The sequence below is a fragment of the Pedobacter sp. MC2016-14 genome (assembly GCF_020991475.1).
Classification (GTDB): Bacteria; Bacteroidota; Bacteroidia; order Sphingobacteriales; family Sphingobacteriaceae; genus Pedobacter.
The window spans coordinates 1,211,098-1,268,768 of sequence record NZ_JAJMPA010000001.1 but is presented as its reverse complement, the minus strand read 5'-3'; the positions used below and the strand labels follow the sequence as shown (position 1 = coordinate 1,268,768).

At 41.4% G+C, this 57,671-nt stretch carries 44 protein-coding genes and 1 tRNA gene (2 of these 45 only partly in view); 9 read left to right on the top strand and 36 right to left on the bottom strand.

All coding sequences use genetic code 11. From position 1 onward, the window contains the following. The 15 genes from LPB86_RS05305 to LPB86_RS05235 all read right to left on the bottom strand — a co-directional run. Window positions 1-337: the 5' portion of a glycoside hydrolase 43 family protein gene (locus LPB86_RS05305; RefSeq protein WP_230641618.1), read on the bottom strand. 1,307 nt of this gene lie to the left of the window's left edge; the window shows 337 of its 1,644 coding nt (coding positions 1-337); the start codon lies at window positions 335-337; its stop codon lies beyond the left edge, outside the window. 23 nt (window positions 338-360) lie between these two features. Continuing rightward, complete coding sequence (locus LPB86_RS05300) at window positions 361-2,295, bottom strand: glycoside hydrolase family 127 protein (RefSeq protein ID WP_230641617.1); 1,935 nt, start codon at window positions 2,293-2,295, stop codon at window positions 361-363. A 6-nt stretch (window positions 2,296-2,301) separates the two neighbouring features. Continuing rightward, window positions 2,302-4,635, bottom strand: coding sequence for a hypothetical protein (locus LPB86_RS05295; protein WP_230641616.1), 2,334 nt, complete (start codon window positions 4,633-4,635; stop codon window positions 2,302-2,304). 85 nt (window positions 4,636-4,720) lie between these two features. After that, window positions 4,721-6,634, bottom strand: coding sequence for a class A beta-lactamase-related serine hydrolase (locus LPB86_RS05290; RefSeq protein WP_230641615.1), 1,914 nt, complete (start codon window positions 6,632-6,634; stop codon window positions 4,721-4,723). Window positions 6,635-6,639: 5 nt separating this feature from the next. After that, window positions 6,640-7,872 carry an L-fucose:H+ symporter permease gene (gene fucP / locus LPB86_RS05285; RefSeq protein WP_230641614.1) on the bottom strand — a complete coding sequence of 411 codons (1,233 nt, stop codon included), beginning with the start codon at window positions 7,870-7,872 and terminating at the stop codon, window positions 6,640-6,642. Between the two features lie 58 nt (window positions 7,873-7,930). Further along, a complete protein-coding gene (locus LPB86_RS05280) occupies window positions 7,931-9,835 on the bottom strand; it encodes a glycoside hydrolase family 97 protein (protein ID WP_230641613.1) in 1,905 nt (634 codons plus the stop codon). Between the two features lie 25 nt (window positions 9,836-9,860). Then, on the bottom strand, window positions 9,861-11,072 hold the full coding sequence (locus LPB86_RS05275; RefSeq protein WP_230641612.1) for a glycoside hydrolase family 88 protein: 1,212 nt from the start codon (window positions 11,070-11,072) through the stop codon (window positions 9,861-9,863). A 120-nt stretch (window positions 11,073-11,192) separates the two neighbouring features. After that, window positions 11,193-12,485: an alginate lyase family protein gene (locus LPB86_RS05270; RefSeq protein ID WP_230641611.1), complete on the bottom strand. Its 1,293-nt coding sequence runs from the start codon at window positions 12,483-12,485 to the stop codon at window positions 11,193-11,195. An 18-nt stretch (window positions 12,486-12,503) separates the two neighbouring features. Continuing rightward, window positions 12,504-13,928 carry a DUF4979 domain-containing protein gene (locus LPB86_RS05265; RefSeq protein WP_230641610.1) on the bottom strand — a complete coding sequence of 475 codons (1,425 nt, stop codon included), beginning with the start codon at window positions 13,926-13,928 and terminating at the stop codon, window positions 12,504-12,506. Between the two features lie 18 nt (window positions 13,929-13,946). Next, window positions 13,947-15,701, bottom strand: coding sequence for a RagB/SusD family nutrient uptake outer membrane protein (locus LPB86_RS05260; RefSeq protein WP_230641609.1), 1,755 nt, complete (start codon window positions 15,699-15,701; stop codon window positions 13,947-13,949). Window positions 15,702-15,711: 10 nt separating this feature from the next. Further along, window positions 15,712-18,864, bottom strand: a complete 3,153-nt coding sequence (locus tag LPB86_RS05255) for a TonB-dependent receptor (RefSeq protein WP_230641608.1) — start codon at window positions 18,862-18,864, stop codon at window positions 15,712-15,714. Window positions 18,865-18,895: 31 nt separating this feature from the next. Continuing rightward, window positions 18,896-19,093, bottom strand: a complete 198-nt coding sequence (locus tag LPB86_RS05250) for a hypothetical protein (protein WP_230641607.1) — start codon at window positions 19,091-19,093, stop codon at window positions 18,896-18,898. Window positions 19,094-19,105: 12 nt separating this feature from the next. Further along, the gene (locus LPB86_RS05245; protein ID WP_230641606.1) at window positions 19,106-19,672 is read right to left on the bottom strand and encodes an RNA polymerase sigma factor; all 567 of its coding nucleotides are present in this window, start codon (window positions 19,670-19,672) and stop codon (window positions 19,106-19,108) included. A 106-nt stretch (window positions 19,673-19,778) separates the two neighbouring features. Further along, window positions 19,779-23,858, bottom strand: a complete 4,080-nt coding sequence (locus tag LPB86_RS05240) for a hybrid sensor histidine kinase/response regulator (protein WP_230641605.1) — start codon at window positions 23,856-23,858, stop codon at window positions 19,779-19,781. A gap of 199 nt (window positions 23,859-24,057) precedes the next feature. After that, window positions 24,058-24,375, bottom strand: coding sequence for a Dabb family protein (locus tag LPB86_RS05235; RefSeq protein ID WP_230641604.1), 318 nt, complete (start codon window positions 24,373-24,375; stop codon window positions 24,058-24,060). 79 nt (window positions 24,376-24,454) lie between these two features. On the opposite strand from LPB86_RS05235, the gene LPB86_RS05230 reads away from it, so the two are divergent. The 3 genes from LPB86_RS05230 (at window position 24,455) to LPB86_RS05220 (ending at window position 26,210) form a co-directional block, all read left to right on the top strand. Continuing rightward, window positions 24,455-25,189 carry a ThuA domain-containing protein gene (locus tag LPB86_RS05230; protein WP_230641603.1) on the top strand — a complete coding sequence of 245 codons (735 nt, stop codon included), beginning with the start codon at window positions 24,455-24,457 and terminating at the stop codon, window positions 25,187-25,189. Between the two features lie 569 nt (window positions 25,190-25,758). Further along, complete coding sequence (locus LPB86_RS05225) at window positions 25,759-26,130, top strand: RNA polymerase sigma factor (protein WP_230641602.1); 372 nt, start codon at window positions 25,759-25,761, stop codon at window positions 26,128-26,130. A 9-nt stretch (window positions 26,131-26,139) separates the two neighbouring features. Then, window positions 26,140-26,210, top strand: a tRNA-Cys gene (locus LPB86_RS05220). Window positions 26,211-26,246: 36 nt separating this feature from the next. Here LPB86_RS05220 and LPB86_RS05215 read toward each other — a convergent pair. The 3 genes from LPB86_RS05215 to LPB86_RS05205 form a co-directional block, all read right to left on the bottom strand. Continuing rightward, window positions 26,247-26,510: a hypothetical protein gene (locus LPB86_RS05215; protein WP_230641601.1), complete on the bottom strand. Its 264-nt coding sequence runs from the start codon at window positions 26,508-26,510 to the stop codon at window positions 26,247-26,249. Window positions 26,511-26,595: 85 nt separating this feature from the next. After that, complete coding sequence (locus LPB86_RS05210; protein WP_230641600.1) at window positions 26,596-26,970, bottom strand: response regulator; 375 nt, start codon at window positions 26,968-26,970, stop codon at window positions 26,596-26,598. After that, the gene (locus tag LPB86_RS05205; protein ID WP_230641599.1) at window positions 26,945-28,483 is read right to left on the bottom strand and encodes a PAS domain-containing sensor histidine kinase; all 1,539 of its coding nucleotides are present in this window, start codon (window positions 28,481-28,483) and stop codon (window positions 26,945-26,947) included. The genes LPB86_RS05210 and LPB86_RS05205 overlap by 26 nt, the downstream gene beginning before the upstream one ends. A 355-nt stretch (window positions 28,484-28,838) precedes the next feature. On the opposite strand from LPB86_RS05205, the gene LPB86_RS05200 reads away from it, so the two are divergent. Continuing rightward, entirely contained in the window at window positions 28,839-30,251 is a 1,413-nt protein-coding gene (locus LPB86_RS05200) for an ATP-binding protein (RefSeq protein ID WP_230641598.1), read from the top strand. A 20-nt stretch (window positions 30,252-30,271) separates the two neighbouring features. Here LPB86_RS05200 and LPB86_RS05195 read toward each other — a convergent pair whose 3' ends face one another. Next, entirely contained in the window at window positions 30,272-30,835 is a 564-nt protein-coding gene (locus LPB86_RS05195; RefSeq protein WP_230641597.1) for a hypothetical protein, read from the bottom strand. 388 nt (window positions 30,836-31,223) lie between these two features. Here LPB86_RS05195 and LPB86_RS05190 point away from each other — a divergent pair, with 388 nt between their 5' ends. Beyond that, the gene (locus LPB86_RS05190) at window positions 31,224-31,451 is read left to right on the top strand and encodes a hypothetical protein (protein WP_230641596.1); all 228 of its coding nucleotides are present in this window, start codon (window positions 31,224-31,226) and stop codon (window positions 31,449-31,451) included. A 72-nt stretch (window positions 31,452-31,523) separates the two neighbouring features. Here LPB86_RS05190 and LPB86_RS05185 read toward each other — a convergent pair whose 3' ends face one another. After that, window positions 31,524-31,811 (bottom strand): hypothetical protein, encoded by a 288-nt coding sequence (locus tag LPB86_RS05185; protein WP_230641595.1) that lies wholly within the window; start codon window positions 31,809-31,811, stop codon window positions 31,524-31,526. Between the two features lie 255 nt (window positions 31,812-32,066). After that, window positions 32,067-32,702: an MgtC/SapB family protein gene (locus tag LPB86_RS05180; protein WP_230641594.1), complete on the bottom strand. Its 636-nt coding sequence runs from the start codon at window positions 32,700-32,702 to the stop codon at window positions 32,067-32,069. Window positions 32,703-32,961: 259 nt separating this feature from the next. On the opposite strand from LPB86_RS05180, the gene LPB86_RS05175 reads away from it, so the two are divergent. After that, entirely contained in the window at window positions 32,962-33,999 is a 1,038-nt protein-coding gene (locus LPB86_RS05175) for a low specificity L-threonine aldolase (protein ID WP_230641593.1), read from the top strand. Window positions 34,000-34,006: 7 nt separating this feature from the next. Here LPB86_RS05175 and LPB86_RS05170 read toward each other — a convergent pair whose 3' ends face one another. Beyond that, window positions 34,007-34,609, bottom strand: coding sequence for an FMN-dependent NADH-azoreductase (locus LPB86_RS05170; RefSeq protein ID WP_230641592.1), 603 nt, complete (start codon window positions 34,607-34,609; stop codon window positions 34,007-34,009). A gap of 116 nt (window positions 34,610-34,725) precedes the next feature. Between LPB86_RS05170 and LPB86_RS05165 the strand changes: the two genes are divergently transcribed. Then, a complete protein-coding gene (locus LPB86_RS05165; RefSeq protein ID WP_370632798.1) occupies window positions 34,726-35,094 on the top strand; it encodes a winged helix-turn-helix transcriptional regulator in 369 nt (122 codons plus the stop codon). A gap of 48 nt (window positions 35,095-35,142) precedes the next feature. Next, complete coding sequence (locus LPB86_RS05160; protein ID WP_230641591.1) at window positions 35,143-35,646, top strand: DinB family protein; 504 nt, start codon at window positions 35,143-35,145, stop codon at window positions 35,644-35,646. A 28-nt stretch (window positions 35,647-35,674) separates the two neighbouring features. Here the strand turns inward: LPB86_RS05160 and LPB86_RS05155 are convergent, their stop codons facing one another. Then, window positions 35,675-36,127 carry a DinB family protein gene (locus LPB86_RS05155; protein ID WP_230641590.1) on the bottom strand — a complete coding sequence of 151 codons (453 nt, stop codon included), beginning with the start codon at window positions 36,125-36,127 and terminating at the stop codon, window positions 35,675-35,677. Between the two features lie 95 nt (window positions 36,128-36,222). Between LPB86_RS05155 and purU the strand changes: the two genes are divergently transcribed. Further along, entirely contained in the window at window positions 36,223-37,062 is an 840-nt protein-coding gene (gene purU, locus LPB86_RS05150) for a formyltetrahydrofolate deformylase (protein ID WP_230641589.1), read from the top strand. Here purU and LPB86_RS05145 read toward each other — a convergent pair. The 13 genes from LPB86_RS05145 to LPB86_RS05085 all read right to left on the bottom strand — a co-directional run. Further along, entirely contained in the window at window positions 37,055-38,473 is a 1,419-nt protein-coding gene (locus LPB86_RS05145) for a DUF2867 domain-containing protein (protein ID WP_230641588.1), read from the bottom strand. The genes purU and LPB86_RS05145 overlap by 8 nt on opposite strands. 112 nt (window positions 38,474-38,585) lie before the next feature. Continuing rightward, entirely contained in the window at window positions 38,586-40,487 is a 1,902-nt protein-coding gene (locus LPB86_RS05140) for a TlpA disulfide reductase family protein (protein WP_230641587.1), read from the bottom strand. Between the two features lie 7 nt (window positions 40,488-40,494). Continuing rightward, window positions 40,495-41,967, bottom strand: coding sequence for a RagB/SusD family nutrient uptake outer membrane protein (locus LPB86_RS05135; protein WP_230641586.1), 1,473 nt, complete (start codon window positions 41,965-41,967; stop codon window positions 40,495-40,497). Window positions 41,968-41,984: 17 nt separating this feature from the next. Continuing rightward, entirely contained in the window at window positions 41,985-45,194 is a 3,210-nt protein-coding gene (locus tag LPB86_RS05130) for a TonB-dependent receptor (RefSeq protein WP_230641585.1), read from the bottom strand. A 258-nt stretch (window positions 45,195-45,452) separates the two neighbouring features. Further along, complete coding sequence (locus LPB86_RS05125) at window positions 45,453-46,589, bottom strand: FecR family protein (RefSeq protein ID WP_230641584.1); 1,137 nt, start codon at window positions 46,587-46,589, stop codon at window positions 45,453-45,455. Window positions 46,590-46,661: 72 nt separating this feature from the next. Further along, window positions 46,662-47,255, bottom strand: a complete 594-nt coding sequence (locus LPB86_RS05120; RefSeq protein ID WP_230641583.1) for an RNA polymerase sigma factor — start codon at window positions 47,253-47,255, stop codon at window positions 46,662-46,664. A 279-nt stretch (window positions 47,256-47,534) separates the two neighbouring features. Further along, a complete protein-coding gene (locus LPB86_RS05115) occupies window positions 47,535-48,101 on the bottom strand; it encodes a TlpA disulfide reductase family protein (RefSeq protein ID WP_230641582.1) in 567 nt (188 codons plus the stop codon). 30 nt (window positions 48,102-48,131) lie between these two features. After that, window positions 48,132-49,667, bottom strand: a complete 1,536-nt coding sequence (locus LPB86_RS05110; protein WP_230641581.1) for a S8 family serine peptidase — start codon at window positions 49,665-49,667, stop codon at window positions 48,132-48,134. 8 nt (window positions 49,668-49,675) lie between these two features. Continuing rightward, a complete protein-coding gene (locus LPB86_RS05105; RefSeq protein ID WP_230641580.1) occupies window positions 49,676-50,836 on the bottom strand; it encodes a DUF4369 domain-containing protein in 1,161 nt (386 codons plus the stop codon). A 178-nt stretch (window positions 50,837-51,014) separates the two neighbouring features. Continuing rightward, on the bottom strand, window positions 51,015-52,454 hold the full coding sequence (locus tag LPB86_RS05100; protein ID WP_230641579.1) for a RagB/SusD family nutrient uptake outer membrane protein: 1,440 nt from the start codon (window positions 52,452-52,454) through the stop codon (window positions 51,015-51,017). Between the two features lie 12 nt (window positions 52,455-52,466). Further along, a complete protein-coding gene (locus tag LPB86_RS05095; protein WP_230641578.1) occupies window positions 52,467-56,042 on the bottom strand; it encodes a SusC/RagA family TonB-linked outer membrane protein in 3,576 nt (1,191 codons plus the stop codon). Window positions 56,043-56,158: 116 nt separating this feature from the next. Continuing rightward, the gene (locus LPB86_RS05090) at window positions 56,159-57,316 is read right to left on the bottom strand and encodes a FecR family protein (protein ID WP_230641577.1); all 1,158 of its coding nucleotides are present in this window, start codon (window positions 57,314-57,316) and stop codon (window positions 56,159-56,161) included. Window positions 57,317-57,358: 42 nt separating this feature from the next. Continuing rightward, window positions 57,359-57,671 carry the 3' portion of an RNA polymerase sigma factor gene (locus LPB86_RS05085; RefSeq protein ID WP_230641576.1) on the bottom strand. It continues 278 nt past the right edge of the window, so 313 of the gene's 591 nt are visible here — the last part of the coding sequence; its start codon lies off the right edge, out of view — the gene reads right to left on this strand; the stop codon is at window positions 57,359-57,361.

Here is a 57,671-nt window from a genome sequence, read left to right as displayed (position 1 = left end):
CGCCCTTGCCATGTTGTGGGCTGCTGTATAATTCTTCAGGCTCTTGCTTTTTAAGCGCATAATTGATCAGTTTCCAATTTACTAAATCTTTAGAATGCAGAATAGGTAAACCAGGAATGCAGTTAAAACTTGAAGCGGTCAGGTAATAGTCGTCACCCACCCTAATGGCATCAGGATCTGAGTAATCTGCATGCAACACCGGGTTCTTATAGGTTCCATCTCCCTGGTCTGAAACCCAGGTTTTGGATATAAATTTGCTTTGTCCAAAAGAGATTTGGGCAATCAAAAGAAACAGCGCAGCTTTAAAAGTTGATTTTACAAGAATAGAAAGGCTCATCAATAAGTATTTATGATCATGTTTTAATTTACGTCCCAATAAACCACATACCGCTGGCGATGCAGGTTATAATAAGGTACAAGGGTGACCGCTGAACCGTTGACTGTATTCGTTGTACTAAAAGTTAAAGGCTGACCTTTAACTGGCTTAAGCCATTCCCAGATTTGTTGGCCTTTGGCATTTAAACCATGAACCAGGTTTGCAGGGATATTATAATCGTAATCATAATATTGATAAGGATCTTTGGGATCATGATAAGGCTGTGGCGTTTTCATTCCTTCTGTTCCCATTTCTCCGGCCAATACAACAGGCCCGTACGTAATGGCGGCAATCTTAGGATTATCAGGTGTAGCTTCAAGCTTCAAAGACATAGGATAGGTGACCTCTATTTCATCTCCTTTTTTCCATTTCCGGCTTAGAGAAATATAGCTGCCCGCATCCTGATTAATTTTAACTGGCTTACCATTGATTTTGATTTTGGCACCCAGCGTTGCCCAATTTGGGTATCGGATGTACAACGGCAACACCTCGTTATTGACCTCCTCGATAAAAAAGCGGGTAGTTGCTTCTTCTGGATAGTTTGTTTCCTGGCGAACTTTAAATCCTTTTTCTTTCCAGTTTAACACAGATGGGATAAACAAATTTACAAAAATGCCATTATCATTATGGTAATAAATAGCTTCCCCGTATTTAGACTGGCTTTCAAATCCCGAACCTACACAACACCAAAAGGAACTGTCACGTGTACTATATACCCTAAAAGCCCCGGGTTTTAGCGGAGTAAAATAACAGACCATTCCTGTCTTAGGATCTTGTTGTCCAAGGATGTGATTATACAAAGCCTTTTCGTAATAATCTGCATACTTCACATCGGCGTCCCATGTAAATAAATGACGGGTCACCTTGAGCATATTATAAGTATTACAAGTTTCTCCCGTGTAGCCAGTGATGTACTTTGAAATCTTTCCGGGTTCTATAAAATGTTCTTTATCGCTATTGCTGCCAATTACATAGGTCTGCTTATTGACAATGTTGTCCCAGAAATAGGTTGTAATACTCTTCTCCCTTGCTTCCCCGGTCAATTCATAGGCCCTTGCTTCCCCGGTAACTTTTGGGATCACGGTATTGGCATGCATTTTATACAATTTATCTTCTTTGGCCGCTAAAGGATCAAGTACGGCTTTGTGGTAAAAAAGATCACCCAGGCGTTTATGTTCGTGGTTGCCTGTAATAGAATATAAATTGTACCAGGCCTCGTTCATACCTCCAAACTCATTACGAAGCATAACAGCCAGTTGATCAGGCGATAAACCATTCAACTTTTGGTAAGCCCAGGAAGCCATTTTGATTCCTACATCTAAAGCTTGTTGATTGCCGGTATACCAATAACTATCAATTAATCCTGCTGTGATTTTATGAAGGGTATACCATGGTGCCCATACAGATGTGCCTTTAATGTTACGGTCGATATACTGCTGTGGAAATGCACTTAAATAACCGCCCTCATTAAGGGTTACCTGAACTTGTGCCAAACCTGCAACCAGGCTATCGGCTTTTCTCTTGAAAATATCTTCTCCTGTAGAAGCATACTGAAACGACAGACCAGAGAGTAAATGACCAACACTATGACCACGGAGCTCCATATCCAATGATTCCCAGCCACCCAAAGGCTGGGGCATCTTGGTTTTACTGCTTTTCTTATCCGTTAACATTCCAGCATTTACTTTAAAGCTATGGAGCAGTCTTTCGTTAGGCAAAGAAAGCATCCAACGCCCTTCCCGGTCCATATTTTCCTTAAACCTACTGTCCAGCAACCTCACATCCTGCAAGTCAAAACTATAAGCCTTCAGGGGTATTTTAGTAGTAACGGCGATTTTGCTTTTGTGCTGCCCAACATATTGTGCACTTATACACAATGGACTGAACCAAAAAGCCAGGTATAAACATGTATATTTCATATATTCCTAGTTTTTGTAATAGACCACAGTTGAAAGTGGACTTACCTTAATTGTATGCGCGCTTATTTTCTTCTTCGTCTTTAAATCCATTGCATTTTTAAAGGACGCAGGAATGGTTAGCTCAAAATTCTTGTCATTTGTGGTATTCATGGCAATAAGATATTGGCCATATTCCATGGTATAAAAGCTCGCTTTACCTGCGTAAACATTTTCATCACCTGGCTTAAACTTGATGTCTTTAGGGATTTTAGCAATTGGGAGCACTTCGCCTTCATGGGCAGAGGTGATGCCGGTATACCATTCACGATTGCCCATAAACGCAAGGTTAACCCAGTTTGGCCTTGTATATTCCATCCCTGATGGTTGATACTCAGAATTTATATAGACATTAGAGATCCTATCGATTATTGGAGTGATGTAATGTACCTTAGCCAGCCGGTTTACGGCATTTCTTGCTCTCCAGTATAAGGAAGCATATAAACGCTCGGTACCATTTTTAATGGCAATTACGCCGTCCTCTTCATCTGAAAAAATAAAATCCGGCATGCCATCGCTCATTGGCAGACTAAACTTTTGTTTTTCCTGATCCCTGATCAGCACATACTCATCGGGTATATTAAGCAGGCTTTTAGTTACCCGGATACCTTTTAATTTCATTTTATCTGCTACCATCTTAAAGAACTGGTTATCTGCAATCATCTGTTGCGCAATGCCTATTGCCGCTGGATCCAGCGTAGCTGCAGCTGTCATCAAAGGTGTTGCATCCCAAGCCATTCCACGATCGCCGTAGATCACGTCGCCAGGGTAATGGCCACTATCTCTCCAGCCCACTACAGCTTCTACACGCATAGCCTTATACTCTTCTGCATAAATGGAAGGATACCTGAAGTAACTTCTGGCCATCATCATTTTTATCAATTGCTTTTTGATCTCCGGATCTCCGGAGTTGGGCACTCCTGGCTTCCCCGTAGTTTTGTACATATCTACAACCCAATCCAGCACTTCGCCATAGTAACCTACATAGCCCAATTCTTTGGTTAAACCTTTTTTTGTAAGCTGCAGATAGTTGTCTCCCAGAATACGCTCTGGACCATGAGCTGTTTCTTTACCCAACCAGGGCAGCAAGCCAACAGATTCATGTAAGTATCTTAAAGCTTTTGTTCTGGGTATGGCCAATGATGGCTCCAACAACAGCAGCGCTTCATTACAATCATAAAGAAACATATCAATAATCATGGATTGGTTGGTGTACTGCCTTCTATGTGTTGAATTGTAGGTAACCGCTTCTTTCATCAAAATTGACCAGGCTTTACGGTGTGTTACCATGTTTCCTTTACCGTCGTCAAATGTCTGGTCAACAACGGGGCTCAACTCCCGCCATAACTCACGGATGCCACGGGCAATGGGCCCGGTAACCAGCCAATCGCCATTATAAATGGCTTTATCAGAATAAAGTAGCGAAGGATCATTAAGAAACTTCCGATAATGCGCATCCATTCCTTCCATTACCTTTACAATGAGCTCTTTATTATGGTAGGCAACAGTCCATTTAACTTCATAGGCCGGGGCAAGAAACATAATTTCATGCTGATTTACGGGTCTTTGTAATTTCAGGATAGCTGCAAGTTCTTTGTTCACCCTGTCTTTGAGTTCAATCAACACCTCTTCGCCCGGGCCTTTCCGAATTTCGGGCTCAGCAACTGGAGAACCTTGTATCTCTTCCCGTCCTGGCGCTATCATGGTTCCGGTATGTGTATATGCTCTATAAAAGCCCAAGCTTGGCTCCGCCATATTTTTCTGATATTTCTCGAAATTCTCACCGTAACCCCAAATTTCTCCGTAAGACCTAAGCTCTAGTTCTATGTTTGTTTTTCCCTTGGTTTGCTGAATAGGGATAGGTAGTGTTACATAAAAAAAACGATCATTAAAAGCCGGCATCCCATTTCCCAACCAAAGCAGGTCAATATCTCCAAGGTGTCGGTATCCTACTTGTTTCCCTTCAGAAAACAGTAAAATCATAGATTTATCTCTGTCAGACCCCCATAGCTTTACACTAAAATAATTTTGTTTTTCAGGATCGACGGCCATCTTAAAAGCGATACTTCCACCTTCAAAACCTATTGGCTGTTTAGGAAACATAACTCTAGCTGGCTGATTGAGCCCGCCTTTAATTACCTGACTATCCTTTGCCTGGAGCCTATGCATTTGCTCTGATTGCTGTACCCCAAACGATAGTATGTCTACATTTTCCTGGGCATTTAAAAGCCTGCTAAAAAACATCAAAACTGTAAAAAGGAAAAGTGTGGCTTGTTGACTGAGGTTCTTATTTTTCTTAAACATATGATATAAATAACTGGCCGTTTATAAATAGACAAGCATTAAGCCCGTTTATACTCTTTATAAAGGCAATTGCGGTTAACAAAAGTTAATGTACACTTTTCAAAAAGGCCTGAATCTTTTTATTGAAGTCTTTTGGGTTTTCCAGATTACTAACATGCCCGGCATTTTTCACAAAAACCTGTTTTGCAGAAGGAATAGCTTCAAGGAGCTTATTTTTATGCCCGGCATCTGCATCGCCCGTTAAAAATAAAACAGGGACAGTAATAGCTTGGGCTTTAAGCTTCGGCTCCAAATCATTGCCCAATAAAAACCTGGGTTCATGATGTTGCGGTTGCCAGGCATCCCATTTACTAATCATTGTCCAAATGGGCTGACGGAGATTTTCAACCGGTTGGCCATTGCGTATGGTTAGGGCATTAAACCATTCTCTTTTTTTGAGTGCTGCTCCCTTTTGCTGCCATGCTTTTATTTTTAGGCTCTGGCTTTCCCATTCTTCTTTGGTCCAGGGTTGTGAAGGGCCATTTACCTTAAAAAAGTCACTACTGGCTATGGTGGCGCTCCATAGTCTATCCTGATGCAATGCAAGGAAATCGGACACTATAAATCCTCCCAGTGACAAGCCAACGAGGTGAGCCTTGCTAATTTTAAGTTGATCCATTAAAGCCAGTAGGTCATCTGCGTGCAGTGCCTTTTGCACTTCCGAAGGCATAGAAGACCAACCATAGCCACGTAAGTCATAGCGGATGACACGATATTTTTTCGCCAGCGCAAAAAACTGCGGATCCCATTCTGTACGGTCAAACGAGTGTCCATGGAGAAAGATCAGAGGCACTCCTTTGCCCAGTTCTTCATAATATAAACGTGCCTTATCCGGCGTTGTGATATAACCATGCTTCAATTCGGGATGGGCTACTTGTGTTAAGACATCTCTAACGAGGTATGGCAAAACCGGACTGGCATAAAAAGAGTTAAAACCATTTTTCATTTCTTTTATACGGCTCATGAAAAATCCATAAACGTGGTTCTTTTTATCTACCCAAGGGTAAGCTCCTGCCCAACCGGGACTACTTATCAGCGTAGCTACGCCATGAGCATTAACTTCCTCCCTCCATTCGCCAAGTCCGTAAATGTCCTTTCTCTTAGTTGCCCTTGCATTTTCTACATATTCTCCTGCAAACACTTTTGCATTTTTTACCTGATCACCTTCCAACTCCTGTAACGACTGCAATGATAAAATTCGTTTTCCCTGGTAAACACCGTTATTACTTACCATATTTAAAAAGTTCGCAAAATCCTTTAAGCAGGTCCTGGCACCACCGCCCAGCATTGGATTATGGCCAGGGGTATGGTCTACAGGCACAAAATGTGTGCTTTTCATTTCTAAGGGTTGCCCCAGTTTTTCCTGAAAAATGGTCTCCCAATCCTTTCCTGTAGCCAATTCTGCCATGCGCCCTGCCACTTGCATGGCCAATCCGCCATATTTAAATTTTGTACCAGGCAAAGTATCTGCTGGCAAGTTTAGGATGTGGGCTACAGACGCTGTGAGCGTTTGGTAACTATCCGCAGGCAGCCCCTTTGGTTGATAATCCGGATAACCGGCAGTATGGGAAAGCAGCTGCCGAAGCGTGGCATTGCCTTTTACATCTTTAAATTCTGGCAGCCATTTGTTGACCTGGTCATTCCATGACAGCTTGCCCTCTTCTACAACAGCAGCTATTGTTGCAGCTGCCAGCCATTTCCCAGCCGATGCAATGTACTCAACCGTTTCTGGTTTATAATTACCATACTGCTTTTGATAGATAACCTGATCATTTTTTGCAATGAGGATGGATGCCCCATTGTAATAGCCACTATCTACCCAACCATTTATCTTGCGATCCAGATAGGAAAAATCGTATTTCGGCAACGTCAACTTGTGCTGCGCAATAACCACTGAATAGGAAGTTAGCGTTAAACCAAAGCAGCCGAGGCAAAATGCGACACTTCTCTTAGCTATCATTTGTATTAATGTTTTACCTTAAAGAATTTGGCACCAAATAAAAAGATTACGAAATAGCACACTATTGGAAGATAATAAGCCTGTGCTACATCATAATTGGCGATTTTTCCCATAAAATAAGGCATTACTGCACCACCTACTACACCCATTGAGATGAATGAAGAAGCTTGCTGAGTATGTTTTCCCAGATTCTTTAAGCCAAGGCTAAATATGGTAGGAAACATGATGCTAAAAAAGAAGTTTAAGCTAAATAATGCTCCGTAAGATATCCCTCCCCAACTTTGCGCAATGATAACACAGGCCACCATACTGCAGAATGCGAAGATGGCAAGTAGTCTATTTGGTGCAATGAACTTCATAAGGTAAGTTCCAACAAAACGTCCGGCCGCCATACACACCATAAAGAGCGTCATGTTATATCCTGCCCTTTCGTCCGTAAGGTGCATTTTCTCTACGCCGTAATTGATGAAATAACTCCAGGTGCCTGCTTGTGCTGCCACATTAAAAAACTGGGCTACCACTGCCCATACAAAATGGCGGTGCTGAATAAGCTTTTTACCAGGTGTGGTATCCACACTTCCAGCATCCAGATCTGCTGCATGTTCTACGTGAGGATCCGTTAATACAGGTACTTTTAAAAAGAAAAATACAATAGCCACAAATACAATAAATCCACCGAGGCCAACGTACAGCGTTTTTACAGCATCCAGATTATGCACCTCAGCTCCGGAAATTGCACGCAGCAGAAAGTAAGACCCTATTGCCGGGCCTATGATCGCACCAACTGCATTAAAAGACTGCGAAAAATTAACCCGACGGTCACTAGTACGCTGATCTCCCAATGCAGCTGCAAATGGATGCGCCACAGTTTCCAGCGTGGCCATCCCACAACCAAGAATAAACAATGCAATTCTAAAGAAAGTAAATGAGCTGGAATCTGCTGCAGGAACGAATAAAAAAGTACCCGCGGCAAACAAACCTAAACCCAAGATAACACCAGATTTATATCCAAAGCGCTTTAGATACATACCCGCAGGGATACTCATTACAAAATAAGCGCCAAATACAGAGAGCTGAATAAGTCCCGAATCTGCTTTGGAAACGTTTAGTACATTTTGAAAGTGTTTATTAAGTACATCGCTCATGGAATGAGCAACTCCCCAAAGCATAAATAAAGAGGTTACAAATACATAGGTAAACAAGAATCTCTTCTCGGTAAAGGCTGCTTTTTGTGACATGGATTGATATAAATTAGAAATTATTTGGTTAGAAATTTTAAAGGGTTTAATATATAACTTATTTCATTTGTAGCCAAATAGCTTGTCCCCCAGATGCTTTTAAATTTACTTCCAACACGGTGGTATTGTTTATCCGTTTCGTGGTAACCGCAACTTTTGTTGCAGTATTTATTTTATCGTCATCACTATAAATTTTGGCATCAAAAGTCTTTCCCTTTGGCAAAAAGTCAAATTTTATCCTTACCGTTTTTGCTTCCGTATTGTTTAGCGTGCCCAAAAACCAATCGTTGCCTTTCCTCCGGGCTGTTGTAATGTATTGTCCCGGTGCCCCTTGTAAAACTTTGGTTTCATCCCAGGTAGTTGGAATTTGATCCCAGAATTCCAGTTCAGGCTCATCTTTTGAAAAGGAGGGCTCATCATACCAATATAAGGTTTGGATAGGACTGTAATACACGGCAGCCATGGCCAGTTGATGTGCATGAGTTGTTTTAATTCGTTTATCGTAATAACATAGGGTATAATCAGCAGCTCCGGCAATGTAACGGGTAAAGGGCATTACGGTATTACTGGTTGCATCTGGCATTTCCTCATTTCCACGGATCCCTTCAGAGGTCATCAAGTTTGGCCAGGTTCGCTGCTCCCCTGTTGGCCGCCAATCGTCGTGAATATTCACCATAATTTTCGCATCGGCAGCCTGTTGAATTGCTTTTTCCAGCCAGGTAGTCCAGCGGTGTGAGCCAGCCTGTACAAAACCAAATTTCACCCCCTTAACACCCCATTTTTGATAAACCTTAAACAAACTGTCAGATTGCATGTACAATCCCTGAAGATTTACATACAGCCAAACTCCAATGCCTTTTTCTTTACCGTAGTTAATGATGCCCGGTAAGTCAAAATTCGGAATCGCTACCTTCGTTGCATCAGACTTAAAAGAATAAGCAGGCCCATACCACTTCCAGTCAAACAGTATGTATTGAAGATTATGCTTCGCTGCAAAATCAATGTTGGCTTTTGCATCTGCAGTAGTCTGCGTCATCACCCTAATTATTTTGCCGGGTTTAATCCAGCTTTCATCTTTGATTTTTGAAGGTGTATTAAGGTTAAGCAACAAGTAATTGTTTTCAATCAGATCTGTATACTTTTCTGCAACCATAACTACCCGCCAGGGCGTACCAAAAGGAGAAATGAGATCCGCCGGGGTATACATGGAGGTCAAAATCGTATTGGGTTTAGTGGTACTCAGTTTAAACTTGGTTCTGGCATAATCCACCATCTGCGCTTCTGCAAGACAAGCATACAATCCATTAGAAAGCTCAAGGGTTAAAGGGCGTTCGCTCTCATCAGGCCAATTTTTTAAGTTCAACAATTGATACGGTGCCTGCGCCCATGATGCATGCCAGGCCTTCGTATTTTCGGGCATGGTAAACTCTGTGTGCTCTGCCATGATCCTGTAATAAGTTCCCTTTACATTTTCCGGAAAAAAGAACCGGAAAGCAAGGCCTTCGTTATATGCCCGGAACTCAATAAACATTGGATAAATGGAATTGTCTTCCTTTACAGTTTCAATGGTTAGTGCATTATAGTGATCTCTGATTTCTTTACGCTCAGCAGTTACAGGGCTCCAGGTAGTGTCCTTCGTGGAAGTAAAAGCGCCCGTAATTTTCAAATTGTCAAACCACCTTTCCTGCTTATCCACCTTTAAGGCCATGGCCTGTTCACTTAAATGGTTATCCAGTTGAAGGTCCATGCGTGATTCCAGAACAACTGATTTCCCTTTATAATTTACCTGGTAAAAAAAAGCACGCTGGCCTGGTGTTTCCTGCTTTTGAGCGATTTTAATTTCAAGGTTTCTATCCGGAGAATATAGCGTCTTTTCGGAGCCCGGAACAATGGACTGACTGGAGACGGAGCTAAAAGTAAAAAGTAATAAAAAGAGTGTTGTATAGGAAAAAAATAGTTTCATCGTCTATCTGTTGGTTTTAAGTTGTCTATATAGGGGCATAAATACTTTTCCCTATTTTTAGTTTTTTAAGCCGAAGCAAAGCTTCGATATAGTAGTAATCGGCATAAATGATAGCTGCATCTATTTCAGATCCAGCCGGCTTATGTCCTGTGGAATGTAGTAAAAATGCATTATTTGTGGTCCTGCTTTGATAGGCATCAGAGGATAAGCTGCTCAACATCGTTTCCGCTTTTTCACGGTACATACTGGCTTTGGATGGCTCCTTAACCAAGGTAGACAACTCTAATAATGCTGATGCCACCACAGCAGCTGCCGATGCATCCCTCGGTACATTGGGAATGCCTGGATCATTAAAATCCCAATATGGAATTAAATCCGGTGGAAGATCTTTAAGGTAGGTATCAGTTACCTTTTGGGCAAAATCTAAAAACAAGGGATTCTTCGTTTCGCGGTAACACATGGTATAACCATATATGGCCCAGGACTGTCCCCTTGCCCACATGGAATTGTCGGCATAGCCTTGATGGGTTACTCCTTTTATTTTTTTCCCCGTGGCTTTATCGTACACTACCGCATGGTAGGACGTATAATCAGAGCGGAAATGGTTTTTCATCGTAACCAGCGCATGTGAAACCGCAATGTCATAGAGTCGCTTGCTACCTCCATTTTTAGAAGCCCAAAACAGCATTTCCAGGTTAATCATATTGTCGATTATGGTATTGTGCTGTGGCCATTCCATGTTAGGAACTGCTCTTGGCCAGGAAAGTATGGTTCCTACTTTTGGATTAAATAACGTAGCCAACGTGTCTGCAGTTGCCAGTATAACTTTTTTGTATTCCTCATTTCCAGTTAAACGATAGCCGTTACCAAAACTGTTAAAAATCTGGAAACCCAAATCATGATCGAAGGCTTTTTGCATAGAAAGCGGACTAAGCTCCCTTGAAAATTTGTCTGCTGAGGTTTTAAATTTGGGGTTGTGTGTACCTTCGAATAGATACCATAGGGTACCCGGCCAAAAGCCGCTACACCAGTCGCGGTAGTCTACAAACCGCCAGTTATATTCTCCTTCAGCAATACTTCTTGGAATGTTCAGGGAATCGTTGGGTATACTTTTTAGTGTATTTAAAGCCTGTTTTTCACAATAGTTTATAGCATGATCTACTTTGTTTTGGGCAAAAATGTTGGATAAATTAAAGAAGAAAAATATCAGAATATAATTTAGCTTGGATCTGGTCATACTATACGCTTATATACTAAAGACACGTTTAAGTAGGCTTGATACTCATGAAAAGAACAAAAAAGGTGCTTATAAATGCAGAAGGCCATACACTAACATATGGCCTTCTTTCTGATTTTATTATTTCGAAAACATCAATGTTCCGAAGCCGAGCTGGTCGTAGCCGCCACTATTCGGCCCGTAATGACTACCTCCCCCTTCAGGCCGCACTTTTTCTGCGAACAGCTTGCTGTATGTTGCAGTTTTGTTTTTCACCTTTGCATAGTGGTTGTACACCAGCTCCCAGGATGGTCGTATATCTCCACGCCCAACAGCCGACACCTCTGTAAGTGTTTCGGAGTTTGCGCAATTGGCATTAAAATACCTCACATAGGGACTAAATGGAACCGTATAAAGATAGGCACCACCTGCATCCGTATAATTGTATTTTGCAGTATACTCGCACAGGGAAAGGAATTTGTTGTTTTTATAGGCAAACAAATCTTCGCCTACATTATAGGCCATTTGACAGAATGAACCCAACAGCGAGATGACCAAAACGCCATGACCCTGATCTCTGCCACTTTCCTGCCCTTGACCTAACACCTCGCCATTTACATTATGGGTAAATGTGATCGCATTATCTATATTTCCATTGCCTACACCCTTCTTAAAATAGGTTATGGCAAATTCTACCTTGGCCATATCGTCGGTCAAAATTCCGATGCCCATTACGGCACACATATTTGCAGCATCCCAATTGGTCCAATAATGAGACGGACAGGTTCCATTATGCCGGTTTAGGAAGTCTGAGGCTGTGGTATAGAACAAGTCCAGCATCCATTGCTTATAGGCGCTAAAATCAGCCGGAGCCCAGCCACTGTATCCTCTAACCAATTCTGCCGCATTGGCAAAACTCAAGCCATAAATACCAGACGCAAGCGCTTTATTACTGTCACCATTAATCGACTTGCAAACGCGGGCCCAGGCATTTAAAATTTCTACCGCTTTAGCAGCATACCTATCGTCGCCAGATAGTCTCCATTTTAATCCCATTTGGTAAGCCGCATGAGAGTCACGCATTGCATTGGCATAGTTATCTGCTTCGGGCTCCTCTACAGAACCACCTCCACGGATCAGTTTTACCGTTGGACTAGGCGTGTAGCTTAGACTCAGTAATGTACTGCTGTTTAATTTATCATAACCTTCTTTCCAGGGCGTAAGGCTGGCATCAACCTTTGATTTAACAAAAGTAAAATCTGCCGCCGTGTGCAACATTCCCGGGTGTGCAATTGCAAGTTTCCCTGTAATTACAGGCTCATCAGTTTTTTCTGCCTGAGGATTCACCAGTTTGTAGAAGTCTCTCTTACAAGACATAGATACCAGGACCAGTAATACTACCGGGATGGAAATTTTTATAATATTCTTAATCATAACAAAATCTTTTTCTGTTTAATTGATGTATGCTTGTAGCTCGGCTACGGTTTTAAATGTTTTTATCCAATACACCGGATACGGAGATAGCGGATTTTGTGCTACCGGCATATCAGCTACACCGACACTAATTTGGGTAAAGGTGTAAGCAGCGGTGGTTGGAAGGGTAAAACCACTTGTACCAAAAGTATTGTTTGCACCCATGTCCGCATAGTAAACCGTCAGCCCGTCTTTACCCGTTAAAGAAGGCATTACATTGTTTCCTCCTCCGGTAGTCTGTTTCCATCTTCCCTGGTTGGTATCAAAAAATACATTACCGGCAGATGGTAAAGGCCTCGTAAACTTAAAGGCAATAACCGGATACTTACCAATATTTAAGGTGGTATTTGTTCTCCTAAAATCTCCCCTGCGGTTTGGTCCTGCAGCATTGTTAAGCGTAACCCAGAGAATATTATTTTGAACTGCAGCTGTTGATCCCGTAGAAGCAGCAATCCATCTTGGTGTTACACCGTCGGCAAAGGAATCGTTGATTTTACCCTCTACTACGGTAATTGCCAGGGTAGCTGTTACATTACCGCCGTCTGTGCTTGTTCCTGTTATTACAGCCTGACCAACTGCCACTCCAGTTACAATTCCTGTGCTGGTAACTGTTGCAATACTGGTATTGCTGCTTGTCCAGTTTACCAATTGCTTGGTTGCAGCAGCAGGAGAAACACTGTAATCTATTACGAATCTTTCATCTACAGCTATTCCGTCGGTTAAAATGCTATTCACGGTAATAGATTGAATAGGTACTATATCAATCACAGTAACTGCAACGGTGGCCCTTGCACTGCTACCATCGGCAGGTTTTATGGTAATCGTAGATGTACCCGGGGCTACTCCAGTAACAACTCCATTCTGATCTACTGTGGCAACAGCGGTGTTACTACTAGTCCAGTTTAATCTTTTATAAGTGGTATTTGCAGGTGCTATTGTTGTTGTAATGGTTGTTTTTACTTTTGGATAAGTACTTAAGGTTGCAGGAGCAGGAATTATGCTTGTGGCATAAATCACCCTGTCTATCACCGTAACCTCTACACTTGCCTTACGTAAACCTCCATCGGTAGATTGTGCGGTAATTATTGTGGTACCCAGTCCGGCAGCGGTTACAACACCGCTTTGACTCACTCTGGCAATGTTTGCATCCGCAGTACTCCACTGGAGCTTACCATTGGTAGGTGATTGTGGGCTGGATGACAAAGTTAAAGTAGTATCCTTACCCAATAGCAAAGGGACATTGGCATCCTGATTAATAACGAGTGTATTTACTAAGGTATTTTCTTTGGCGATTTCATCAACCCAGCCATTTTCTTTGCATGCAGAAATGCAGCAAAGCAGGGCAAGGCTCATCATAAACGAAAGACCAACACTCCAGATATTTATTGATTTAATGCGTTTCATATATTTAAATATTAAATTTTACCAATTTGGATTTTGCCCCAGCTTGGGATTAAGTTTTAACTGATCGGCGGGAATGGGGTACAAATAATTTCTGTCCGCCCAGGTTCTTCCCGACTCGAAAATGATCACACCCTCTGCATTTTTTGGTCGGTTGAGTGTTACGCCCCACACTGCCGCAGTAGCATATTCAGTTCCAGTGTATTTGATTCCCAAAAAATCTTGCGGCATCTCGGTTTCAGCAGTTTTCCAACGCTTCAAATCGTCTATCCTAAAGCCTTCGTTGTAAAGTTCTACTGTTCGCTCTCTTCTTATTTCAGTTCGCATGTCCAAATTATTAGCGGTTGCAAAAGCATTACTAAGTTTAGGCATAGTTGTGTTCACCCGGTTTCTAACCAGGTTAAGTGAAATGTCTAAATCCGCGTCAGAGATTGCACCATCACGCTCAAATACCGCTTCCGCATAGATCAGCAGAACTTCTGCATAGCGTATAATTGGGAAATCGTAACCTTCAAAGTTATCTGTAACCTTCCGTTCGGCATTCCATTTTTGATTGTTATAACCGGTACCCGAACTAGAAGGAATATAAGATTTAAATACTGCTGTAGTTAAGTCTGCAGCATCTCCTAGCCAGGTTACTCTTCCAAGGTCATTAGACCAGTATGCTTTTCGGGGTGGCATTAGCGTATGCTTCATGCGGTTGTCCCTGTTTTGATACTCTGAGGTAATGGTATTGTAGCCTTGAAATTGAGTGTTATTGGCATTATTTATAGGCAATCCATTTTGGCTTAGGTATAAATTGGCAAACTTACGTGCAACCAACACAACGTTGGCAAATTGTCCATGGCTAATGTTCGTTCCAATAGGATTTAAGATCTCGTCATGTCTGTTGCTAAAAATATACTCTTTATTGGCGCTTTTGGTAATGCCGGCAGGATTTGATTTTGCGTCTTCTAGTACAAACATATACTTCTGGGCAGAATCCCCTAAAATTGCAGGCTTAAACAATTCGTATTGCGTGCTGGTCATTACTCCTCTGGCTGCAGTTACCGCAATCTCCAGAAGTGAAGTAGCGCGGCTAGTGTTGTTCCTGAACTTTTGCCATGTACCCTCAAACAAGGCAACTCTCGCTAAAAAAGCTTGTGCAGCGCCACGGCTTACCCTGCCTTTATCTCCTGCAGCGATCAAATTCTCCAGAGGTAGATTTGGGATGGCCGCCTGCAGATCGGCAATAATGAAGTCCGTCACTTCAGACCTGTTGTTTCGCTTAGCGAACAAAATCGGATCATTCACATCAAGAACCCTATCTACGATTGGTGCATCACCGAAGAGCTGTAACAAGTCAAAATAGACGTAGGCCCTGAAAAATTTTGCCTCTGCAACATATTGCGCAACATCTGCAGGAACAGCATAACTCGAAGCATTCAACAACAAAATATTTGTTAGCCTAATCTTTGCAAATGCCCCGGAAAAATTGCCATCATTAGCAGAATTAGAGTTGGTTCCGTTGCTAAATTGATTGGGCGTAAGGTTAGAAATCAAATCAGAACGGTAGTCACTATGTGGGTTATCGTTGATCACACTTCTGAAATCGGCCCGCCAATCATAGAATTTATTCGCGAATAGCTTAAATTCGCTGGCAGTCTTCCAGAAATTTCCGTCTGCGATCTTATCAAGGGGATCGAGATCTGTGATTTTATTGCAACCAGCAAGCCCCACACACAAGATGGCAATCAAGAATAGCCCTATAGTATATTTTTTAAAATTCGTTTTCATGGTTATAAAATTAAAATGCTGCATTGATACCTACAGTTACTGTGCGACTAAAAGGATAGCGTTGTATCCCTGAGGCAACTGTCTGCGTGGCCTCCGGATCCCAACCGTCGTTGATTTTAGTTGTTTCCCATAAATCCTGCCCAGCTGCATAGATCCTTAACTTTGAGAATACTTTTGTTTTTTTGATCACAGATTCTGGTAAGGTATAACCAAGCACAATGTTCTTCAAACGCAAGTAAGCACCATTTTCAACAGACCAGGACGAGGCCTGATAATTATAGGTATTGATTACCCCGTTTGTGGAATACTTAGGGAAAAATGCATCGGTATTTTCCGGTGTCCAATGGTTGCCAACTGACTGGTTGGTGGTATTCAAATACACAGATCTAAAAGGCTGTCTCCAGTTTACATCATCCCTGAATATTGTTCTTGCCGTAGCACCTTGAAAAATCACGGAGCAATCAAAACCTTTATATGCCGCGCCCAGATTAAATGAATAAGATATCTTAGGATCATCAGTACCCAGGTAGACTAAATCATCATACGTTAACACTCCATCGCCATTTGAATCTTTGTACATATTGTCACCAACACGAATGGCATTGGTCAATCCGATGGTATTTCCCACCAAATATTTGGCGAAGTAGGCTGAACGTTGTTCTTCATTTTGGATCTTACCATCATATTCCAAACCTACGACAGAATTTAAAGGGAAAGACTGCAATGCGCCTATTCTTCCTCCAGTTGAAAGGATATTTGCCCCTCCATAATCAACTAATTTGTTTTCCGCAAAAGTGAATACCCCGCCTATGTTATAGGAGAAATCTCCCTTTCTATCGGCCCAGTTTAGCGTAGCCTCATATCCATTGCCTTTAAATTTTCCAATGTTGGCTTCTGGTGCAGTGGCACCCAATACGGCCGGATACTGTGCAGAAAGGAACATGTTATTGTTCTTTTTGATGAAGTATTCCAAAGTACCTGATAATCGACTTTTTAACAAAGCAAAATCCAATGCGAAGTTATAATTATGAATGCGCTCCCAGGTACGGTCGTAAGAAACCAAATTTCCAAATGTAGTAACATTAGTTACTTTTCCTGTACCAAGATAGGCGCCACCGCCGGATGACTGCGTATATAACTGTACGCCATCATAGATATTTATACCGGTCTGATTACCAACAATTCCATACGAAGCCCTTAATTTTAACTCATCAAAAATCTTTAGGTCTTTTACAAAACTCTCCTCGCCAATTCTCCAGCCTCCGGAAAAGCCATAAAAAAGGTTCCACCTGTTTTGACGTGCAAATTTAGATGATCCATCATAACGCCCGTTTACCTCAAACAGATACTTACTTTTATAATTATAGTTCAATCGCGAAAAATAAGAGCCCATTGCATACTGTTCTCTTCTGGGATCGGGACTGACCGTAACTACGCCAGCTCCATTTATGGTAGACAAGGAACTATTTATATCCAGTACCTTGGTTGAGTAAGAATCATAATTATTAAACTCATACTGTCCTCCTAAGGTAGCGGAGAAATTGTGCACCTCCTTAAAGGTCTTGTTGTAATTTAAGTAAGAGGATGCAGAATAGAAATCGGTAGAGGCAGTAGACTTTTGATAAAAGCTATTGGCCTGAGTTGGGTTATTTTGAATCGGCAAATCACCTTTATAATTGTACCATTCGATCTTATTTGACTGTATATCACGGATTGCACTATTGATGTTTAAGCCTACCGTAGTTACCCACTCCAATTCCTTGGTTACTTTAAATTTAAAGTTCTCACTAATGTTTGTTGACCTAACCTTAAGCTGATTGTCGCCGCCAAGCTCGGCAAACCAATTTGGGGTGTATTGCCCGCCCCAGGCATATGGCTTTCCATTTAATGTTGCAGATGGGAACCCTGGCTGGGGATATCCTTGACCCAAAACATTTGTTATCATTGTAGGAACTACTTGATTTTGGTTGCTATAACTGATCACCGATTCAATGGTAAAGCGGTCTGATACCTTGAAGTCATTGTTTAAACGAAAATTATAACGTTTGTTGGTATTGTTGCCCCAGCGTAGCGTACCTTCATCTGATAAATAGCCAAGTGATAAACGATAACCAGCTTTTTCCGTTCTTCCGGAGATGCTCAGATCATTTTGGGTAGTAGCCGCGGCACCCCACAAAATATCGGTCCAGTTGTTGTCTAAAAACACAAAATCCTTTACATCTGTAAAAGCAGATTGTATGGGTGCATTAGCTGGATCTCTTGTATCAATGTATCCTCCTTTATTTTGAAGCGCAAGCCTGGCATAACGAATCCAGACGTCATTTTCGCCTAAACCATCATTTGTGCGGGCATCTATAACTCCTTCCGCCCATTCGTCCATCGTCATGAGTCGTGGCTGCAGTCCTGTTTTTTTGTAGCTATATAAAGAACTAAATTCAACTGCAGCTTTTCCAGATTTCCCTTTTTTAGTGGTCACCAACATTACGCCACCAGCAGCTCTTGAACCATAGATTGCCGCTGCTGCATCTTTCAGGAAGGAAACGCTTTCAATGTCCGAAGGGTTAATTAACCTTAATTCTCTAAAACTATCATAAGCGATACCGTCGATAATAACCAAAGGCTCAACCGACTTAACTGATACCGAACCCCTCAATTTAATCGCCCAGGATTCATCTCCCGCTGCCCCAGAGCCCCGGGTAATAATTGCGCCGGGAACCTGTCCTTGCAAAGCTTGTAATGGACTGGCCAATGCACCTCTGTTTTCGAATGCTTTTGAACTTACAGTAGCCACAGATCCTGTTAACGTTTCCTTTTTCTGGGTACCATATCCCACCACCACCACTTCACTAAGATCCTGACTTACTCCCGCTAAATTTATGGTCATGTTGTTTGTCGCCACAACTTCCTGCGTAGTATATCCGATATAAGAAACCTGCAATATTGCTCCCGGTAAAGCTGTTAATTTAAAATTCCCATTAACATCCGTCATGGTTGCCGTTTTGGTATCTTTAACTTTGACAGAAACCCCAATCAGGGTTTCATTGGTTTTTGAATCAACTACTTTTCCCTTCAGTTCTTGCTGCGCAGCGGCCCCCTGACCCATACACAGCATTAAAAGAATGAAAAAAGAGAAGCTCCCGCATTTTTGTAAAATACTCTTCATACTTGGTTTGTTATTATTTGGTTATTATTATTTATAATTTTGATTTCTTCTCTTGCCCGAAGCTCGGTTTTTCTACTGCCATTTTCAAAGCTATTTTTGCCCAATGTTCCATTACTTTTTTTGAGGATATATTTTCCTTTCTAAAAGAGAATGGCAACTCTGGGTTGCTTTCATCACCGGTATCATTCCTTTGCTTCATAATCCTAAGACAAGGAAAAGCACCGTACATACTCAATAATTTTTAGGCAGCATATATATTGGATAAATTTGCACTTTCCCTTAAAATTTGCACTGCTCTGTAAACATGATTTACCACAGACTGGTAACGAATCCCTGTAATTTCTGCAATTTGCAGATAATCTAATTCCTGGTAAAAACGCATATAAATAATTTCCCGTTGTTTGGCTGGAAGTTTATTTAATGCGGCATGCAGCAGGCCCTTCAGCTCTGACTCATGCTCCTGAGAGACCATTAACTCTTCTTTAGAGAATTCCAACTCTGGTTCGGGCATATCCTCTAATTTTGTTGCTTTTAATTGTGTACTGCGAATGTGGTTTAACATCATAGCGCGTACAGACCTGTAGAAATATGCTTTTACATTCTTAATGGCTCCGATATGACACTTATTTTGCCAGAATTTCACAAACAGGTCCTGTAACAGGTCCTCTGCTAAATCTGGATCTTTAATCATTTTAAGGGCGTAGTTAAACAATCTAGGATACAGTTGATGATGAAGTAAGGCAAAGGAATCTTCTGCACCCTTTCTTGTATTGTCCCATAAAACTATCAATTCGTTGGCTTTGTCCATAACACTAAATATTTGGCTGATACGAATATGAAGTGTTATGGAAAATTGCAGGTGTGTAAACTCGTAAATTAGGAGTGCATTTTCGATACCTGCCTTAAAAAGGCAATTAGGGGCGCTTTTTTATTTCATTTTTGACCTTGTAGCGTTTGGTAAATGACTTTCTATGCTTCTTTATAAATTCTGAAGGGTTCAGCTGAAATACTTTTAGAAACTGCTTACTAAAATATTTCGAATCATTGAAGCCTGTTTCAAAAGCAACTTCATTGACGTTATATTCCGTATTGATCATAATCTCTGCTGCCTTGCGGAGCCTGATGAAACGAATAAATGCACTGACGGACTGCCCTGATATAGACTTTACCCTTTTATACAAATTAGAATGGCTCATACCAATTTCATCTGCAAGCGCCTGGATGCCAAAATCCGGATCATTTAAGTGCTGTTCTACAATGACAATGCAACGGTCAAGGAATTTTTTATATTCCTCCGAAATCGTAATCACATTAGATTGCAAGGTGATTTCGTTATAAAAATAACGCTGAAGGTGGTTTCTATTTTTCAATAAATTGGCGACGCGGGCAATAAGATAAGCCTTTTCAAAGGGCTTGCCGATATAATCGTCTGCCCCACCCTGCATGCTCTTTAATTTCAAATCCTGAGATGAACTGGCCGTCAACAAAATGACAGGGATGTAAGATAACGCAGGATCTGCCTTAATTTTTTCACACAATTCTATCCCATCTATACCCTGCATTTTAAAATCCGTGATAATCAGGTCCGGCAACTTTTCTCCTGCTATCTTCAAACCATCTTCGCCATTCTCTGCTTCATAAATCAGGTAACTTGATTTAAAAATACTTTTTATGTATTTCCTAATGTCTTTTTCGTCGTCTACGATCAAAATCGATTGCTGATCGCTTACTAAATCATCTGACTGATATTCCATTTCCTGGACTTCTTCTTGATCTAAGAAATCGGCAGGCAATAGTTCATTTAACAGTACAGATTCGCTGGTACCTTCATCTGCAAAGTTCACATCCGGAAGATGGGTATAGCCCTTTAATAATTTAAAGTAAAATATGGTACCCAGTCCCAGTTTACTTTCATAATATAATTCACCATTATGAGCCTCCGTAAACTGTTTGGCCAGATATAAACCAATTCCGAATCCCGGTTTTGAAAAGTTATCTGTACGTTTGGCCTGGTAAAAGCGCTCAAATAATTGTGTACCGGCATCCTCAGGTATTCCATGACCAGTGTCTTCAACGGCTACCAGTACTTCTTCATTTGTTTCAGACACCCTAAAAATTACCCTTCCTTTTGTGGGCGTATACTTCAGTGCATTAGAGATTAAGTTAAATAGAATAATCTCAACTTTTTCACGGTCAGCAAAGACTTGCAGATCATCATTCTCAAAAACAAAATCATATTGAATATTTTTAACGTTGGCCTGCTGAACAAAGCAGAGGTATACCTCTTTACAAAGGTCGTAAAAGTTCAATTGCGAAGCGTTGATCCGGTCTGAGCCTGTATCTGTTTTTCTAAAAAGCAGCAATTGGTCTACAAGACTCAATAACCGTCTCGCATTACGGTACACGATGTTTAGTTCTTTGTTGTCCTCAGGTTGTCGGGAATTAAATTTTTCGATTAAATCTTTTACCGGATTAATGATCAGCGTAAGTGGAGTACGGAACTCGTGCGAAACATTGGTAAAAAAAGAGAGCCGCTTTTCTGTCAGTTCTTTCTCCTTTTCATTGATCACCTTTTCCTTCTCCCTTTCTGAGCGCTCTCGTTCATACTCTGCCTTTTCACGCTGTGCATTCAAATTTGCAATTTTTACCTCATACTTTAATTTTGTTTGCTTTGCCCTATAAAGCAAGTAAACATACACCAGAGAGGCTGTAATGCACAGATAGCCTAAGTAAGCCCACCAGGATCTATACCATGGAGGCAACACAATAATTCGAAGTTGAATTTCCTGGCTGCCCCAATTCCCTTCGGGGTTAGTGCACCTCACCCTAAAAACGTAATGTCCTTCATCAATGTGCGTATAAACCGCTGTTCTTTCTTCCCCATTGTTGTTCCAGCTTCTGTCCCATCCTTCCATAAAATAGGCGTATTTTATTTTATTTGGAGACGAATACTCTAAAGCCGTAAAACCAAAGGAAAATACAGCTTTATCATATGGAACTTTTAGCTCCAGAATCTTGTCACTTGATTTTTTTGAAACGTAAAACCGGTCATCTTCAATCGATACGTTATTAACAGCTATATTGGTTAACAAAAGTTTTGGCGTACTATTCACCGTTTTAATAGCGGATGGCTGAAACAAATTAAAACCTTTAATACCTCCAAAAACCATTTCATTAGACCTTAGCTTTAGGGCCGAATTGAATTGGAACTGATTACTTTGAAGGCCATCGTTTTGATAAAAGTTTTTAAAGGACCTATCCTTCAGGTTAAACCTTGATACGCCATTAAAAGTAGTTAACCAAAGATTTCCTTCATCATCATCTGTAATTGTAAGTACCGAATTGCTGCACAGGCCATCATGGGTAGTATATCTTTTTACAATCTTTTTTAATTTCCTATCAAATAACAGGAGTCCACCATCTTCAGTACCTAACCATAAATGACCCTGGCGATCTTCCTTAATGTCCCTGACTAAAAACCCGATGCTATAAAAATTGTGCTTTTTGTTTTTTTTATCAACTTGAACGAGCTCAGACAAATTTCCGCCCCATAGGTTTCCAGCAGAATCCTCTGTAATCGAAAAAAGATCGGACAACCGGAGGTCAAAAAGCTCAAAAACATCCTTTTCCCTGTTCAATCGGTATAAACCACCCAAGAGACTTCCTCTACGTAAGGTAGCTGCCCAAAGCATCTTTTCCCTGTCTTCAAACAGATCAAAAACAACAACGCTTTCTATTCCAGATTCAGGGTTGACACATTTGTATCGTTTAAAACTATTTGAAGAACGATTATATCTGTTGATGCCATCAAAAAAAGTTCCTACCCAAATGTCATTCTTGTAATCTTGCAGTACCGATGTAATGTAATTTCCAGAAATTGATTCGGGATTGGCAGGATTGTGCGTGTAAAGCTCAAACGACCCTACCTTACGGTTCCATACATTAAGCCCAAAATTTTCTGTTCCTATCCAAAGCTTACTTTCCGTATCTTCAAACATCGCAGAGACTGCATTATTAGAAAGACTATTCCTATTGCCTGGTTCATGTCTAATGGTTTTAAAAATGCTTTTGTGTGGATCAACTACATTGATGCCCATCAAGGATGTGCCAATCCATTTTCTGCCATCTTTATCTATGTAAATTGCATAGATGGTGCCAGCACCAACCATATAATTTGTGCTAGAGCCGACTACCGGGTTGAGTTTTTTTTCGTTGAGGTTATAACTATAAATGCCACGCTCATGGGTACCAATCCAAAGATTTCTATTCCGATCAATTGCCAGACTAAAAATACTTTTATCAGCTATGGGCTTCAGCGGCCCAATCATCGTTTTTAATAAGGCATCATACCTGTACAATCCCTTATTAGAGCCAATCCAGATGTTGTTTTCATCCATTTCCAAACAGGTGGCCAACGAAACCGTGGTATCTACCAAAGAAATTTTCCGGGTTCTATAATCAAGTTTACCTAAGCCTAAATTTTGAACAAATACCCATACGATTCCATTCCGGCTAATTTTTACCGATTGTATCCCATATTTTTTCGTCTCGTTTCCGTTTACGATTAGTGGAACCTGCTCTGCAACTAAACTCCCTTTTTTGCAATAAAGCAGGCCCAACCCTTCAGTTCCAATAAAAACGTTTCCTTTTTTATCTGGTAAAATATTTCTGACAACTTCCCTAATGGGTACGTTCTGTCCAGTCAAAGAATGGTAGCTAACCGTAGAAAATTCTCCAAAAAGATCGTTATATACGCTGATACCATGGAGCGTCCCTATCCATAAATTGTTATCAATATCATTAACAATGGTAGAGATACTATTGCTTACTAAAGAATTAGGGATATTAAACTTATTTCTAAATGTTTTAAAGTTATATCCGTCAAACCGGTTTAAACCATCCCTGGTACCAATCCACATAAAACCTTTATGGTCCTGATAAATACACCTTACGTTATTATTTGACAGTCCATCATCTATGTCCAAATAATCCATAGACTGGCTGTACGCCGGGTATATAGCTAACCTGGTTAACAGTAAAATTAAGAAACACAGAAATACCCTCACCTGATGTAGATTATAATTGGAGCCCTAAATATAGTCTTTTACAGCTTTTGATGCGATAGGCTGCTATTTTTCAGTTTCAATCTTGCGGCTATCATTATCAAGACAAGTAAGCCGCAATTTTATACTCTTACTTTTCCACTACATCATAAACCAATACTCTTTCCCACAGGTGGCTGTAGTTTTCAATAAACGCCAGGTGCAGGGGATGTGATTGATAGGCAGCTTGTCCTTCAAGGTCATCAAAAAATAACAGTTCAGACACGTCCCAGCTATTGTCTACTACTGCCCTCTTTTCTGTACTGGCGGCAATACCTACATGTAAGCCCCGTACTTCTGGTATTTTTGAAAGCGCTTTAACACCGCTTATCAATTTTGCCTGATCTTCTTTTGATCCTGGATTTTTCAGCCAGAAAAACACGTGATGTACCACTGGATAGTTCTTCATAAGAATTAAAACTAGGAAACCTTACCGAGGTTTCAAAATTACCGGAAAGAATGTATCTTTAAAAACCAGATGTAACCCTATGAAAAGCTTAAACCGTATTGCCAAAGCAAGCACATTAATTTTATTGATCTTCTGCGTCTTTAGCGCATCCGCCAGAAACTATCCCAAGGTACTTATTTTTAGTAAAACAGTTGGTTATCACCACCAATCTATAGCCACAGGAATTACAGCCATTCAGATGCTTGGAAAGGCAAATAAATTTGAGGTAGATACCACTACCAATGCCTGCTTATTTACTGCCGCATACCTTAAACAATATAAAGCAATCATTTTTTTAAGCCCTACAGGGGATGTGCTGAACGATGAGCAACAACTGTCTTTTGAAAAATACATACAAAGCGGCGGAGGTTTTGTGGGCATACATGCCGCAACAGACTGCGAGTTTAACTGGCCATGGTATGGAAATTTAGTAGGTGCATATTTTAGCGCTCATCCCAGTCAGCAGGAAGCAGTAATACAAGTTAAAGATGCTAAGAACATCGCTACGCGGCACCTTCCTTCAAATTGGAAGCGCAAAGATGAATGGTATAATTTTAAATGGGTAGCCAAAGACCTGCACATTTTACTGAACCTGGACGAGAAAAGTTACGATGCAGGCAAAGGTAAAATGGGTGCTGAACATCCCATAGCCTGGTACCATACCTATGATGGTGGCAGGGCTTTCTATACCGGCCTCGGCCATACAGAAGCCTCTTATGCCGACCCGCTTTTTTTAAAGCATTTACTCGGCGGGATCAAATATGCAATGAAGTAAAATCTACTGATGAGCCGATTAAATTCCTTAATCGGCTCATGACTTACAACTGGCAATTTCCCGAATGGCCTCACTTCACTTATCATCTAGAAAAAGTAAATGATAAAATGCTGGCAAGTACATAAGCATCACCAAGGCCTCCAAAGCTACCGCCACGCGCGACCTCCAAAATCTGGTAGAGATTGGCGTATTAATGCAAGAAGGATCAGGTAGGTCTGTGCATTATCAATTGAATATTTAGCACGAACTATTTTTAAAACATATAGGTGCTGAGCCTACTTTTACACACTTGTTTGATAGGCACATTAACAGTGACTGAATTATAATTTGGATTCCAAACATTTTAACGCATTATGATGCATAGCTCCTTCTATATTTTTCCGTCAATAAAACAATACCTAAATTGTTTAGATCCGCCAACGGGACTACTTCAATCTGACAGGGAAGAAATAAAGAAAAATAAAGACTACTAAATTTGTAGTATTTAATATTAGTGTTATATTTGCAGTGTCAAACAAGGCCAAAGAAATCATTTCCAGCTTTATTTGATGGCTTCAATTATAATCAAGATGAGTTACAAACAAATAGACAACAGCGCACGCAGTGATCAGGAATTGCTTAGCCTGATCCTAAATGACGACAAAGATGCTTTCAAAGAACTGTTTCATAAATATTACAAACAGGTATCCTTCCTGGTTTCTAAACTGATCAGTGACGAGGTCATTTCTTTAAATATCATTCACGATGTTTTCTTAGAAGTTTGGAACAACCGGCACCAAGGCATCACCAGTCCGCTAAATGTTCATCTCTTTGCATTGACTTGTACAAAAATTTACGAATCCCTAAATAACACCGAAAAAGAAATAGAGGTTAAAACAACATCTCCAAGGGAGTGGTTTATCGGACTGTTTAAAACACAGCGTTTGGCCCTGAGGCAATAAACAGCATATAGTCATGTGGCCGAGAGGATAGGTAAGGGTCTGCAAAACCTTCTACGACGGTTCGATTCCGTCCATGACGTCAATAAGCCGGGAGCTGATCTCCCGGCCCTATAATCTTAATTTGCCATAACATCCGTACCGAAATACTTTGAATTATGATACAACAAGATGAGCATAGCTGCAATTGCCTTTTCAAACAGCACAGGCTTGCCATTCCAATGTAGTACACTTTCAAGATCAAATTCATCTGTACCATTTTTATCAAAAGCTTCGTATAAAGTAAAATCGAAAGTGCCTTCAGTATTATTAAGTTCGATAAACCAGGAGAAGGAGCATAGCTGATAAGGTGGCTGGAATATTCGCCGGCCATTCTTAATCAATTTGTAAATTGTTTCTGGCTGATTCGATTCAGTTTATCCTTGATAATTCCAAAATCCCTTCCCTTTAAGGCCGCAGTAGGTCATGTTAGATCAAGCGCCGGATTTTAGATTCCAGATCATTCATGTCAAAAGGCTTGGCAATATAATCGTCAGCTCCTACACTCTCCGCAATTGCCCTCCCTTCAGCACTTGCAGAGTACATGATCACCGGCAATGCGTCGAATTGTGCATCTGCCTTAATATTCCTGAGCACCTGGTCACCTGAAAGAAGAGGCATCCATATGTCCAATAGCAATAGGTCTGGTCGCTCTCGCTCCAATCCTTTTAACACATTCAAACTATTGGCCTCCGTGATGACCTCGAAGCCATATTCGTCAATGATCATTTCCATCATTTCCAGGATCCCCGCATCATCATCACAAATCATGATTTTCTTAGACATTTCCCTTCTCCTTTCCATGATAATTGATAGGCAAGGTAAATGAGAATACCGATCCTTCTCCCGGCTCACTTTCCACCCAAAATGAGCCACCGTGATTCTTGATGATCTGATCACAGATGTAGAGTCCAATCCCCATGCCCGGATAATTCTTCTGTATGGCCCCTACCCGATAAAATCGCTCGAAGATTTTCTTTTGTTCATCCTCTTTAATCCCCATTCCGTAATCTTTTACGGAAACCTTGATGAAATCACTCACTTTCGATACGTAGATCTCCACTTCATCGGCCTCTGGTGAATATTTGATTGCATTACTGATCAGGTTGGTCAGCACCTGAATGAGGTGCGATTCATCCCCAAAATACGGAATACCCGCTTTACCCTTAGAAATGATTCGGTAATTAGGTGTAGCAGTTTGCATACCTTCGATTGCTTCACAAACCATTTGATCAAAATCAAAATGCTCTTTATGTAACTCTATATTTCCGGATTGAATCCTGGATACGTCCAGCAGTTCGCTGAGCAATTGATTTAAACGTTCCACATACATCCCGGTCTTGTCTACTACAGACCTGAATTTATCACTGGCCTGCTCAGGGATCAGGCGCTGCATCATCTGCACATAGCCAACCACTGTGGTTAGCGGAGTTTTCAATTCATGACTGGCAATAGACAGGAAATCATCCTTTCTTTGTTCAATTGCACGCCTTTCAGTAATGTCTTCTATGGCTAGTAAAATCCGGTCTTTGAACTTCCCTTCCAGCTCCACACGGTGTGCGTTCAAAAGCATCAGCTTTCGGCCTATGTACGGAAATTCATGTTCCACTTCATAATCTAAAACGGGATTGTTGGTAGGAAGGATATCCTCCATCATTTTTCTTAGCTCGGGGATATCCCATTGCCCGTTACCAAGATCATAAAGCAACTTACCCTTGGTTTCATTGATGCTTACTTTGAAAGTATTTAAAAAGTGGTTGTTTGCACTGAGCACCTTGTAATCCTTATCCATCACAATTAGACTTTCGCGAATAGTCTCCACAATGCTGGAAAGGTATTCTTCACTTTCCCTGAGCATCCTGGTCCGCTCGGTCACTTTAAGTTCAGTATCCTTATAATTTTGTTCAAGTTCCTGCTCAGCTTTAACCCTGGCCGAGACATCATTCTGAACGCCGATGAAGTGCGTCACTTCACCTAAATCGTTCTTAACCGCAGATAGGTACAGTTCATTATAGAACAATTTTCCCTGTTTGGTATAATTGCGGATTTGCACAACGCAATTTTCGCCGTTATCCAGCGCCCGCCTGATGTCAAATCGCGCCTCCTGATTGCGGTCCTGGCTTTGCAAAAACCGACAGTTGCGACCAATGATCTCTTCCCTGCTGTAACCTGAGATCCGCTCGAATGCAGGATTGCAGTAGATGATGGGATTGTCCGGCAACAGATTTTCAGTGATCACGATACCTGTATTCGTTGCGTCTAATATATTGACCAGCAGCATAGGATCCGGGCTGCTCTGCTTAATATCAAATGGCATAAACTATATTTGTCTAATAAACGCAAATCTACAAAGTTTTGTTTAAGAGAACCAAAAAAAAGCTCTACAACTAGAATGAATGAGGTATAAAGAAGTTGAAAGTTGAGTTGGACCATCTGGGTACCCGCAGGCAAAACTTATTAAAACATCTAAATCTCGTATAGGCATTTTCTCCGCAAAATATCCATGCCAACTCGATTCAGGGCGAAATACCTAAACAAAAAAACAATAAACTAAAATTTTGTTTAGACCCATAAGTAAATGGGTCGATAATTGCTTATTCTTGCATTGCGAATAGCGATGGGACAATTTATTTTCTATAAGACTGCGTTTTAGCATTAACATCACAATGAAAATGAGAATAGATTCACTTCTTCAGTTACATTCAATACGCCAACAGCAGACTAAAACCTGGTTTCAATTTACCGTACCTTTGTTCCTTGCGATTATTGCCACCTGGGTTACGCTAAACCCACTTTTTGAAGTAAATTACCGCACGCCATTTTTGCTTTACTTCGCAGTAATCTTTTTGAGTGCTTTTTTCGGTGGGAGTCGCTCCTCACTTATCGCTACTTTAAGTTCGGTAGTTTTGTCACTGCTCTTTATCCTACCGAGATACCAGCCTAGTTCAGAGGTTTTTGTAATGGCAACCCTGATTTTCTTCATAGAGGGTTTGTTACTTTCACATCTGTTTAACCGAATAGAACGTGCGCAGAGCGATTTGAGAGACAGCGAACAGCGGTTTCGCGGAATCATAGAAAAAAGCGCTGAAGGTGTAGTCATGACCGATAGGGACGGAAAGATCGAATACCTCTCTCCATCCGTGTCCGAAGCCATCTCCAGCCCAGAAGGGAGCATTATTGGAACACCAATCTCCAATTTTATTCATGCCGACGAAACTTCATTTAGGGAAAAACTAGTCAGCCTTAAACAAGGAAGAATTAGCGAATTTGATTTCCTGACTCGGTTAAAGACAGCTGATGAACGCTTCGTTTGGATAGAAGGTACCGCTATGAATCTTTTACAGGAAAAGTCCATTGGTACACTAGTTTTTCAATACCGGGATGTGAGCAGTCGTGTTGAACTGGAAATGCAGAAAGATGATTTTCTGCATCTTGCTTCCCATGAATTGAAAACCCCAATCACCTCCATAAAAGGCTTCATTCAGGTACTAAAAAAACGACAGCTAAAAGAGAACCGCGGAGATGACACTGCAATGCTTGAACGCATTGAACACCAAGTTGAAAAGTTAGTTAAACTAGTAAACGATTTGCTTGACATGACCAGAATTAAAAACGGAGAAATGTCCTATCACTTCGAAGTTATAGACTTCAATGAATATATTACAAAACTTTTTGACAACTATAAAAATACTTTCCCTGATCATGACTTTATCATTAATTTTTCTGGGCAAACCTCAGTTTATGCAGATCGGGAGCGAATTGCTCAAGTGATTTCTAACTTAATTAATAATGCCATCAAATACTCGCCAGGTAAAACACGCATCGAAGTTACAGTCGGCTTTATTGATGGCTTCCTGAGAACAAGCATCAAAGACCAGGGAATCGGTATCCCTCAAGATCAGCAGCAAAAGATTTTCAAACGCTTCCATCGCTTCCTGCAACCTACAAAAACTACTTTTAACGGGCTAGGTATCGGCCTTTATGTATCCAGGGAAATAGTAAAAACACATAAGGGGCAAATGGGTGTAATCAGTGAAGTTGGTGAAGGAGCTGACTTTTGGTTCGAATTGCCACTGTTCATCTGAGCTATGTGGTAAAAGTATGCCTATACATATTGCGGTGTAAAGCCCTGGTTTAAAATATCCAGCATCTTCAGCACCACAGTTTTTATGGCCTTAAGTGCAGTCTCAGAAACCTTTTCGTAGGTGTTTTTCAGGTTACTTACCGATAAAACACCTGCATTTCTTCCTTTACCCGGCGTAACAAAACACCTGGAAATAAAATCCAAAAAGTGTGAACGTTCTTCTATTTCGATACATCCCGCCTCAATTAAGGTACGGAGCAGGCAACTCAGCGAGGGCACAGATACCGAAACCCTTACCTTATAATCGCTGCCCTTTAAACGTCCGTTCAAATCTACCGGCATCAGTACCGCTTTATTCTTGATCTTTTTCTTTAACATCTTGATGGTAGATTTGATATAAGCCACAATCGTCTCCTTTAAACCTGGGTAAAAATGGTCAAAGCAACCTAAACTCGTTTCTTTCTGATCAACATACTGCTTTTCCAGTTCAAATAGCCGGTCCAACTTTCCGGCCACATCAAAATAAGCAGATAGTTCGTTGGCGAGGCTTTTGATAAAAAATTTCTCAAAAACAAAACTTAACAAGTGTTACACCGAATAAACTGGTACTCCAAAAATAAATTTACTGGTTCAATAAAGTTACCCTAATCGCCATGTTACCTATAAGACCACAACTTTTATAACTTTAATTGGGCAAGGGTATCATACGCTTAAATCGATCTTTTACCGGCAATAGGAATTCAAGTCATGAAAGCTCCTTACCAAATATGGGAGACGCCTCTGTTCTCAAATCAATGAATACTAATCTGCACAGGCTCGTCCTAATTTAACTGCGCAAATGATAGCCATACGTACCCCATATCCTTCAACCGTTCCAGAATAACTAACAAACTCTTTAACAGCTTGCTCCGGCACGTGTTTTGCAAATATCTTAAAGATTGTAAGTTTAGAAATTGACCAACAAAATATTACCATGAGAGCCTTCATTCCATTTACCCTTACTGCCGCAATTGCCTCCGGAGTTATACTTGCTGCCATAGACATGAAGAATCCAACTATTGGGATCGGGATCTCTCTGGTAGCCCTGGCATTTTTTGCATTGTATTATTTTGGCAGGGCAAAAAAGCTACATGCCCAGAAACAAAAAGAACGCTTGTTTTATCAATATTTCATCAATCAGCAAAGCAGAAGATCTTTTTAGGCTAAAGCTTGGTTTCTGTAAGGGTCTGCAAAACCTTCTACGACGGTTCGATTCCGTCCATGACGCCAATTTTTACCGACCTACACAATTGTTGAGCTCACGTTGATTGTGCAGCATAGCAGCTGCCAGTAACAATTCATGCAAGCGTTCATAAAACAATACCAAAGCTTGTTTCTCTTCATTAGATTGTAAGGGATTTGAATTGATAAAAGCAGGCACCATGATTTGCCAAAGCATGGCCTGCGCATCATCAAGCTCATAATCTATATAAAAAGTTTCCAATACCTTTTGAGCATAGGTTTTTAGTTCGGCTTCGCTACCTATAGGGCGTTTGTGTAAATACAATTCGGTTGTGGTCATGGGCATAAATCTTTTCACAATTCGGGGTACTCTCCGCATATACTGTGTTACAGATAGCGCTATAGACAAGATGTCATTTGCATGTTTAAGCAGCCATTTAAGCTTTGCAATTGACCTACACAAATATAGCACAATAACTAATAATATTTAGTGTTGTTGATAATATTTAGTAAGCAACACCAAATATAATCTATTATTATAATTACGCTAGGGGCAGCTGCCTGAGTTCACCAGCATTGTAAAAATCTGCTCCAGCTAAAGAAAAGTGATGATGTCTGGATGAGTGGCGAGTGTTTCGCTTAATTGGTTTAAGTACCTCTTTTTTCCGGATACCTGCCAGATCACGGTGAGCATATCCTCCGATTTGCTCACCTGCAGGCGTTCGATAAGCAATTCATAGTCCTGCAGTTTTTCTTCCAGCTGCCGGATCTGGTTAAAATCTCCGTTTCTGAATGTAACACTTACAATTTTTTGCTTCTGTAATTTACCGATCAGTTTTTCTATTTTACTCACCATTAATAAGATAATTAATGTAATGATGGTGAACACAAAAGCAAGGGCATGGTAACCGATGCCGGTAGTCATGCCGATGGCTGCTGACGTCCAGATTACAGCCGCAGTAGTTAAGCCACGCACGGAAACCTGATCTTTAAATATCACCCCGGCACCAATAAAACCTATCCCTGTAATGATGTTGGCAGCAATACGATCGTCAGCTCCTGTTCCATGACCAGAAACAATGGTAAAAATTGTAGATCCTAAAGTGATGAGGATAATGGTCCTAAAGCCTGCTGACTTGCTTTTATACTCTCTTTCGAACCCAATAATGCCACCACAAAGAATGGCCATCAGCATGCTTACAATATCCTTCTGTTCAATAATAAAATCCATTCTCTATAATAGTAATTCCTGCACTAGAAACGTCAATTCATCATAAATGTTTAGAAGGCCCTATAAAAGAAAGGGAATAAAAACTATGGTTTAACGGATGATCCGTTTTACTTCTACCGGATAAAGGATAAGACCTAAGCCTAAACATGTTTCCGCGCCGCATCTTTAGGCCATTGGCTAATTTTTAATTTAGCGCTTAGCCAGGAAACGACCGTACAAGAGTTTGCCCTCATGTTCTATCTTTGTGAAAATTTAGTGTATGAAATATAGTTTTAAGAACGATTACGGGCGGGGTTGTCACCCGCAAATACTGAATGCCTTATCGGTTTCTAATATGGAGATAGAGGAAGGCTACGGTGAAGATCGTTTTTCCAAAGCGGCAAAGGAGTTGATTAAAGCGGAAGTGGGCGGTGATCCGGAGGTTTACTTTGTTGCTGGCGGTACACAGGCCAACCTTACGGTAATATCTGCATTGCTAAAACCATACGAATCGGTCATTTCGGCCAATACCGCTCATATACAGGTACACGAAACCGGGGCTATAGAGGCTACGGGACACCGGATCCAAACTATTGATACGCCTGATGGAAAGCTTAGACCTGAAGACATACAAGGCTTATTGACACTTTTTGAAGAGGTACACACCACTATACCGAGGTTGGTATACATTTCCAATTCTACAGAAGTTGGCACCATATATTCAAAACAGGAACTGATGGCTTTGTATGAATGTTGCCGCGCAGCGGGTCTGCTTCTGTTTATGGATGGCGCGCGTTTGTCATCAGCCCTGGCCTCCAAAGAAAACGACCTCAGTTTCTTAGACCTGGGTAAGTATACGGATGTTTTTTATATCGGCGGCACTAAGGCTGGCGCATTACTCGGCGAAGCCATTGTGTTCAACAATAAAAACATCAGCACTGGTTTTGCCTACAACATGAAGCAGAAAGGGGCGCTAATGGCCAAAGGAAGGATTCTTGGCATTCAATTTCTGGAGCTTTTTAGGGATGGTCTTTTTTTAAAGCTGGCGGCCCATGCCAATGAGATGGCACAGCAGCTAAAGTTTGCGATAAAGGGAATGGGAATAGATTTAATATGCGATACTTCTACCAATCAGATCTTCCCTGTTCTTAATAACAGGGTAGTTGAAGCTTTAAAGAAAGACTATGAATTTATTGTATGGCAGAAAATTGATGCTGAACATTCTGCCATACGATTGGTGACCTGCTGGGCCACGGAAGAAGAGGCCGTTAAACAGTTTTTGGAGGATTTGAGTTCACTTAAAAGTCCTTCCAATTGACCAGGATTTAGTCGATGGTTATACTGCCGATCGCTTTCTCCATTGCCTTTTCCATGATGCCGGGCATTTTAACCCCTTCTGCACGGAATACGGTTACATCTGTCATGCCCAAGAAGCCTAAAAAACTTTGAAGGTAAGGTACAACAAAATCGTAAGCGGCGGCCGGACCTTCAGAAAAAACGCCGCCAGAAGACATCGCGATGTATACTTTTTTTCCTTTAACCAGGCCAACGGGACCGCTTTCTCCGTATCCAAAGGTGATGCCCGCCCTGGTGATGTGGTCTATCCAGGATTTTAATGCCGTATGGATGGTAAAGTTGTACAAGGGGGCTCCGATGACAATGATGTCTGCAGCCAACAATTGTTGAACAAGTTCGTTTGAAAGCCTGATAGATAGCTGCTCTTCTGCCGTTAACTGATCTCCGGGAATAAAAAACGTGCGAAGAACGGCAGAGTTAAGGTGTGGTATTTCCATCTCTACCAGGTTCAGTTCTTCTAGTGTACTGCCCGGATATTTTTTTTGAATTCCTTCTATGACCTTGTGACCGAGCTTAACGCTATTGGATGCTGCACCCTGGATGCTGGAAATTAAATGAAGTATGGTTTTCATAATATGCCTTTTATATTTTCAAGGTCAAAAGTAGGCCGGGCAGCTGATAAAAAACCCCTACTTACCTAAAGGAAAGTGCTTACATCGAGGTAAGTGAGTACCTTTACAGGATGAAGATGATGATCAATGAACCGCCTATAAGTACCGCAGAATGTACAAGTTCGCTCAGAAATGTCCTGGATGCACTGTACGTGCTAAACGGGAAATGGAAGCTGGCCCTGATCCTTTGTCTGGTAGAATCGCCAAGGCGCTTCAACGAGATCCAGCACCAAATGACAGGCATATCATCTAAAGTGCTGGCTAAAGAACTAAAGGACCTTGAGCTGAATGACTTTATTACCCGCAAGGTTTATCCGACTACGCCGGTAAGTATCATTTACGAAGCAACCGAGTACAGTCAGACTTTGAGGAACGTTATTGCTGAATTAAGTGCCTGGGGAGAGCAACATCGGGAAAAGATTAAACAGAGCATGAGAAGACCCTAAAACATTGCACTTGCTCACGTTGTTATCTATTTGATAAACAAAATGATTATGATACTAAAATACCTCTTAGAAGAGTTTGAGCAGGAAGTAAAGAGTACACGTAAATTATTACAGGCCGTTCCTGAAAAAGACCTCAATTATAAACCCTCAGAAATTTCCTGGACAATGGGGCAACTTGCCCAACATATTGCCACCATATATTATTGGTATGTAGGAACGCTTACCAAAGATGTTTATGACATGGCCGGCGATAAGCTTGAGCGTGCTGATCCGGCCGATATTAAAGCAACTTTGGCGCTATTTGAAAGCAATGTGGAGCTGGCAAGGGCCGCATTAACATCGCTTACCGAAGAGAAGCTACAAGACTTGTGGACCATGAAAGTGGGTGAACAGGTTGTGCTTGGTCCTCTGCCCCGCGGCACTGTATCCCGAGGATTTTTGTTTAACCACATCTACCACCATCGCGGTGAATTGGTGATCTATTTGCGTGCTACCGGAAATAAAGTGCCGGGTCTGTACGGCCCGACTTACGAGGACAGTCAGCAAGGTTAACTTAATATTTATAGTTGGCTGCAATAGCTTAACGCACAAACTGAATATAATCTGTATTGACAGGATCTAATCCGTTTTTACGCATCTCCTGTGCAATTTGAGCCCTATGATAAGTTCCGTGATTGAAGATATGAAGTAAAATATCGTTGATGTTATTTTGAAACTCCCGGCCATCGGTAGTGTAACACTTAAGGGGGGCAGATTCCGGATTTGCTTCCTGTTTAGCAATTTGTGCAGCAATACCATCAGCAGTATTTGTATGCATCGCAACGCAAGTTTCCAGCGAATGGTCATCCCATACTCCGGTGCTAGCTTTCCTGATCTCCAGCCGGCTTAACCATCTGGACTGTGCATTCATAATGTGACTGAGCAGGTGCATGCAGGCATACGGAACCCTGGCCTCATTTTGTTTAAAAGATTCAAAGAGCAGTTTATTTGCCCAATCATTATATAACCACATTTGCTTCAGAAAATTATCCATCAGTTGAGTTTAAAACTCAAATCTATGCATAGCTTTTTGATTTTAACTGCGCATGTATCGCTATCTTTCACTATAATTGGTTATCAAACCGTATTATGAACAAATTCACTATCCTTATTTCCTGTACCGATCAGGTTGGCTTAGTTACCAATATTACAAGAGTGCTTGCCTCGCAACAACTTAATATCGTGGGCATGCGTGAGTTTGTTGATGAAGCAAATAAAGCTTTTTTTACACGTATTGCCTGCGTAGGTGATTTTGAGCAAACAGAAAAACTTGAAGCAAACCTTGCTGAAATTCTTCCAAAGGAAGCGGAAATAAATTTGATTGCCGAACAGGAAAAGCAAATTGCCGTGCTGGTGACCAAAGAATACCATTGTTTATCAGAAATTCTGATTAGAAATCATTTTAAAACTTTAGGCGCAAATGTTCAATGCGTAATTGGGAATTATGAGGAGCTTAGGGATTTTACGGAAAAACTAGGAATTCCATATTTTTATGTTGCTCATCAGGGCAAAGACAAATTGGAATTTGAAGCCGAGATAAAGGCCATCATTAACCAATTTGAGGTAGATTTTTTAGTATTGGCCAAATTTATGAGAATCCTCTCGGCAGATTTTGTAAAGGATTTTGCAGGAAAAACCATCAACATTCACCACTCTTTTTTACCCGCTTTTATTGGTGCCAATCCTTATAAACAGGCGTTTGAACGCGGTGTAAAAATTATAGGGGCAACGGCACATTTTGTAACAGACAACTTAGACGAGGGACCAATTATTACCCAGCATACCACCCATGTTGACCATAATTTTGGTGTAAAAGACATGGTTAAAGCCGGAAAGGAAATTGAAAAAAAGGTTTTGCTCGAGGCGTTGGAACTGATTTTTGAAAATCGTGTTTTTGTTACCGGAAACAAAACCATTGTTTTTAAGTAGCAATCTTCTTTATCATCCCGTTAAAGATAAAGTAATGAAAAGGCAACACTGCATACCAGTATAACCTGCCTCCAATTCCCAGCGGACGAAAAGTGGCGGTCTGCTTAACGATATCGCCCTCCACCCTGAATTCCAGCCAGGCCTCACCCGGAAGTCTCATTTCTGCATACAGCAACAGCCTCTTTTCCTTTCTATCGGCATAAATTACCCGCCAAAAATCCAGGGAATCGCCAACTGATACCAGGGTTTGGTTCTTTCGGCCCCGTTTTAAACCCACCCCGCCAAATACTTTATCGAGAAAGCCCCGGAAACTCCAAAGCCAGTTGGCATAATACCAGCCTGACCGACCGCCAATTGCAAAAATGCGATCTGCAGCCTGCTCCGCGTTTGATGTCTTTAATGTTTTTTTGTCAGTGAAGACCCCAAATTCCGGCACACTTAAATGCTCCTTAATTGTCTTTTTGGAGTACGCACCGCCTATTGCATCCGACCAACTAGACAACACCAGATTTTGCTCAATTTTATCAAAGGCAATAGCCACGGCACGTTTGTAGGGAATTAAGTCGATATGAAGTTTTTCAGACAAGTTATTTGTAACTGCCACCACATCTACCCTCATACTATCGACCAGGTTTTTTGCAAGCGCATAAGAGGTAGAAGTTACAAAATAGAGCCAGTAAGAGGATAAGCGTGGCGTCATTACGGGTACCATTAAAATGTGTCTTTTTAATCCGCGTACCTCTGCAAATTGAAGCAGCATTTGTTTATAAGTCAGCACATCAGGACCATAGATGTCGTAATGCTTTCCGTACGTAAATTCTTGATGCAAAACAGAAGATAAAAACTCTACAACATTTCTAATGGCAATGGGCTGGCATTTGGTGAGCAGCCATTTAGGAGCAACCATAACTGGCAACTTTTCTACCAGGTCTCTAATAATCTCAAAAGATGCGCTGCCTGATCCAACAATAATTCCTGCACGCAAAGTAGTCAGTGGGATCTTTGATGTACTTAAAACCTCTTCTACTTTTTTCCTGGACAAGAGGTGCTTGGAAAGCTTTTCATCATTGATGATACCACTTAGATAAATCACCTGTTTGGCTGCTGTTTGATCTATGGCTTTTACAAAGTTACGTGCAGATAATTCTTCACTTTCACTGAATGAGCCACTCACACTCATGGAATGAACGAGGTAATAGGCGGCATCTATATCGTTAGGAAAATCCGATAGATTTTCTTGATCCAACAAGTCTATTTCAATAACTTCGAGACCAGCATGCTGAGCAAATTTGTTTTTATTAAATCTGGAAGCATCACGAACACTGCAGACTACCTGATGACCTGCATCCAATAAAACCGGCAACAATCGCTGGGCAATATAACCTGTGGCACCTGTTAAAAGTATTTTCATGAGTTGATCCTGGACTATACCAAATCAAAACATTGCATTTATTCATTTTGTTAGCACTTTGCTCAATTATAGTTTTGATCAAACTATAAAAAACAGGCATTTTGGATAAAAGCTATTTACGCTTCAACAAAACCTCAATTTGCTGGCTTAGCTTAGCTTCCATTTCTGCACCCTCAAAGCCAACTGTACGGAACTGCATTTTCCCGGTTTGATCAAGAAGCGCTACTGTTGGGATGAGGCTGAACCCTACTTTTTTACCCAGGTCTTTATCCGTATTAAAATACAATGGAAAGGTGTAATTGCTGTTCTTTTTCATCCATCCCCTGGCGTCGTCAATGGTATTGCCTGCACCGCTGTTGATGACCATAAAAACGACATTTGGATTGTTTTTATACTTATCATAAACCTTCTGCAGAAAAGGCATTTCTTTCATGCAGGGGATACACCAGGTTGCCCAAAAATCCATGATTACAATCTTTCCCTTTAGGGAATCCATATTCATCACTTTCCCACTTAAATCGGTAATTCCGTTTAATTCCGGTCTTGGCAAATTTAGTAACTGCTTCTCCAAACGTGAGACCAAATTGTTGTTTTTTGCATCCTTTAACAGTTGTAATTCCTTTACATAAGCAGAACCATCTGCATTAAATTTAATAAAATTGCGTTGTGCTATAACACTCGCCACATCATCAAAGGGATTATCTACCACCAGCTTCCATGATTTTGCATAGGCATTCTTATAGTCAGCATTAGCCTCAAAAACAAAAGCAGCATTTAGTAAAACCTCTCTGTTTTCAAAGAAGCTTATCGACTTGATGGTATAATCAAGCGCGGCAGTCTTATCGCCCATATAGACTTTATTGAGAGCCATTAATGACAGCAGACCAGCTTTAGCCTCTTGAACAGTGAGGTTGTGAACACTATCGTCCACATAAGGCAGCACATAACCAAAGTCGGGCAGGTTTCTGATATTACCTACAGGCCAGTGCTGAATCATTGCCAACGATTTTTCTGCATAAGCAAAGGCAGTTTCCGGAGCGATCTTGTAGCTAGTAAAAGCAAGTGCTATGTCCCGCAAATCTCTGGCTGTGTAAGGCGTTGTTTTCCCTAAACTTTTCTGCGCATGTTCAATAGCTTTATGGGCATCACCTTTGGAAAGGGCGTTTTTAAAAAGAATTTTATGAATTGCAATAGCACTTTCTCCTTTAGCATGAACATGTGCTAAAAGCGAATCCAGACGTAAAATCATTTTTACGCTATCATCGTGTTTCGCAATTAATGCACTGAGGTATAAACGGCCTAAGTCTGACGCCGGATAACGTTTTATGACAACTCTTTTTAAGGAATCTGTACGGTAACCCTCCCCAATCATATTAAATGCCATGCTGATGCGACTTAAATTAACCGGGTTTTCTGGATCTTTTTCAAACTGCTGATGAATGGTACTTATTGCTTCTCTTTTTAACCCAGCTGCCTGAGCCGGTGTCGCAGCAGCCATTTCTATACTTTTTAACCTTACCTGCGCTTCGAAATTATTGGGATACAGGGCAAGTTCCTTCTGCAGCAAAATAATTTGTTTTTGAAGGAGATCGGGCGCATTGGGATTTTGACTTTTAATACCGTAAGATTCATGGAAATAACTGTCCTTAACTCTTTTTTTTCCTTTATACACAGCCAGAGTAAAATCAGCATCTGCTGTCGGCCTATCCTTTAGTTTTCCGCTTTGGAAATAAAAAGATGCGAACGTTGCATATGCAGGTACAGTGAAAGATGTTTGCCAGGCATTGCCCTGCCAGGTCATCAATAATTCCCAGGGAAGATTATAAAATGTAGAAGAGGTAAAAATAAGGCGCACAGTTTTAGCCTCTTTTACCTGCGCAGCATTGCTTGCTGAAGGACGGTAAGTAAGGGTTACTTCTTTACCCACCTGCGGATATTTGGGATATATTTCCAAAACCTGAGCTTGTAGTTGCTGGGCAGCAACTACAAGACAGATCAATATAATTTTTTTCATCGTGCAGTTAATTCGATGGGTTTGGAGTAAGGGTAGGATTGGTTCTTAATGCTTCTGCGGGAATGGGCATCAGGATAGCCTTAGATTTCCATGATGGTTTTGTTAACGGAAGGATATCATCTGCACGGGTTTTGGTTGGATCTCCGGTTACGCTTTTCCAGCGTTTAAGGTCAAACCAGCGATGACCCCATTCTGCAAATAGCTCTATGCGGCGCTCTTTTTCCACCAATAGCATCCCGGCAGCAACCGATGTCGGCAAGGTGACGCCAGATAAACCTCCACGAAGACGAACGGCATCCAAATCTGCCTTTCCCAATGCGAACTTGCTCAATTGCATCCTGGCTTCTGCACGAATCAGATATGCTTCTGCAAACCTAAGCACCATAGAATACTCTGTAATGGTGGGTGATACGCGTACCTTGTACTTATAGGGATAAGTATTTGTAACTGTAACACCAGAGGTAGTAACATTCCATTGTCCCGTCCATGCGCCTCTACGATAATCATAAGCATCGATTGCATTACTGGTACTATTGGGATCACGCTTCTCAAATTCTTGAACCAAACCATAATTTGGATCCCTCGTTAACCTGTAATTCGTAGCTGGAGAAGTAAGGCTTGCCGGAACCATGTTAAAACCCTCTATTGTGTTCTTATTCAATAAGGTATTTACAATATTCAACTGCCAAACGGCATCTGTACTGTTTTTCAAGAATGTGCTACCCAGTGCAGTACCTGAAAGCATTTGATAAGTACCTGTTTTTGCAATCAGTTCAGAAGCCTGAATTTCTGCATTCACGTTATCACCGGTGTATAAGTAGGTTCTGGCCAGCATCAGGATTGCAGCAGCTTTTACCGGCCTGGTGCGCTCTCCACCTGCATAAGTATCCCCCAACAGGCTTTTAGCCTCCAGTAAGTCGGCAATGATGGAAGCGTATACACTTGCAGAAGCAGTTCTGGGTAGATTTGTGTTTTTCAGCACGTCAGTATCCAGGATCAAGGGCACATCACCAAACAGGTTGGTCAGGTAAAAATAGCAGAACGCTCTTAAAAATTTCGCCTCACCCATCAACTGATTTTTCATTGCTGTAGTCATTCCTGTTGAAGCCGTTACGCCTTCAATCACCTCATTGCATCTGTAAATGTAATTATATGGTTGCGCCCATACCGAATTTACATAGGTGTTTTCTGCGGAAACCACATTGGCCTTAAATTCCAGAAAAGTAGCCACATTGGCTTCGTACAAGAATTCGTCCGCAGAAATCGGCCCCATAAACATGGTAATCAAATTTGCAAAAATGTAGTTATCTGAATTCATATCAGAATAAATCCCAATCATTGCCGCATTGGCCGTTTTGTCACTGGTAAAAACACTGCCGCTTTCCAATTCTGTTCTTGGCGAATCGATACCGATAATTTTTTCGCATGATACCGTGGTCATCAACAACACAATACCTATAATATATTTAATTACTCTCATTGTATTAGCATTTAGAATTAAAATGAAACTTGCAAACCTGCTGTATATACGCTAAGCGGCGGTAGTACTACGCCTTTTGTTTCCGGGTCAAAACCATCGTAATTGGTGATCGTAAACAAATTTTGCCCCTGTACGTACACAGAAACATTTCTTACTTTGATGTTTTTCAACAACGTGCCCAGGTTATAACGTATGGCTACATTTTTTAAACGGATGTAAGAGGCATCTCCCCAATTTGCCGAAGACAAACGCCAATTATTATAGGCTGTATTGGCAGCAGTTGTACCTGCAGTAGCAACTGGAATTGATGTGAGCTGTCCCGGAGTTGTCCAGCGGTCTAAAGCACTAACGTCTTTATTGATCCTGGAACCGTAGGCGGTAGACAAAGTTCCATAATTTAACAATGGACCTTGTTGTTCTGCAAACTGAAATAAGAAATCAAGACTCAGGTTTTTGTAAGTAAAACTGTTTTGCAGGCCCCCAAAAAACTTAGGATTTATATTTCCAATAGGCACCATATCAAGCGTATTTATTGTACCGCTGTTATCGGTATCTACAAAAGTTGGAATCCCGTTTTGTGGATTAATTCCTGTGCTTACATAGCCGGTTACCACGTTAATAGGTTGCCCGATGTAATAGGTTCTTGCAAATGAGGTATTGGCTAAGCCAGGGTAGTCAATAAGTTTGTTTCTGGAGATTGTTAAGTTAAAACTTGAATTCCATTTAAAATCTTCTTTACGGATGTTCACCGAAGTTAGTTCAAATTCAAATCCTTTATTTTGCAATTTTGCAGGTAAGTTGGCCGTATATGCAGTATAGCCCGACTGTGAAGACAAAGGATAAATAATCAAGGCATCTGTTGTGATGTTACGGTAGAAGTTCGCCGTAAAAAGAATGCGGTCTTTTACAAAGCCCAACTCTATTGCTGCATCCATTTTACGGGTAGATTCCCAATGGAAATCTTCATTGGCAAAGCGACTTGGAGTTAAGCCGGCTACACCGCCATAAGTAAAGTCTGTTGCCCTCCAGCTGTCATAATATCCATAATTGCCAATCTGGTCGTTACCTACTGTACCATAACTAGCCCTTAGCTTACCTGAACTTAAAAAAGAAAAATGGTCTTTTACAAAATCTTCATTGGTAAACAACCAGGCTGCTCCTACCGACCCAAAGTTTCCATATCTCCTACCCGGACCGAACCTACTGGAACCATCTCTCCGGAAGCTCCCATTTAAAATATATTTTCCATCCCAGTTGTAGGTAGCCCTTCCAAAAACAGACACATATTTGTAATCGGAATGGCTATATACATTTGTAAGCTTTGCCGCCGCACTTGGGTTATCCAACTGGCTGTCGTTTACGTAGTCTGATCCTGCCAAATAAAGTCCATCATATACATTAGTTTGATAAGTTCCACCAGCTAAAAGTTTCAGCTCAGCCTTGCTAAGTTTAACTTCATAATCCAGTTGTGGCTCAATGTTGTAAATTGTAGAAGAAGTATTGCCGTAATAAGCCTCGCTGCTGCTGTATAAAGTAGGATTGTAAGTAGCCTGTGGCTGGGTCCTGGTTTGCTTCATGGATTGCTTATTATAGCCAAGATTTACCTGTGCACTCAACCCCTTAAAAATGTTATACTTTGTAGTTACGTTACCAATTAAATTTTGTGTGGTAGCAAGGTAGGTACGCTCTAAATAGGCCATCGGGTTTTGTCCGCTGGCTGGCCAATAAAAAGAACCATCAGCGTTGTATACAGGATAGTTTGGCGAGGTATTGTAATACTGCGTCACATCGGTCGGCATCGATTGGTTCTGATCACCAACATATTTTACAGACACATTAAAATTCAGCTTGTTATCGGCAGACTTGTGGTTGACGCTAGAATTAACCGCTCCCCGGTTATAACCCTGGTCGCCGGGAACCACTGTGGTTTCATTACGATAGGTGCCGCTGAACAGGAAATTGGTTTGCTCGGAACCACCAGATAAAGACAATTGGGCTTCCGTCATTTTAGCGGTGTTGCCAATTAATTTGTCTACCCAGTTGTTGTCTGTTTCTGTTCCCCAGGTTGGAAACAAATCTGGGGAACTACTTTCAACAGGGGTTGTACCATCATTTTTAAAAGCTTCCCTTCTTAAGGCCAGGTACTGCTCTGTACTTAACATTTCTACTTTATGATTTACAAAAGAAATCCCCGAATAAACATTTGCATCGACAGTTGTTTTACCGCTTTTGCCTTGTTTTGTGGTGATTAAAATGACACCATTTGCACCCCTGGAGCCAAATATAGCGGTGGCATCAGCATCTTTTAGTATATCAATCCTGTCAATATCAGAGGGGTTGATGCTATTTAATGGATTTGTATTCCCATTTGCCCCGTTAAACTGATTTAGAGATGTGGAATTGAAAGGAATTCCATCAACAACATAAAGGGGATCCCTTCCGCCAGTGATGGAACTGATTCCACGCAAACGCACCGACATTCCAGAGCCGGCGTAACCATTATTGGAACTGATATCTAAACCTGCAACCCTGCCCTGTAAAGCAGAAATAGGATTTGAAACAGGTTGATTGGCAATGTCTTTTGAAGTAATGGTAGAAACTGAACCTGTATTTGTCCGCTTGGTGGTTTTACCATAACCAATCACCACCATTCCATCCAAAGTGCCCACTTCAGGCACCAGCCGTGCAACAATGGGCTGCGTGGTATTTGCAGCAAACTCCTGTACCGCATACCCAACGTATGAAATTACGATCATGGCCTTTTCATCCACATTGGTTAACTTAAAGTAACCATTGCCATCAGAAACAACTGACCTTTTAATACCTTTTACAGTAATAGTAGCACCAGGTATTGGATTTCCATCTGAATCAATAACACGTCCGCTTACATCAATGTTCGCGAAACGTTCTACCAGTTTATCCAGAAAACTACTTTTCTTTTCTTTAATCACAACTGTTTGATCAATGATGCTAAATTCAAGTTGCTGGTTAGCCAAAGCGGCTTTTAAGGCTTCTTCGAGGTTTACATTATGGAGTTGTAAACTTACCGGCCTTGCAGTTTTGAGCACCTCATCGGCATAAACAATTTTTACCTGCGCCTGCAATTTGATTTTTGCAAGCACCTGTTCAAGTCGCGCATTTTTTTCTGACAGGCTAACGCGTTGCCCAAAACTTGCAGCGCTTACCTGCATTAATGCAGCAAAAATAAATAGGAAGATTAACCTCATAATTCTCCAGATTTGTGTGTATAACGGGCATAATTTGCCAGGCACATCACAATGAATAATATTATCCATATGTTTGTATTGATTGGGTTTCTAAACTAAACTGTTGTCATAAATTGCTTATTTAGTTGTCCGGTCTTCCGGGGTTTCGATTCGCAGTCGAAATCCCTTTTTTATCCAAACAACCTGCCTGGTTTAAGGGCCGTGCTTGTAGAGTTTTCTCATTTTTAGTGGTTTAAGGTTTGTTGATTAATTGATTATTTAGTTACTAACGATAATTTTGCTGCCTTCGATTTCAAATTTGACCCTTCCTGTACGCTCAAGGATCTTTAAAAGTTCCTCAATCTTATCATACTTTGAAATTTCACCCGTAAATGTTAGGTCCTTTATTTCATTGTTTTTATAGCTAACCTGGACATTGTACCAGCGCTCTACCCTTTTCATCAGCTCACTTAGTTTTTGGCCCTGAAATATAAAACTTCCATTTTTCCAATCTACAGCCAGGGCAGCATCAACATTGGCTACCGAAAGCTGGCCGGCACCAGATAAAACAGCTTGCTGATTGGGTTTCAGGATTTCCTCCATGCCGGATTCTTCAGCAATCTTAACACTACCCTCCAATAAAGTGGTTTTGATACTGCTTTCACCTTTGTAAGCATTGACATTAAAATGAGTTCCTAAAACAATTATTTCTTGCTTAGGCGTTGCTGCACTTTTCTCTGTTGTGACTACGAAAGGTTGCGATTTATTTTTAAAAACTTCAAAATATGCTTCACCTTCCAGAACTACAGTACGCTGGTTTGATGCTGCAAAAGTAGAAGGGAATTTTAGTGTGCTGGCTGCATTAAGCCAAACTTTAGTCCCATCCTGCAGTAAGATCATGTAGGTTTGGCCCCTTGATGTAGTTGCCTTCATCGCTACCGTTCCTGCATCGGCTATGTCATTCTTATTTTCAGCATTAAAAACAGAAGAACCATCTTGATAGGTCAATGATCCTGGAGCAACTTTTACGCCCTTCTGCGCATCACTTAATTGAATGACTTTTCCGTTTGGTAGGGTTAGGGTTGCGCCATTGGTACCGGAACTGATTTCATTATTGGCAAACCTGGTGTCGATGGTGTCCTCTACCGGATTGTAAAAGAAAAGTATGCCGAATACAACAGCCAGAAAAACGGCTGCCGCAATTGCAATTTTAGGCCATAAGCGGCGGCGTACTGCAGGTACAGTAAGCAATTCCTCTACTGCAAAGTTCTGTTCAGCCTCGTCCATAGCACGGGAAAGTTCCTGATCAAGCTTGCCCTGTTTTGCCAATTCTACAAAAACTTCCAATTCCTCATCGCTCAATAGCTTCGCCACATAACGTTCAACCAGTTGTTTGTAGAATGCTTTTTGTTCCATAATGAATGCCTTTCAAAGACTAAGACAATATTTACGGCCACATAGGGTAGCAAAAAAGAGAAAAAAATAAATTTATTTAAAAAGCACCACCAGAAGAAGGCTCAAGGAGATCCCAAGATCCTTTTCTACCGAACTACTGAGCACTTTCATGGTAGCAACCATATGATTTTTGATCGCATTTCTTGAAATGCCTAAAATTACCGCTGCCTCATCATAAGTTTTTCCCTGCTCTCTGCAGAGTTTAAAAATTTCCCGGCTTCGCGCAGGTAAAGTGGAGAGCTGCTGCTGTAAAAAATGAGCATATTCCTTGCTGATCAAATCTTCTTCTACGCTCTTTCGTTCATCTACGTAGGCATTGATCACTACCCCCATCGCAGCCTCAGAACGTAATGCTTTTTTTAAACTGTTTAACGTGTGGTTTTTTGCGGTAATTAACAGATAAGCTTTAATTGAACGTACTTCGCTTAGTTTGTCCCCACTTTCCCAAATCTTAACAAATACTTCCTGCGTAAGGTCATCTGCCATTTGAGCGGAATGAACAAATTTTTTAATCAGCAGGTAGATGTTTGTTTTATAGCGTTTGTAAATTTCAGCAAAGGCATACTCGTCTGATTCAGCAAGTCTGCTGGTCAATTCCTGATCTGTATATGAGCTATAGGCAGCCATTGTTCTAGAGTATTCCTATTGCTAATGTAGGAAAATTTAGATAAGCCGCCATAGATGCGCCGCAGTTCTGACAAATCTATTATAAGCCATTCAGGCATGCCTTTAGCTAAAAAACAAACTGAATATGATCTGTATTGACAGTTTCTTCCCTCGGTAGTATAACATTTAACTGCTTTTATCGGTTCCAGCCATGAAATCACATGATAAAAGAGTTTGCTCCACAGCATTATGGAGCAAACCCTTTCTTACGATAGGGGTATGCTGCTTAGCTTAACTAAATTAGTTGTTAACTTTCTTAACCAGCTTTGCTGCTGCCGAAATCGTAAATTTCCGATCAACGATCAGCTGTAACACCTCATCATTAAGTTGTGTGGGATCAGTCATCCACAGCAAGGTGTTGTTTTGGATGATAAAAGTGCGGGGGATACCGAACGTACCCGTGGGCTTTGCCAATTTCTTATCAAAATCACTGGTCGACTGCGCTCCGGCATATGCAATGCTGAAACTCATCATTTTTTCATTAGCGGCTATAAAGGCTTTTACCTTTTCCAGATCTTCTTCCCAAACATCCTGGGCGATGAAAACAATCTGATCTTTAAATTTTCCATGAAGCTCGCTCAGGTGGGGCATTGCCGCAACGCAGGGTTTGCACCAGGTTGCCCACAATTCGATCAGGTAGGTTTTATCTTTATCAAGTTTGGTCAGCGATGCTCCCTTTAACCAGGTTACATTTGGATATTCATCTACGGTATCATTTACATCCAGGTATTTTGCCTGAGCTGAGCTTTGTAAATTACAAAACAGCAACACTAGCATTCCAGCCATTGTGATCCTTATTGTTTTCATTTTTTATAAACTTAAATTAAATAATAGATTTTATTTATATGTTGCCGCAAGCTTCAAGGCTTCATAAGCATTGACCACTCCTCCGCTTACGCAAACCTCTGCAAACGGCACCATTACCTGCGCTCCTTTTTTTACCACCTTTACCGTATGGTTTACTTTAACCACAGAGGCCATGATAATCTCTTTAACCTGAACAGCATTGAGCCTTGGATAGTAAGACCTGATCAATGCAGCCAGTCCACTTACTACTGGCGCTGCCATGCTGGTCCCGTCCATGAACTGATAAGCAGAATTTGGGACCGCGGAATAAATGCCTACACCAGGGGCAAAAACATCGACCATGGTTTTACCGAAATTTGAAAATCTGGCGACCAGGCTTTCATCATTATTAGGACCACTGGCACCTACATTTAACCATGCCTGAGCTGATCCGCTGCCATCAGCATACCATTTATTCGGAAAATAATTCCCTTCACCATCCAGGTCTACAGATTCATTTCCTGCCGCATGCACAAGCAAAACATCTTTAGCCATTGCATATTTCAGTGCCTCATCTACGCGGCTTTTATTTGGAGAATAGGGTTTCCCGAAGCTCATATTGATGACCTTAGCACCCTGATCTACTGCGTAAATAATGGCGTTGGCCACATCTTTATCGCGCTCATCCCCATTTGGAACCGCACGAATATTAAGAATTTTAACATGGTCTGCAACACCGTTGAGGCCGATTCCGTTGTTTCTTACCGCAGCGATAATACCAGATACATGCGAACCATGCTTTGCATCGGGGCCCATCACATCTGCCGTTCCATAATTACGTTGTGTCAAGTCCTGAATATCATCACCTACAATGTCCCTTGGATTATAACTAAGGTTTAAAGTATAATCTAGTTCATCCTTAAAATGATGAGCATCAGCTTCCAATTGATTCCTTAATTTAGAAATTGCGTGATCTTCTTTTTTGATGCCGTTAAGTGCCATTGCCTTAATGGAAGTTTGCACAGAAGTTTCCGGAATATAGGCCATAAATTCTGTAAGGGAAGGGTCCGTTTTACCGAGGTTATGGAGGATGGTGTCCAGCACTTTCCTGAATTCATTAATGTTTGCAAACATGCCCCTTGCACGCTGTAACTTTTTAAGATAGACCAAACGCTGCATTTTGTATAGCGCAAGTCCGCTGGTATCTTCAGGAAGGTCGTTAAGATCTCCAAAGCGCTCTTTTCCCGCAGCTACCATACGGGTCAGTTCTAGTCTTTCATTATTGAGGTTACCTTTGGCCGAGCCCAGGAAACTCCATCCCCACTTTTGCTTCTGGTGCCACAGCACAGGTTGCAAATCCTGGTGGGCGGTATCTACCCCCCCATCAATTACAGCAACGAGAACCTCCTTTGCTTTTTTTCCTTTTAGCAACTCTGCGTAAGCTTTATCCGTACTAATCCCAAAAATACCATCGGCTTTCAAATCCATATGCTGCCAGTTCATTTTTTGAGCATCGTCAGGCCCTTGCGCACTACTTTTAGTGGCAAGGCACAACAGCAGTCCAACGACGGCTGTTGTACTTAACATCCATTTCATTATTTACCCAGGCCTTTGTTGATATCAGCAACAGGATCTTTATACAAATCAATTGCACGGATCAGGATTTTACCTTCCGGAGAGATCAGATAAGCATGAATGCCAGCCTCTCCACATATTCCATAGGCCTTCATTACCTCGCTTTTATCTTTACTGCTGTAGTTGCCAAGCATAGCCACATCTTTAACGTTGATGATATTTGCCGTTCTAAGTGCAGTCTCATCCAGCACATCTTTCCAGTTGTACACACTGTTTGGGGTATCGTAATAAACCGAAAGGATGACCAGATTTTCATCTTTAAATTGCCTGCTGATTCTGTTCATGGCAAAACTTACAGGTTCAAAAGGCACATAGTTTCTTGCCCAGAAAAACAAAACCACATTTTTCCCTTTTAAAGAAGCCAATGAAACTGGCTGCCCGGCTTCATTATTGAGTGTGAAATTTGGCGCAATATTGCCTGGAAGTAATTTCTTGGCCGTTGTAAGCTTTTCGGTCACTACTTTTCCCTCTACAGTATTTCTCATCCGGGCAGAAAAGGCATTGAACTCAGGTTCTAATTTTGCTGGATCTATAAATGCTTCTGTTCTCCTAAGCCATAAGCTAAATGCCACATAACTATCCGGATGCGACTTGATAAATGCCTCTTGGGCAGCTTGTCTTTCACCTTTTAAAGCCATGTACTTTGTGCCAAGCTCCTTTAACTTTTCCTGATTGTCTTCTTCCTTTGCTTTGGCAATTTCTTTATCCAGCGCATTTCCTTTTACAGCGATGGGCTTATATGCATCCATCAATGTGCTGAAATCAGTCATGGAAGGCCCTCCTTTAATAGTTGCCGATGACACACCTCCATTTCCGCTAATGTTCATCTCTGCAGGCTCCAGATAGATTTCACGATAGTCTCCTTTTACATCTTTACTGCTGGGATTAAAAACAAGGTATGCATACACAGGTTCTGCAACCGGGCCTTTAAAGGAAAATTTACCCTCTGTAAGCGCTACAGAATCTACGAATTCTTTATCGTTAGCCACATATTTTAAAGTCATCATGCCTTTCTGGTCTTTTCCTAGTTGTCCGTTAATGCTGAAGGTTCTTTGAGCTGAAAGTGTAAGCGGGGCAATAAATAATGCCGCCAATGCGTATATTTTTGAAAAGTTTTTCATCTGTTTAAATTTGCTTTTTTGCTGTTATGAAGCTATCAGATTTATTCATCCCAAGTGTGGTTGATAAATCATGATGGTTTCATCTGTTTAAATTTGCTTTTTTATTGTGATGAAGCCGTCATGGTCCTAATCAATTTTAATGATCTTGACGGCTTCTTATTGTTTTGTTATATTTTAATTAAGGATTATCTCTCATTTCCGGATTGTACTCCAGAATGGTTTGGGGGATCCTGAGGGTTAAGCGAACAGGACGAAGCGTGATGGTTTTAGTTACCGTTTCCCCATCGGCAGCATAAATGAAATGCCTGGAAATTTGATTTTCAAAAATAGGATCTACCGATAACCTGCGCATGTCCAACCACCTTTGTCCTTCCCCTGCATATTCGCGCTGGCGTTCATCAATGATAAACCTGATCAAATCAGTTTGTGAACCAATTGTAGCAGGCACCGCAGAATCAGCAAAAGGCATCCGGTTTTCCCTTAAACGTTGTACATCTGCACGGGCACCTGTTAAGTCATTTAACCGGGCCTTTACTTCTGCGCGCATCAAGATCAAGTCTGACAGTTCGATGCCCAGATGAGAAAATTGAGCAGCAGATTTAACCCTTAACTCACCCGGTACAGCAGTCTGATCAGAACGGGTTCTACCGTAAAAATTAAGCCTCAGGTCTGAGGGCTCGTATAAGGACATCACGGCGGGTGACATAACTACTCCATTTGAATTTGGATAAATGTACTGGGTTTTAAGAAGAATGGATTCCTGGTTTTTAGAAACATTACTGCCCGGGTAATCGGGGCCCAAATATCCAAAAGGCCTAAATGCGCCTGTTTCGGAAAAAGCATCATTATAGTTGTAAAGTGAGGCTATTGAAGGGTCATTTTCAAGATCAGCAAAGGCACTGTTAAATTGAGGAAGGGCGTCCTGATACTGGCCCATAAAAAGGTATACCTTTCCTAAAAGGGTTGTGGCCGCGGGGCGCGACAGCCGTGTTACAAAAACACTCTTAGCAGGAAGATTGGGTATAGCCGTTTTAAGATCGGCAATGATAGCCGCATACACCTCCGCAACCGAATTCCTGATATAGTTGGTTGCATTGACATTTGCCTGCGTAATGATTGGAAATCCGGGATCCTGTGCTGCGGTAGCTGCCTTGTAGGGTTTACCATAACGGTTAATCAGATCAAAATTAATCCATGCCCTGGTGGCTAGGGCTTCTGCCTGCAGCCTTTTGCGCTGCAGCTCTGAACCATCTGTAATGGAAATAACCTCATTGATGATTTTATTACAGATGTACAGGTTTTGCAGTTGAACAGCGGTATAGACATCATCCTGCCCCTCTGTCTGGATCACATCTTCCCAACCAAAAGAACGTTGGGTATTGAGGTCGGTATTCTGATACCTGGCTTGCTCTGCTCCAATATCATCACCCATAATGAGGTAATTGTTATTGGAATTTAAACTGTAAAAACTAGTATTGTTCATTAGCTGGTCATAGTCACTTACAGTGGTAGCAACAGCCTTACCTTTTGGCACAATATCCAGGAACCCCTTTTTACAGGAACTTAGCAGGAGCACCATTACCAGCAATCCTGAAATTTTATAAACTATTGTTTTCATTGTCTTCATGGTTTAAAAGGTGATACTGGTACTAATACTGTAGGAATGATTGTAGGGGGCTAAAATCCTTTGACCCGAGGTAAGGTCGTGAAATTCGGGATCAATGCCCCTGTTGTTGGCTTTCCAAACCATAAAATTGGTGGCCTGCAATGCAATATTGGCAGTTTTTACTTTTATTTTTCTTAAAAATAACTCGGGTAAACGATAAGAAAGCGTAATGTCCCTTATTTTAGCATATGCCGCGCTAACTACATTGACATCACCCTGTGTGTAGTATTCTACAGATCTGTTATAGGTTTCATAACCTGGTATATACCTGGGGATATTGGTAAAAGCCTCATCTCCTGCTTTTTTCCAGCGGTTAAGGAAGTCGACATTTAAGTTCCCCTCGTAACTATCCTGACTTGCGGAAATCCTTCCGGTATAGGTACGGTTTACATCTGCCCTCATTACATTTCCGAGATTGAATACCATGTTTGCGGCTAATGAAAAGGCTTTGTAAGAGAAAGTATTACCAAAGCCGCCGGTATATTTAGGAATGGTAGAACCACTGTACACCAAATCTTCTACCTTTTCTGCGTAAGGTGTACTGTTCAACGTTCCATCTGCCAGTCTGATCATTGGATCCCCTTCGCTGTTTAAACCTGCATAAGCATACGAAAACAGGGGTTGGAGCTCGTACCCTACCAGGTATTGCAAACTTTGCAATCTGCTGCTGGCATTGTTGGCCCTTGGGTCTTGTTTGGAATACGACAGTAGTTTATTCTTGTTATAAGCCATGTTAAAGCTTGATGCCCAGCTAAAATCTTTAGACTTGATGTTGATGCTACGGAGACTGAGCTCGACACCTTTATTATCCATGTTTCCGATATTACCGAAACCATCAGGGAAGCCATTTAGGGGGTTAATCCTTATGGTCCCCAACAAATCAGTTGTTTTTTTGTGATAGGCATCTAAGCCCCCGCCAAACCTGGCTCCAAAAAATGAAAAGTCAAGTCCGATATTGGTAGTAGCGGTAGACTCCCAGCTCAGCTTATCGTTTTTTGGCGAGAGGTTAGCATACATTCCGGCGAGGGGCGTTGACATGAAAAAGGGCGTCAATAAAATATCGTACTGACTGGCCCCCACGGCAGCAGGCGAGTTTCCGGTGATCCCGTAAGTTACCCTTAACGAAAGGCCATCTACCCATTTCAGCGTTTCCATAAAACGCTCTTTCTGAATGTTCCATTTACCGCCAATGCTATAGGTTGGCTTATTTTGGGCAGATTTATCAGAACCAAACAAAGCGCTATGGTCTACCCTCCAGCTACCATCAAAACTGTACTTCCTTTCAAAGGTATAATTGAGTAAGGCGAAATAGGAGTTGAACCGGCTTTGGGTTTCATAAAACGACGTAGCAACGGTACTGGATATATAGGTACCTCCGGTAACGGTATTGGGCAGATAAACATTATTTAATGTAGGCGTGAAATACTTTTGCAGCTGTTCATCGTAACCCAGAAATCTTGTTGTCGTATTTCTGCCCAATTGCTCACGCGCCTCATGCCCCAGTTGCAGGTTAAGCTGATCTTTACCTGTTCTGAATAGCGTAGAATAAACCAGTTGGTTCCTAAGTGTCCAGTTGCGCTCCTCATAATTACTCTCTAAGTAGGTCCCGCCGGTAGTTGGCAAATAGTATACCGGGATAGAGCTTGCTGTAGGTGCTACCGTCATTCCAACCAGGTCCCTGCGCAGCCTGTAGTTGCTGTGGTCTGTGTAATCTTTACGTTTTCCAGGTGCGTTCTGGATGCCATAGTTGCCCTGAAAGTTTAAACCCTTTAACAATTTTAGCTGAACACCTCCGGCAACGTTGAGGTGAAGATTATTGACATTGATTTTTTTAGTATAAAGATCATCCAGCGGGCTAAAATCTAAACTGATCTTGCTTCGCTGTTCATAGTCGCTCCTGATTTCAGGAGAGAGGCCTTGCAGGTAAGCCAGGGATACATTTGCCCCATTATTGTCCTGAAAGAGTTGATAAGGGAGAAAATTACCATTAATTTCCCTTGAATTGGCGGCTTTATCAGCACTGTAACCCAGTGTGGCCGACAAATTGAGCTTAATCCTTTTAATGGGGTTATACTCCTGGTTAAGCATCATGCGGTAAGTCTTGTTCCCGGCACCAATAGCCGAGGAATTTGCGGAAGTGTAGGCCGCTGAGGTATAAAAGGAATAAATATTTGTACCCCCGGAGATGGAAACTGTATGGTTTTGGGTCGTGGCATTTTGGTACAACAGGTCTTTGAGCTCACTGCTGTTGTTGATGGCAGAAAGGCTGTCTAAGCCCCTGTTCAACTGCCCTTCGTTTATTTTACCGAGCTGATGATCATAAAGGAGCTGTTCATGCGGGGCAACCACATCGTAAGCCAGCTGCTCATACGGAAACTGGTTTGCATCAAAAACTTCGCGCGCGGCCTCAATAAACTGTGCACTGTTCATTTGTTTGTTATGCGACAGTACAGGTTTACCCTGAAAGTTAAAGAAGCCATTGTAACTGATATTCAGGCTTGCGTTTTTTAATGCCTTCTTTGTATTGATTACAACAACGCCATTAGATGCCCTTGCACCCCAAATGGCTGCCGCAGCAGCGTCCTTAAGCACGGTTACATCCTCAATATCATCAGGGTTAAACTGGTTAATATTGGTAACCGGCACGCCATCCACCACATACAAAGGATTGGTATTAAGCGAAATACTGGAACCACCTCTAATGGTTACGTTCTGCGTAGTCTTACCGTTCGGAATCCCTGCATCTGAAGCCCCCGCACCATTAAAACCCTTTTTTACCAGCAGGCCAGGAACCAGTCCTTCCAATCGGTTTGCAATATCCATAGTACCAACACGGTTTTTAAAAATTTCCATGTCCGGTTTTGCAAATGAGCCTGTTGCGCGCACCTTATCAATATTTTGATAACCGGTAGAAACCACCGCTACACCAGCAAGGTTATTTATTGCCGGTGTCATGGTAAGCTGAAGATCATTTTGGCCAGTAAGCGGTACCATTTTCCGCTCGTAGGCAATGTGCGAAACGACCAGCGTACCCCCTACCGACATTTCACGGATTAAGAATTTACCTTCACTATCTGACATGGATTGTTGACCCGAGCCCTCTATACCCACAGATGCGCCGATTACAGGATTGCCACTTTCATCACGTATGGTTCCTCTGATTCCGGAAGGAACTTCGGTTAGCCCAACATTGCTGCGGGTGGTTACTTTACGGGTGAGGGCAACCGAATTTTTACGGATGGTGTACGTAAGCGGCTGATCTTTAAAAATCTGCTGCAGCACAAAGTTAAGCTCTGCATTGTTTACTTTAATGGTAACAGGCTTAGCTTCGGCCAGCATACTTGTGGTGACAATAAAGCCCACGCCAGTTTGGCTTTTGATCTTTTTAATAATGCTTTTTAGAGGAACATTAACCTCATTTAGGGTAATCCGCTTTTGCTGCGCAAAGCTGAGTGTACTGACATGAAGAAAAATCATGAACAGGAACAGGGCTAAGCCACCAGCGGGAAAACGCTTTCTGTTGATGTATTTTTTGTACATTTGAGTTTTAGTTTGGTTTGTTGATAGTTGTTATGCAATGATTTATTGATCTTTCCAAACGCTGTCAGTTCCGATGTCCGTCGGGACTGACTTTATTCAGATGACCGTTTTCTGGTTTACTTAGTTACGATAATCTTCCTCCCTTCTATTTTAAAGTGAACGGCACCTGTTAATTCCAAAAGTTCTAAAACCTCTGTGATGTCTTTTTCCTTAAACGCAGTTCCTTCAAACTCTTCTTTGGTTGGAGGCCCTTTAAACTCAACCTCTACATTGTACCATCTGGAGAGGAGCCTCATAATTTCATCAATTGGCTGGCCCGTGAATACAAATTCTCCATTTTTCCAGGCTACTGCAGATTCCAGATCCGCTTTTGAGATGCTGAGCTGATTTTCCCGGGTACTGGCTTGCTCTCCGGGGACAAGCATTTTTTGGGTTCCGGCACTAAACACCTTTACAGAACCTTCAAGTAAAGTAGTTCGTGTCACATTTTCATCTGCATAGGCATTTATGTTAAAATGCGTACCCAAAACCTGAATCTGCTGGGTTGCAGTTTTCACAATAAAAGGATGCGCCTTATCTTTCGCAACGTCAAAGTATCCTTCACCGATAAGCTCAACCCGTCGCTCTCCTGCCGCATTTAGTGAAGTAGCGTAACTCAGCTTTGAATCTGCATTTAACTGAACCACCGTCCCATCGGGAAGGCGTACCTGATAAGTCTCCCCTTTGGCTGTGGTGAGCGTGTTGAACATTCCGGATGTTCCCGTACCTGCATCCTTGATTTGATATATTAAACTTCCATCTGCAGATTTTATGATTTCAATACCAGCTTCATTAGCCAGCTTACCTTTACTGGCATCAGAAAGTTTGATTTGTTTACCACTAGCTAGTGTAAGCGTTGCGCCCTGCTTTCCAGGCACAATAGCATAAGCTGGTTGCATTGTTTGCGCGGACTGAAAACTGCGGTAGAACAATCCTGCAGCAAAAACAACTATTAACACAGCGGCGGCAGCCACTATCTTATGTATGAATTTTAACCTGCGGGTTTTTGGACGTGGATGGCTAAGGATAAAATCAACTTGCGCCTGCTCCGCTTCTATGCCCATTTTATGTACCTCTTCGTGTTTTAGCTCCTCCCAGATTTTGTTAAAAACAACTTCAAAATGGCTATCAAACTCTTGCGAATTCGCCAGCATGCCCAGTTCTTCCAGTTCCAGCGCTGTTAAACTGTTGCTTTGGTACCTGTCATATAAATAACTAATTCTTTTGGTGTCCATATTATAGAAACACCGCCCGGCCTGGCTAAGGGTGACAAGGTTTTAAAATATTTTAAACAATATAATTAATGCTGCAATATCGCCTCTGTCTTTCATGTAAATGCGCAAGGTTGCCAGGGCCCTTTTCATATGTGTTTTTACTGTATTTACAGAAATATTCATTTGCGCTGCTACTTCTTCATATTTTAAGCCCTGCTGGTGGCAGAGTGTGTAAATTTCACGCTGTTGAGCGGGAAGTTTAGATACCGCATCATCCAGCAGTCTGCGGGTATCATGAAGCAGTATCGCTTCTTCAGTTTCATTATGTCCTTCACTGAAATTCCGCTCATTATGCTGATTCATTTTTCTTTCCAGT

Bases quoted from the DNA above. Each gene is read 5' to 3' on its own strand.
- LPB86_RS05300 (WP_230641617.1), bottom strand. From the start codon at position 2,295: ATGAAATATACATGTTTATACCTGGCTTTTTGGTTCAGTCCATTGTGT.
- LPB86_RS05295 (WP_230641616.1), bottom strand. From the start codon at position 4,635: ATGTTTAAGAAAAATAAGAACCTCAGTCAACAAGCCACACTTTTCCTT.
- LPB86_RS05290 (WP_230641615.1), bottom strand. From the start codon at position 6,634: ATGATAGCTAAGAGAAGTGTCGCATTTTGCCTCGGCTGCTTTGGTTTA.
- fucP (WP_230641614.1), bottom strand. From the start codon at position 7,872: ATGTCACAAAAAGCAGCCTTTACCGAGAAGAGATTCTTGTTTACCTAT.
- LPB86_RS05280 (WP_230641613.1), bottom strand. From the start codon at position 9,835: ATGAAACTATTTTTTTCCTATACAACACTCTTTTTATTACTTTTTACT.
- LPB86_RS05275 (WP_230641612.1), bottom strand. From the start codon at position 11,072: ATGACCAGATCCAAGCTAAATTATATTCTGATATTTTTCTTCTTTAAT.
- LPB86_RS05270 (WP_230641611.1), bottom strand. From the start codon at position 12,485: ATGATTAAGAATATTATAAAAATTTCCATCCCGGTAGTATTACTGGTC.
- LPB86_RS05265 (WP_230641610.1), bottom strand. From the start codon at position 13,928: ATGAAACGCATTAAATCAATAAATATCTGGAGTGTTGGTCTTTCGTTT.
- LPB86_RS05260 (WP_230641609.1), bottom strand. From the start codon at position 15,701: ATGAAAACGAATTTTAAAAAATATACTATAGGGCTATTCTTGATTGCC.
- LPB86_RS05255 (WP_230641608.1), bottom strand. From the start codon at position 18,864: ATGAAGAGTATTTTACAAAAATGCGGGAGCTTCTCTTTTTTCATTCTT.
- LPB86_RS05250 (WP_230641607.1), bottom strand. From the start codon at position 19,093: ATGTACGGTGCTTTTCCTTGTCTTAGGATTATGAAGCAAAGGAATGAT.
- LPB86_RS05245 (WP_230641606.1), bottom strand. From the start codon at position 19,672: ATGGACAAAGCCAACGAATTGATAGTTTTATGGGACAATACAAGAAAG.
- LPB86_RS05240 (WP_230641605.1), bottom strand. From the start codon at position 23,858: ATGGATTATTTGGACATAGATGATGGACTGTCAAATAATAACGTAAGG.
- LPB86_RS05235 (WP_230641604.1), bottom strand. From the start codon at position 24,375: ATGAAGAACTATCCAGTGGTACATCACGTGTTTTTCTGGCTGAAAAAT.
- LPB86_RS05230 (WP_230641603.1), top strand. From the start codon at position 24,455: ATGAAAAGCTTAAACCGTATTGCCAAAGCAAGCACATTAATTTTATTG.
- LPB86_RS05225 (WP_230641602.1), top strand. From the start codon at position 25,759: ATGAGTTACAAACAAATAGACAACAGCGCACGCAGTGATCAGGAATTG.
- LPB86_RS05210 (WP_230641600.1), bottom strand. From the start codon at position 26,970: ATGGAAAGGAGAAGGGAAATGTCTAAGAAAATCATGATTTGTGATGAT.
- LPB86_RS05205 (WP_230641599.1), bottom strand. From the start codon at position 28,483: ATGCCATTTGATATTAAGCAGAGCAGCCCGGATCCTATGCTGCTGGTC.
- LPB86_RS05200 (WP_230641598.1), top strand. From the start codon at position 28,839: ATGAGAATAGATTCACTTCTTCAGTTACATTCAATACGCCAACAGCAG.
- LPB86_RS05190 (WP_230641596.1), top strand. From the start codon at position 31,224: ATGAGAGCCTTCATTCCATTTACCCTTACTGCCGCAATTGCCTCCGGA.
- LPB86_RS05185 (WP_230641595.1), bottom strand. From the start codon at position 31,811: ATGACCACAACCGAATTGTATTTACACAAACGCCCTATAGGTAGCGAA.
- LPB86_RS05180 (WP_230641594.1), bottom strand. From the start codon at position 32,702: ATGGATTTTATTATTGAACAGAAGGATATTGTAAGCATGCTGATGGCC.
- LPB86_RS05175 (WP_230641593.1), top strand. From the start codon at position 32,962: ATGAAATATAGTTTTAAGAACGATTACGGGCGGGGTTGTCACCCGCAA.
- LPB86_RS05170 (WP_230641592.1), bottom strand. From the start codon at position 34,609: ATGAAAACCATACTTCATTTAATTTCCAGCATCCAGGGTGCAGCATCC.
- LPB86_RS05165 (WP_370632798.1), top strand. From the start codon at position 34,726: ATGATGATCAATGAACCGCCTATAAGTACCGCAGAATGTACAAGTTCG.
- LPB86_RS05160 (WP_230641591.1), top strand. From the start codon at position 35,143: ATGATACTAAAATACCTCTTAGAAGAGTTTGAGCAGGAAGTAAAGAGT.
- LPB86_RS05155 (WP_230641590.1), bottom strand. From the start codon at position 36,127: ATGGATAATTTTCTGAAGCAAATGTGGTTATATAATGATTGGGCAAAT.
- purU (WP_230641589.1), top strand. From the start codon at position 36,223: ATGAACAAATTCACTATCCTTATTTCCTGTACCGATCAGGTTGGCTTA.
- LPB86_RS05145 (WP_230641588.1), bottom strand. From the start codon at position 38,473: ATGAAAATACTTTTAACAGGTGCCACAGGTTATATTGCCCAGCGATTG.
- LPB86_RS05140 (WP_230641587.1), bottom strand. From the start codon at position 40,487: ATGAAAAAAATTATATTGATCTGTCTTGTAGTTGCTGCCCAGCAACTA.
- LPB86_RS05135 (WP_230641586.1), bottom strand. From the start codon at position 41,967: ATGAGAGTAATTAAATATATTATAGGTATTGTGTTGTTGATGACCACG.
- LPB86_RS05130 (WP_230641585.1), bottom strand. From the start codon at position 45,194: ATGAGGTTAATCTTCCTATTTATTTTTGCTGCATTAATGCAGGTAAGC.
- LPB86_RS05125 (WP_230641584.1), bottom strand. From the start codon at position 46,589: ATGGAACAAAAAGCATTCTACAAACAACTGGTTGAACGTTATGTGGCG.
- LPB86_RS05120 (WP_230641583.1), bottom strand. From the start codon at position 47,255: ATGGCTGCCTATAGCTCATATACAGATCAGGAATTGACCAGCAGACTT.
- LPB86_RS05115 (WP_230641582.1), bottom strand. From the start codon at position 48,101: ATGAAAACAATAAGGATCACAATGGCTGGAATGCTAGTGTTGCTGTTT.
- LPB86_RS05110 (WP_230641581.1), bottom strand. From the start codon at position 49,667: ATGTTAAGTACAACAGCCGTCGTTGGACTGCTGTTGTGCCTTGCCACT.
- LPB86_RS05105 (WP_230641580.1), bottom strand. From the start codon at position 50,836: ATGAAAAACTTTTCAAAAATATACGCATTGGCGGCATTATTTATTGCC.
- LPB86_RS05100 (WP_230641579.1), bottom strand. From the start codon at position 52,454: ATGAAAACAATAGTTTATAAAATTTCAGGATTGCTGGTAATGGTGCTC.
- LPB86_RS05095 (WP_230641578.1), bottom strand. From the start codon at position 56,042: ATGTACAAAAAATACATCAACAGAAAGCGTTTTCCCGCTGGTGGCTTA.
- LPB86_RS05090 (WP_230641577.1), bottom strand. From the start codon at position 57,316: ATGGACACCAAAAGAATTAGTTATTTATATGACAGGTACCAAAGCAAC.